Annotated in this window: 51 protein-coding genes, 1 pseudogene, 2 CRISPR repeat arrays and 1 riboswitch (1 of these 55 running past the window's edge); of the genes and pseudogenes, 31 read left to right on the plus strand and 21 right to left on the minus strand. The window is 37.5% G+C overall.

Going from position 1 to position 57,671, the window contains the following annotated elements; translation table 11 throughout:
- Positions 1-332 precede the first annotated feature (332 nt).
- Positions 333-929 (minus strand): imm11 family protein, encoded by a 597-nt coding sequence (locus tag J3U42_RS09070; protein WP_267336263.1) that lies wholly within the window; start codon positions 927-929, stop codon positions 333-335.
- Between the two features lie 534 nt (positions 930-1,463).
- Here J3U42_RS09070 and J3U42_RS09075 point away from each other — a divergent pair.
- The 6 genes from J3U42_RS09075 (at position 1,464) to pmrB (ending at position 6,423) form a co-directional block, all read left to right on the plus strand.
- Positions 1,464-2,291, plus strand: coding sequence for an ABC transporter substrate-binding protein (locus J3U42_RS09075; protein WP_267336264.1), 828 nt, complete (start codon positions 1,464-1,466; stop codon positions 2,289-2,291).
- Positions 2,292-2,293: 2 nt separating this feature from the next.
- Positions 2,294-3,019: an amino acid ABC transporter permease gene (locus tag J3U42_RS09080; RefSeq protein ID WP_267336265.1), complete on the plus strand. Its 726-nt coding sequence runs from the start codon at positions 2,294-2,296 to the stop codon at positions 3,017-3,019.
- Positions 3,020-3,025: 6 nt separating this feature from the next.
- Entirely contained in the window at positions 3,026-3,709 is a 684-nt protein-coding gene (locus J3U42_RS09085; protein ID WP_267336266.1) for an amino acid ABC transporter permease, read from the plus strand.
- Between the two features lie 263 nt (positions 3,710-3,972).
- The gene (locus tag J3U42_RS09090) at positions 3,973-4,509 is read left to right on the plus strand and encodes a phosphatase PAP2 family protein (RefSeq protein WP_267336267.1); all 537 of its coding nucleotides are present in this window, start codon (positions 3,973-3,975) and stop codon (positions 4,507-4,509) included.
- 130 nt (positions 4,510-4,639) lie between these two features.
- Positions 4,640-5,302 (plus strand): two-component system response regulator PmrA, encoded by a 663-nt coding sequence (pmrA, locus tag J3U42_RS09095; RefSeq protein ID WP_267329229.1) that lies wholly within the window; start codon positions 4,640-4,642, stop codon positions 5,300-5,302.
- A 32-nt stretch (positions 5,303-5,334) separates the two neighbouring features.
- On the plus strand, positions 5,335-6,423 hold the full coding sequence (gene pmrB / locus J3U42_RS09100; RefSeq protein ID WP_267336268.1) for a two-component system sensor histidine kinase PmrB: 1,089 nt from the start codon (positions 5,335-5,337) through the stop codon (positions 6,421-6,423).
- Here pmrB and J3U42_RS09105 read toward each other — a convergent pair.
- Entirely contained in the window at positions 6,398-7,024 is a 627-nt protein-coding gene (locus J3U42_RS09105) for a YrbL family protein (protein ID WP_267329231.1), read from the minus strand. The genes pmrB and J3U42_RS09105 overlap by 26 nt on opposite strands.
- Before the next feature lie 277 nt (positions 7,025-7,301).
- On the opposite strand from J3U42_RS09105, the gene rplM reads away from it, so the two are divergent.
- The 9 genes from rplM (at position 7,302) to J3U42_RS09150 (ending at position 20,896) form a co-directional block, all read left to right on the plus strand.
- Entirely contained in the window at positions 7,302-7,730 is a 429-nt protein-coding gene (rplM, locus tag J3U42_RS09110) for a 50S ribosomal protein L13 (protein WP_220217639.1), read from the plus strand.
- Positions 7,731-7,741: 11 nt separating this feature from the next.
- Positions 7,742-8,134, plus strand: a complete 393-nt coding sequence (rpsI, locus tag J3U42_RS09115; protein ID WP_034901366.1) for a 30S ribosomal protein S9 — start codon at positions 7,742-7,744, stop codon at positions 8,132-8,134.
- 322 nt (positions 8,135-8,456) lie between these two features.
- The gene (locus tag J3U42_RS09120) at positions 8,457-9,089 is read left to right on the plus strand and encodes a glutathione S-transferase N-terminal domain-containing protein (protein WP_220217638.1); all 633 of its coding nucleotides are present in this window, start codon (positions 8,457-8,459) and stop codon (positions 9,087-9,089) included.
- Positions 9,090-9,131: 42 nt separating this feature from the next.
- Positions 9,132-9,542, plus strand: coding sequence for a ClpXP protease specificity-enhancing factor (locus J3U42_RS09125; protein ID WP_267336269.1), 411 nt, complete (start codon positions 9,132-9,134; stop codon positions 9,540-9,542).
- Positions 9,543-9,746: 204 nt separating this feature from the next.
- Complete coding sequence (locus J3U42_RS09130; RefSeq protein ID WP_267336270.1) at positions 9,747-10,703, plus strand: inorganic triphosphatase; 957 nt, start codon at positions 9,747-9,749, stop codon at positions 10,701-10,703.
- 422 nt (positions 10,704-11,125) lie between these two features.
- Entirely contained in the window at positions 11,126-13,987 is a 2,862-nt protein-coding gene (locus J3U42_RS09135; RefSeq protein WP_267336271.1) for an autotransporter outer membrane beta-barrel domain-containing protein, read from the plus strand.
- A 160-nt stretch (positions 13,988-14,147) separates the two neighbouring features.
- A complete protein-coding gene (locus J3U42_RS09140; protein ID WP_267336272.1) occupies positions 14,148-15,086 on the plus strand; it encodes a hypothetical protein in 939 nt (312 codons plus the stop codon).
- 19 nt (positions 15,087-15,105) lie between these two features.
- Positions 15,106-17,940 (plus strand): bifunctional [glutamate--ammonia ligase]-adenylyl-L-tyrosine phosphorylase/[glutamate--ammonia-ligase] adenylyltransferase, encoded by a 2,835-nt coding sequence (gene glnE / locus J3U42_RS09145; protein ID WP_267336273.1) that lies wholly within the window; start codon positions 15,106-15,108, stop codon positions 17,938-17,940.
- A gap of 769 nt (positions 17,941-18,709) precedes the next feature.
- A complete protein-coding gene (locus J3U42_RS09150; protein WP_267336274.1) occupies positions 18,710-20,896 on the plus strand; it encodes an extracellular solute-binding protein in 2,187 nt (728 codons plus the stop codon).
- A gap of 49 nt (positions 20,897-20,945) precedes the next feature.
- Here the strand turns inward: J3U42_RS09150 and J3U42_RS09155 are convergent, their stop codons facing one another.
- From J3U42_RS09155 to yeiP, 4 genes are all read right to left on the minus strand, one after another.
- Positions 20,946-22,169 (minus strand): MFS transporter, encoded by a 1,224-nt coding sequence (locus J3U42_RS09155; protein WP_220217631.1) that lies wholly within the window; start codon positions 22,167-22,169, stop codon positions 20,946-20,948.
- A 14-nt stretch (positions 22,170-22,183) separates the two neighbouring features.
- Positions 22,184-23,011, minus strand: coding sequence for an MBL fold metallo-hydrolase (locus J3U42_RS09160; RefSeq protein WP_267329239.1), 828 nt, complete (start codon positions 23,009-23,011; stop codon positions 22,184-22,186).
- A 1,383-nt stretch (positions 23,012-24,394) separates the two neighbouring features.
- Positions 24,395-25,297, minus strand: coding sequence for a tRNA 2-thiocytidine(32) synthetase TtcA (gene ttcA, locus J3U42_RS09165; RefSeq protein ID WP_267329240.1), 903 nt, complete (start codon positions 25,295-25,297; stop codon positions 24,395-24,397).
- A gap of 8 nt (positions 25,298-25,305) precedes the next feature.
- Positions 25,306-25,878 (minus strand): elongation factor P-like protein YeiP, encoded by a 573-nt coding sequence (gene yeiP, locus J3U42_RS09170; RefSeq protein WP_220217628.1) that lies wholly within the window; start codon positions 25,876-25,878, stop codon positions 25,306-25,308.
- 114 nt (positions 25,879-25,992) lie between these two features.
- Between yeiP and J3U42_RS09175 the strand changes: the two genes are divergently transcribed.
- A complete protein-coding gene (locus tag J3U42_RS09175; RefSeq protein WP_267336275.1) occupies positions 25,993-26,259 on the plus strand; it encodes a YkgJ family cysteine cluster protein in 267 nt (88 codons plus the stop codon).
- A gap of 218 nt (positions 26,260-26,477) precedes the next feature.
- Entirely contained in the window at positions 26,478-27,923 is a 1,446-nt protein-coding gene (locus J3U42_RS09180) for an amino acid permease (protein ID WP_220217626.1), read from the plus strand.
- Positions 27,924-28,282: 359 nt separating this feature from the next.
- Here J3U42_RS09180 and infA read toward each other — a convergent pair whose 3' ends face one another.
- From infA to leuS, 5 genes are all read right to left on the minus strand, one after another.
- Complete coding sequence (infA, locus tag J3U42_RS09185; RefSeq protein ID WP_025315083.1) at positions 28,283-28,501, minus strand: translation initiation factor IF-1; 219 nt, start codon at positions 28,499-28,501, stop codon at positions 28,283-28,285.
- A gap of 246 nt (positions 28,502-28,747) precedes the next feature.
- Positions 28,748-29,401 (minus strand): nicotinate-nucleotide adenylyltransferase, encoded by a 654-nt coding sequence (gene nadD, locus J3U42_RS09190; RefSeq protein ID WP_267336276.1) that lies wholly within the window; start codon positions 29,399-29,401, stop codon positions 28,748-28,750.
- Positions 29,395-30,399 (minus strand): DNA polymerase III subunit delta, encoded by a 1,005-nt coding sequence (holA, locus tag J3U42_RS09195; protein ID WP_267336277.1) that lies wholly within the window; start codon positions 30,397-30,399, stop codon positions 29,395-29,397. Before holA ends, nadD begins: the two co-directional genes overlap by 7 nt.
- 9 nt (positions 30,400-30,408) lie before the next feature.
- Positions 30,409-30,903, minus strand: coding sequence for an LPS assembly lipoprotein LptE (gene lptE / locus J3U42_RS09200; protein ID WP_220217623.1), 495 nt, complete (start codon positions 30,901-30,903; stop codon positions 30,409-30,411).
- Between the two features lie 35 nt (positions 30,904-30,938).
- Complete coding sequence (leuS, locus tag J3U42_RS09205; RefSeq protein ID WP_267336278.1) at positions 30,939-33,521, minus strand: leucine--tRNA ligase; 2,583 nt, start codon at positions 33,519-33,521, stop codon at positions 30,939-30,941.
- A 239-nt stretch (positions 33,522-33,760) separates the two neighbouring features.
- Between leuS and J3U42_RS09210 the strand changes: the two genes are divergently transcribed.
- On the plus strand, positions 33,761-34,378 hold the full coding sequence (locus J3U42_RS09210; protein WP_267336279.1) for a hypothetical protein: 618 nt from the start codon (positions 33,761-33,763) through the stop codon (positions 34,376-34,378).
- Positions 34,379-34,561: 183 nt separating this feature from the next.
- On the opposite strand, the pseudogene bamD reads toward J3U42_RS09210, so the two are convergent.
- A pseudogene (gene bamD / locus J3U42_RS09215) lies at positions 34,562-35,284 on the minus strand (outer membrane protein assembly factor BamD); the annotation flags it as partial.
- A 93-nt stretch (positions 35,285-35,377) separates the two neighbouring features.
- Here bamD and rluD point away from each other — a divergent pair.
- Both rluD and pgeF read left to right on the plus strand, forming a co-directional pair.
- Positions 35,378-36,352: a 23S rRNA pseudouridine(1911/1915/1917) synthase RluD gene (rluD, locus tag J3U42_RS09220; RefSeq protein WP_267336280.1), complete on the plus strand. Its 975-nt coding sequence runs from the start codon at positions 35,378-35,380 to the stop codon at positions 36,350-36,352.
- A gap of 8 nt (positions 36,353-36,360) precedes the next feature.
- A complete protein-coding gene (gene pgeF, locus J3U42_RS09225; protein WP_366915693.1) occupies positions 36,361-37,125 on the plus strand; it encodes a peptidoglycan editing factor PgeF in 765 nt (254 codons plus the stop codon).
- Positions 37,126-37,458: 333 nt separating this feature from the next.
- On the opposite strand, the gene J3U42_RS09230 is transcribed toward pgeF, so the two are convergent.
- Together J3U42_RS09230 and queD are read right to left on the minus strand one after the other, a co-directional pair.
- Positions 37,459-38,073: a 7-carboxy-7-deazaguanine synthase QueE gene (locus J3U42_RS09230; protein ID WP_267336281.1), complete on the minus strand. Its 615-nt coding sequence runs from the start codon at positions 38,071-38,073 to the stop codon at positions 37,459-37,461.
- Between the two features lie 2 nt (positions 38,074-38,075).
- Positions 38,076-38,498: a 6-carboxytetrahydropterin synthase QueD gene (queD, locus tag J3U42_RS09235; RefSeq protein WP_220217616.1), complete on the minus strand. Its 423-nt coding sequence runs from the start codon at positions 38,496-38,498 to the stop codon at positions 38,076-38,078.
- A 3-nt stretch (positions 38,499-38,501) separates the two neighbouring features.
- Positions 38,502-38,547: riboswitch (PreQ1 riboswitch) on the minus strand.
- A 285-nt stretch (positions 38,548-38,832) separates the two neighbouring features.
- Here queD and clpB point away from each other — a divergent pair.
- Entirely contained in the window at positions 38,833-41,403 is a 2,571-nt protein-coding gene (clpB, locus tag J3U42_RS09240; RefSeq protein WP_220217615.1) for an ATP-dependent chaperone ClpB, read from the plus strand.
- Between the two features lie 100 nt (positions 41,404-41,503).
- Here the strand turns inward: clpB and J3U42_RS09245 are convergent, their stop codons facing one another.
- Entirely contained in the window at positions 41,504-42,097 is a 594-nt protein-coding gene (locus tag J3U42_RS09245; RefSeq protein ID WP_267329251.1) for a hypothetical protein, read from the minus strand.
- 382 nt (positions 42,098-42,479) lie between these two features.
- Here J3U42_RS09245 and J3U42_RS09250 point away from each other — a divergent pair, with 382 nt between their 5' ends.
- Positions 42,480-43,298: a Cof-type HAD-IIB family hydrolase gene (locus J3U42_RS09250; protein WP_267336282.1), complete on the plus strand. Its 819-nt coding sequence runs from the start codon at positions 42,480-42,482 to the stop codon at positions 43,296-43,298.
- Positions 43,299-43,316: 18 nt separating this feature from the next.
- On the opposite strand, the gene J3U42_RS09255 is transcribed toward J3U42_RS09250, so the two are convergent.
- A complete protein-coding gene (locus J3U42_RS09255; RefSeq protein ID WP_220217612.1) occupies positions 43,317-44,078 on the minus strand; it encodes a DeoR/GlpR family DNA-binding transcription regulator in 762 nt (253 codons plus the stop codon).
- Positions 44,079-44,803: 725 nt separating this feature from the next.
- Positions 44,804-45,312: a CRISPR direct-repeat array (repeat unit 28 nt; unit sequence CTTCACGGCTGCATAAGCTGTTTAGAAA).
- A 739-nt stretch (positions 45,313-46,051) separates the two neighbouring features.
- Positions 46,052-46,498: a CRISPR direct-repeat array (repeat unit 28 nt; unit sequence CTTCACGGCTGCATAAGCTGTTTAGAAA).
- A gap of 271 nt (positions 46,499-46,769) precedes the next feature.
- Between J3U42_RS09255 and J3U42_RS09260 the strand changes: the two genes are divergently transcribed.
- Genes J3U42_RS09260 through hisM form a run of 3 tightly spaced genes read left to right on the plus strand, consistent with a single transcriptional unit; the run spans position 46,770 to position 48,997 of the window.
- A complete protein-coding gene (locus J3U42_RS09260; RefSeq protein WP_267336283.1) occupies positions 46,770-47,558 on the plus strand; it encodes a lysine/arginine/ornithine ABC transporter substrate-binding protein in 789 nt (262 codons plus the stop codon).
- 3 nt (positions 47,559-47,561) lie between these two features.
- Entirely contained in the window at positions 47,562-48,245 is a 684-nt protein-coding gene (locus tag J3U42_RS09265) for an ABC transporter permease (protein ID WP_267336284.1), read from the plus strand.
- A gap of 11 nt (positions 48,246-48,256) precedes the next feature.
- Complete coding sequence (gene hisM / locus J3U42_RS09270) at positions 48,257-48,997, plus strand: histidine ABC transporter permease HisM (RefSeq protein WP_267336285.1); 741 nt, start codon at positions 48,257-48,259, stop codon at positions 48,995-48,997.
- Positions 48,998-49,068: 71 nt separating this feature from the next.
- Here hisM and J3U42_RS09275 read toward each other — a convergent pair whose 3' ends face one another.
- Positions 49,069-49,449: a hypothetical protein gene (locus J3U42_RS09275; protein WP_267329130.1), complete on the minus strand. Its 381-nt coding sequence runs from the start codon at positions 49,447-49,449 to the stop codon at positions 49,069-49,071.
- Between the two features lie 51 nt (positions 49,450-49,500).
- Positions 49,501-50,127: a transcriptional repressor LexA gene (lexA, locus tag J3U42_RS09280; RefSeq protein ID WP_267336286.1), complete on the minus strand. Its 627-nt coding sequence runs from the start codon at positions 50,125-50,127 to the stop codon at positions 49,501-49,503.
- Between the two features lie 360 nt (positions 50,128-50,487).
- Here lexA and coaE point away from each other — a divergent pair, with 360 nt between their 5' ends.
- The 4 genes from coaE to tsaD are packed head-to-tail and all read left to right on the plus strand — an operon-like array spanning position 50,488 to position 53,111.
- The gene (gene coaE / locus J3U42_RS09285; protein WP_267336287.1) at positions 50,488-51,108 is read left to right on the plus strand and encodes a dephospho-CoA kinase; all 621 of its coding nucleotides are present in this window, start codon (positions 50,488-50,490) and stop codon (positions 51,106-51,108) included.
- The gene (gene zapD, locus J3U42_RS09290) at positions 51,101-51,838 is read left to right on the plus strand and encodes a cell division protein ZapD (RefSeq protein ID WP_267336288.1); all 738 of its coding nucleotides are present in this window, start codon (positions 51,101-51,103) and stop codon (positions 51,836-51,838) included. The genes coaE and zapD overlap by 8 nt, the downstream gene beginning before the upstream one ends.
- A 26-nt stretch (positions 51,839-51,864) precedes the next feature.
- Positions 51,865-52,083: a DNA gyrase inhibitor YacG gene (yacG, locus tag J3U42_RS09295; RefSeq protein ID WP_220217604.1), complete on the plus strand. Its 219-nt coding sequence runs from the start codon at positions 51,865-51,867 to the stop codon at positions 52,081-52,083.
- Positions 52,083-53,111, plus strand: coding sequence for a tRNA (adenosine(37)-N6)-threonylcarbamoyltransferase complex transferase subunit TsaD (gene tsaD, locus J3U42_RS09300; RefSeq protein WP_267336289.1), 1,029 nt, complete (start codon positions 52,083-52,085; stop codon positions 53,109-53,111). Before yacG ends, tsaD begins: the two co-directional genes overlap by 1 nt.
- A 91-nt stretch (positions 53,112-53,202) precedes the next feature.
- Here tsaD and J3U42_RS09305 read toward each other — a convergent pair whose 3' ends face one another.
- Entirely contained in the window at positions 53,203-53,547 is a 345-nt protein-coding gene (locus tag J3U42_RS09305) for a DUF4282 domain-containing protein (RefSeq protein ID WP_220217602.1), read from the minus strand.
- Positions 53,548-53,677: 130 nt separating this feature from the next.
- Between J3U42_RS09305 and ycaO the strand changes: the two genes are divergently transcribed.
- Complete coding sequence (gene ycaO, locus J3U42_RS09310) at positions 53,678-55,444, plus strand: 30S ribosomal protein S12 methylthiotransferase accessory factor YcaO (protein WP_267336290.1); 1,767 nt, start codon at positions 53,678-53,680, stop codon at positions 55,442-55,444.
- 51 nt (positions 55,445-55,495) lie between these two features.
- Here the strand turns inward: ycaO and J3U42_RS09315 are convergent, their stop codons facing one another.
- Positions 55,496-56,326, minus strand: coding sequence for a shikimate 5-dehydrogenase (locus J3U42_RS09315; RefSeq protein WP_267336291.1), 831 nt, complete (start codon positions 56,324-56,326; stop codon positions 55,496-55,498).
- Between the two features lie 72 nt (positions 56,327-56,398).
- On the opposite strand from J3U42_RS09315, the gene J3U42_RS09320 reads away from it, so the two are divergent.
- Positions 56,399-56,725 carry a nitrous oxide-stimulated promoter family protein gene (locus tag J3U42_RS09320; RefSeq protein WP_220217599.1) on the plus strand — a complete coding sequence of 109 codons (327 nt, stop codon included), beginning with the start codon at positions 56,399-56,401 and terminating at the stop codon, positions 56,723-56,725.
- Positions 56,726-56,783: 58 nt separating this feature from the next.
- Here the strand turns inward: J3U42_RS09320 and J3U42_RS09325 are convergent, their stop codons facing one another.
- On the minus strand, positions 56,784-57,671 hold the final stretch of the coding sequence (locus J3U42_RS09325; RefSeq protein ID WP_267336292.1) for a TonB-dependent receptor. 1,260 nt of this gene lie beyond the right edge of the window; the window shows 888 of its 2,148 coding nt (coding positions 1,261-2,148); its start codon lies off the right edge, out of view; its stop codon occupies positions 56,784-56,786.

The following is a 57,671-nucleotide window of genomic DNA, read 5'->3' on the forward strand; positions in this document are numbered from 1 at the left end:
TAAAATCAAAATCTAATAAAAATCCTTTTTTGAAATATTAACATATGGCTAATAAATAGTCTATTTAAAAACGATAAGTGTTTTTATATAAAAAAGAAATAGGTAATCTGTTCGGTATAAATGTATTTATAGGGGGCATTATTGGTTGTAAGTTAGGCTTAGGATAATTTGAAGTATTTTCTTGAGCAAAGAGCAAGAATTTATCCTGCTCTTTTTGTAGTGGGAATGAAGTTTATTTTTAACTAAATTTCATCATTCATATAAAATTAACTCTCGGATATTTTTATCCTCGTTGTTTCAGTTGGATTAATATCTTCAAATCTTCTCGAAAATTAGAAAGACCAATCTTCCACTTTTGTAAATGAAACGCCTTGAGGTTTAACTGACATAATGGCATTGACAATTGATTTATGATATAAGTGTATAGTACAGAACTCAAATAATTTAAAAATCAGTCTTTTTTCTAAAGGTATTTTAGCTAAAATTTCTTTGTCTAATTCAAACCGATCGATCCAGCTTAACAAATTAGGATCTGTACGATCTACTTTACATTTAGATTTTTCTCTATCGACAGCTTTTAGATAATTATAGATATGTATATAAAAATAATCTTTTAAAATGTCTCCAGTATTGGTCTCGATTTCGGCTGGTATAAGCTGAATTCCCTCAATATGCATAGCATCTAAGGCATCGGCTATCTTTTTTGAAACAATGCTACTTGGTTCTGCAAAATAATCGCCAATTACCGGTTTTCTAGGAATAGGGGCACAAAATTTAAAATGAGTCAATTCGGGATTTTCAATTCTTTCTCTTGTTCTGGGATACATCATAGTATGCCTGGAATCATCTTGTGGACCGATTAAAGGATAGGCTTTATCACCTGCTCGATCAATAATATAATATTCAAACTCGTCATTTGTGCTATTCATGTTTCTTATTCCTTTTATTTAATTTTATTGGTTTTTCTTCATTATTGTTGAATTCAGTCTAATTTTCAATCAATATCATATTTGTTTATTAATTTAAATTAACTCAATAGTTTCTTTTAAATCTTGTAGTTGGCAAAGAATTTTGATCTCAATAACCATATTTACTTTTTTGAATATCAAATCGGTCAGTGGTGAGTGTACAGAGAGAACTTTTATCAATTCAGATGATTTTTAGCTTACTATCTATTTTACAACGTATTTGCCTTTTATTATTTTTCGATTGGTACCTTTTCACAATCCAGCCGGCACAAAAGTGCAAAGACACTCAGCTTGATACTATGATGTGTACAGGTTTTAAATGCTAAAACCCGAGTTATTTTATTGCTAATAGTACAATCGTGTACTATTTATAAGTTATGGGTCATTTTAAATATAACTTTAAGTTATAAGCACCTAAATAATTGTTATTTATTAACCTGAATACTTTATTGATAGACTGAAACCCTATACAAAGTCCAATGGGGGATAATAACAATGAAATTTTTAACTAAATCACTGACGGCGGTTGCCTTAATCAGCTCATTATTTGTTGCAAGTTCGGCCTATGCCGATCGCTTAGATGATATTGAAAAACGCGGACAGATCAAAATAGCGGTATTTGATAGTAATCCGCCGTTTGGCTATATCGATGAAAAGACTAATCAAATTGTCGGGCTTGATGTTGATTATGCTAATGAAATCGGTAAAGCTTTAAATGTAAAAGTTGAGTTAGTTCCCACTAATCCAGCCAATCGTATACCTTTATTAACTTCACAAAAAGCCGATTTAATTGTGGCTAATTTTACAGTGACTGAGGAGCGTGCCAAAGCGGTCGATTTTAGTGTGCCTTACTTTGCAACCGGACAAAAATTTGTTGCTAAAAAAGGCGTGTTAAAAACGGCAGATGATCTTAACAATCTTCGTATTGGCGCAGATAAAGGGACGGTAATGGAAATTACCCTACGCGAAAAGTATCCTACTGCTAAAGTGATTTCGTATGACGATACGCCTTTTGCCTTTGCTGCCTTACGTAATGGGCTAGTTAACGCTATTACTCAAGATGATGCTAAATTAATTGGTTTATTGGCTAATGTGCCGGAAGATCAACGTGCAGAATTTGAAATTTCACCATTTAGTATCACTCAAGAGTATCAAGCCGTCGGCATTCCAAAAGGTGAAACACGTTTAAAAGATAAAGTGAATCAAATTTTATTAAATCTTGAAAAAGACGGCGAGGCTGTCACTATTTATAATCGTTGGTTTGGACCAGAAACTAAATCGGCCATGCCACGTGGTGATTTTAAAATAGGTAACGGTCAGTAACCATGTTTGAGCAACTACTTGAGCCTCGATATTTATGGTGGTTATGGGATGCTTTTTTAGTCACCTTAGCGATTTCATTTCTCACCATTATTTTATCAACGCTTTTAGGTTTTTTATTAGCTATTGCAGAGCAAAGCCACTTTAAATTGATTAAAGGGGTAATAGGGGGATATAACGCTATTTTTCGTTATTCGCCATTATTGCCTCAACTGTTTTTTTGGTATTTTGGCGTAGGCAACTTGTTGCCGGCTGAATTGAAAATGGCGCTATTAGATGAACCACAAATCTCTTGCTATTTTTTCACGTTAAAAATGCCTTCTTTTGAATTTATCATCGGTTTAATAGCGTTAACTTTTTATTCAAGCGCTTTTATTGCCAAAGAGTTTCAGGCTGGGATTTCAGGCGTGGCAAAGGGTCAACAGCAAGCCTCTTTAGCATTGGGGTTAAGTTGGTGGCAAAGTATGCGATTTATCATATTACCGCAAAGCTTTCGTATCGCCTTTTCGCCCTTAATTGGTCAATATATGAATATCATCAAAAATTCATCATTAACCATGGCTATCGGGGTGCTTGAGCTTTCTTATGTATCACGGCAGATTGAAACAGAATCACTAAAAACATTTCAAGATTTTGCTATAGCAACATTGTTATATATTTTAGCCATTGTGATAGTTGGTACACTTGGCAATATTTATCAAGCAACAAGATTATCAACCAGTAAGGTTTAGAAAATAATGGAACTTAAAGGATTAACGGTTATTTGGGATAATTTACCTTATCTTATGTGGGGTAACTTTCCCGGTGGTATATTTTTAACGCTAGTGATGAGCGTTATTGCGATAATCTTCTCAACGCTATTAGGCATACTCGCCGGTATCGGTCTGACCATTCTTAACGGCATAGCTCGTCAATTACTCATCATTTTACTTGGTTTTTTACGAGCTATTCCGGTCATTATGCTGATTTTTTGGACTTATTTTCTTTTGCCGGTTTTGTTAAATATTGATGTACCGGCAATTGCAACAGTGATCTCGGCCTTAACTTTCATCGGCGCTGCTTATATTGGGCACTCTGTGCATGCTGGCATGGTGGCGATAGCTAACGAGCAGTGGCAAGCAGCTTACTCGCTTGGGCTGACAAAACGACAGGTGATTGGCTATATTATTTTACCTCAAGCGTTGAAAATGATGTTGCCTTCTTTTGTCAATCAATGGGTATCATTAATCAAAGACACCTCGTTAGCTTATATTGTTGGTGTTGCTGAATTTACCTTTATTGCTACGCAGATTAACAACCGCAGTATGGTTTACCCAACCGAAATCTTTTTATTTGTCATTTTGGTCTATTTTGTGATTTGCGCATCACTCGATATTTCTGTTTCACGATTGACGCAAAAACGATTTAATCAGAAAAATTAAAAAATAGGGTGACTAAGCTTAAACTATCTATCAACAACTACGATATTAACAACTACGTTAATAACAAATGCGATATCGACAATTACGCATTGATAACGATACATCGACACTTGCTGTTTGCTCCTTTGCTTAAACGATTTTATCGCATCATTACGCCATACAAATTGCTTAATATGGTTATTGGCTTGATGATTTATTAAGGTTTTTTTAAGATTTAACGATTAAATTATTCAAAAGTAATCAATAATTCAAGTGGATGCGGTATGTGGCGCGATTTAAATACTCAACTTTTTTTGTTAATCAATGCTTCTGATCATGCATCGAAGCTGTTTATCTCTTTTGCTATCTTTTGTGCCAACTATCTGGCCTTTCTACCGATTATTGTGCTCATTATCGGTGGCGCAATTAATAAAAATTATCGCTTGTTGATTATTAAGATTGTTGTCACTTTAATCGTAGCACTTAGCATCACATTTTTAATTCGACATCTGATCTATTCACCCCGCCCGTTTGCACTGGATATTGGTACGAATTATTTATATCATGATAAAACCAGCTCATTTCCTAGTCAGCATGCAGTATTTGTGTGGGGAATTTGTTGCACTATATATTTCAACTATCAATCCCAATTAAAAACCTTGCTTTACTTTTGTACAATCGTTGCCTTGCTGGTTTGTTGGAGCCGTATTTATCTTGGAATTCATTGGCCAATCGATATCGTAACCGGATTTTTATTGAGTTTGATATCGGCATACATCATCAATAAGATTTGGTCGTTGCGTGCGAATAAATCCCGATAGCTGACTCAATAGATAATAATAAAACGTTTATGGCAACTAACAATAATGATTTGGTATATGTGCAGCAAAGCATATAATAAATGTCAAAATATGCTCATGATTCTAATATCGATAACTGGGGTGATTCCTAATGAAAATACTGATTGTAGAAGATGATAGTCTATTACAAAAAGGGCTTTATGACGGTATTACCTCTAATGGTTATGTATGTGAAGTGGCATCAAATGGCAAGCAGGCGGAAGATCTTATCCAATTTTCTCAATTTAGCTTGATCATTTTAGATTTAGGGTTACCCGATTGCGACGGTTTAGAGCTGTTGATGCGCTGGCGTAAAAATCATATTGATATTCCTGTGCTCATATTAACCGCTCGTGATACGATTGAAGATCGCGTCGAAGGTTTAGATCAAGGAGCGGATGATTATTTAATTAAACCCTTTGCATTGACCGAACTCCTTGCCAGAGTGCGTGCATTAATCCGCCGAAATCAAGGAACGGCTGATAATGTAATAACTTATGGTGCAATTACTATTGATATCAAGCAACAAAAAGTGACATTGGATGATAAAGAAGTGACCCTTACGCCCAAAGAGTTTATTGTTTTATCCCGTTTGATGCTTAAAGCGGGCGAAAAGGTTCATCGTGATCTGTTACAAAATGATTTATATGATTGGCAAAGTGACCCTAGCTCCAATGTGCTAGAGGTGTATATTCACGGTTTACGGACTAAACTAGGCCGAAAAACCATTCGGACTGTTCGTGGTTATGGTTATCAACTCGATGATAGTCAATAATCAGTTTTCTCGCTTTATGGATAAAATCAGATATGATTCGTCAATCCCTCAGTAACATTCGCCATAGTATCCGTTGGAATCTCTTTTTCACGCTGGGCGCAATTATGCTGATATGTCAAATTATCACGGTATTATGGTTATGGCATGAAAGTAAAGAGCAAATCGATGTCCTTGTCAATTTAACGTTAAGTCAAAATAAGATTGATGAAGTTGTTGAGCACGAAGAGCTAGAAGCCATTTTTGCCTTATTTTGCTCAGCGTTTTCGATGATGTTAGTCACGTTATTTTTGGCCTATAAAGCAATCAAATGGATCACAAAACCGCTTGAAATACTTGAACAAGATTTAAACCAACGCACAGAAGATAATCTTAAACCCATTAGCCAAATTAGTAACATGCGGGAAATCAAATCAATCACTAATGTGTTAAATAAACTCTTTGTCCGATTAAGTAATACATTGGTACAAGAACGCTTGTTCACAGCGGACGTTGCTCATGAAATGCGCACGCCATTAGCCGGCATTCGCTTGCATTTAGAACTTTTAGAAAACAAAAATAAGATTGATTGCCGTGAATTAATTGAACGGATAGATCGACTGGTCAATACGGTTGAACAATTGTTAATGCTGGCACGGGCAAGTCAAAAATTTACTATTGGGCAATATCAGAAGATAAATTTTTATGACGATATCATCATCCCACTTTCTGATGAACTGACCGAATTGACTGAGCAAAAACAGCAACAGCTAGTGTGGTATTATCAAGATAATCAGCTATTTTTTAATGGTGATGCAACCTTGATTCGATTATTGATTCGCAACTTAGTGGAAAATAGTTATCGTTATAGCCCGGCAAACAGCAAAATAACGGTAAGTTGCTTTAAACAAGCCGATATGATTGTGATAACAGTAGAAGATGAGGGGAGTGGTATTGATGAGTCAAAAACGGAAAAACTGACACAAGCGTTTTTCCGTATGGACAGGAAACATAATGGTATCGGGCTTGGTCTGAGTATTGTCAACCGTATAACCAAATTACATCATGGGCAATTTACGTTAAAAAACAGAGCAAACCAGCAAGGTACCATTGCAGAACTTAAGCTGAGTGATTCACATCATTGACCAGATTTGTGATCAAAGGATTATGGGTATTTTCTCTGATTAGTGATTTTAAAAATCGTTGCCAAGTTCGTTCAATTTTGCTTTTAGCAAAAAAACCGATGTAGTTGGCAATGGGAATAAAGGTTGAATTGCCGATATTATCAATTATGACTAATCGGTTTTGATCGGCAGATTGATGTTGAAACAAAATATTTTTGCTTTTAATGGTCATGGTAATAATGCGATCACGCAATAAATCGGCTTTTAATTTTTTCAAAGCGGTTACCAGCGCTGAATAGTACTGCGAAGTCAGTTGCTCATCAGCAAGATATTTTTCAAGAGTAGTTGATGTGTTACCGTCTTGATCTCGAATCAACTCAAAAACTTGACCTTCGCCAAGATTAGTATTGACCGCACCATAATACTGCGCCAATGCGTCCCACGCGATATGACGTTTGATAAGGTGTTTATAATACGCTATCTCACGGCTGGTTTCTTCTTGCGCACCTTCGTTATAATTGACTTTAATGCATTTATTGGCATCATCAGGATGATGATAACATTTGCGGTGTAAGCCTTTGCTAATATACTCTTTATCGGTAAGTTGGATTAGATTTTTCATAGATATTGATATTGGCTAATTGAGTTTTTTAAAGAGTTTAACAGTAACTGTTTTTTCTCGCTACGATTTTTTATGATAAACGCTAGCGCTTTTTATATATTTCTGTATAATATCGCCACCCACGTTACGACAGCGTTCTTCCCAACGCTGTTTTCGGTTGTCAAAATTAGTATAACAACTCGAAGGGGTTAGTTAATTAATAGCAGCAATCAAAAAAGTGTAAATAAATCATATGATTTATTAACGTGAGATTAATTAAATTATTGGATAATTACGAATGAGTACTTTTTCAGCTAAACCAGAAACAGTTAAACGCGACTGGTATGTTGTGGATGCAGAAGGCAAAACGTTAGGTCGTTTAGCAACTGAAATCGCAAGCCGTTTGCGTGGTAAACACAAAGCAGAATATACACCACATGTTGACACAGGTGATTATATTATCGTTATCAATGCCGAGAAAGTTGCTGTAACAGGCAAAAAACGCACTGATAAGATCTATTATCGTCATACTGGCTACATCGGTGGGCTTAAAGAAGCGACTTTCAAAGAAATGATTGAACGTCATCCTGAACAAGTCATCGAAATCGCTGTAAAAGGCATGTTACCGAAAGGTCCTCTAGGTCGTGCAATGTACCGTAAACTAAAAGTTTATGCTGGTAGTGAGCACAATCATGCGGCACAACAACCGCAAGTATTAGATATTTAAGGGGATAAAAGATGGCTGATAATCAATATTACGGTACAGGTCGCCGCAAAAGTTCTGCTGCTCGTGTGTTTATTAAACCAGGTAGTGGAAATATCGTTATTAACAAACGTTCTTTAGAGCAATACTTTGGTCGTGATACTGCTCGTATGGTTGTGATGCAACCACTTGAGTTAGTTGAAATGACTGACAAACTTGATCTTTACATCACTGTTAAAGGTGGCGGTATTTCAGGTCAAGCTGGTGCGATTCGTCACGGTATTACTCGTGCATTAATGGAATATGATGAAACTTTACGTTCATCATTACGTCAAGCGGGCTTTGTTACTCGTGATGCACGTCAAGTAGAACGTAAAAAAGTGGGTCTACGCAAAGCACGTCGTCGTCCACAATTCAGCAAACGTTAATTGTATTTTACAAAAACGTTATCAAGTTGTACCAAAAACCCGGCATTGGTCGGGTTTTTTTATGTTTAACGTGCTTGCTGAAAAATAGTGAAATAACTTTACTGATATTTTCCCGTCAAAAAATCTTATCACAACGCTAAAATCTTAAATCTTGATCACTTTTTTTGCTTAAACACCTATAAAATCTGAAACTTCTTGTCAAAATCGTCATATTTCGGCGATTCTTAATAAGAAAATTCATTTTTTTTAACAAATTTGTTATCCAATTTGCTAGAATAGAACTTATCTAAACTAAAATTTAATTTTAATATTTGGAGTGAACATGGTTGTTGCTGTTAATAAACGTTCTGTAATGACATTATTTTGTGATACAACTGATATTTACGGCCATCAGATTCGTTTTGTGCTGGCGGAAAAAGGCGTAACTGCGGAGATTGAGTTTGTCAAAGCTGACAACTTACCCCAAGAACTTTTGGATCTTAACCCATATAGCTCTATCCCAACCTTAATCGATCGTGATCTCACGTTGTTTGAGCCTCACATTGCCCTAGAGTATCTTGATGAGCGATTCCCGCATCCACCGTTAATGCCTGTTTACCCAATTGTGCGTGCAAATTCTCGCTTGACAATGTACCGTATCAAACGAGAGTGGTACAGCGCCTATGAAACCATTATTGCTGATCCGGATAGTGATGCAGCAAAAGTCGCTCGCAAAAACTTACTTGATGATCTTGTTTCTATCTCGGTCATGTTTAAAGAAAAAGACTATTTTATGAGTGATGATTTTACCTTATGTGATTGCTATTTTGCACCACTACTATGGCGTTTACCTGTTATGGGCATTGAATTGCCTAAAGTGGCTGAAAAGAATTATTTAAGCTATATGGCACGTATTTTTGAACGTCCTGCGTTTGTCAGTTCGTTAACCGATGACGAAAAGAAAATTAGGGCATAATCAACCCTTTTAATTGCAATTGAAATCAACAAGGTAACCTTTATGGAATATGAACAAATGTTGCCACGTCGCCCGTATCTTTTTCGGGCTATTTATGATTGGATTTTAGATAATCAATTAACCCCGTATATTCTTGTTAACACAACCGTTCCGGGGGTACAGGTGCCACAGCAATTTATTCAAAATAATCAGATCGTGTTGAATATCGCGCCCCATTCAGTTGGGCAATATTTAGCAAACAATGATCAGATTGAATTTAATGCCCGTTTTTCAGGCGTGTCCGAACATATCATTGTTCCAATGGAAGCGTTAGTTAGTATCTATACTCGTGAAAATGGCATGGGTATGGGTTTTCATGATGAACCGCAATATGAAATGCAACGTGAAAAGTCATCTAACCCGGCAACACAAACCGATAAAAAGTCAGCCAACCCGTTTCGTGTGATTAAGTAGTTATTACATAAGCATTAAATAATTGTTATCCATTTGTAAAATAATAGCTTTTTAAAAAAGCTATTATTGCTTATGCTGGCAAAATCATTTGAAACCTTAATCAAGCTGGCAACTTTTAGCAAGTATTGTCATTTGTATTTTCTTGTCTTATCGATATATGATATAGCAAACTAACTAACTAACTAACTAACAAATTAAATCTGTATGAGCCATGAAATTGAATTAAAGTTTCAAATTAATCAAGAAGATATTGCTAATCTTCAAGCCTTTTTAAATCAATGGGCGAGTAGTGATGAGCTTGAGTTTTCGAGCTTATCGAAAAAGCAGCGTACATTTTCAACCTTATCTTTGGCTAATAGCTATTATGATACAGCCGATAACTATTTGCGCAATCATCATTGTGGATTAAGACTAAGATCGACGGAAAACAACCAGACTAAACAGTACGAAATGACGTTAAAGCGTGATAGCCACGCTATCGCCGGTTTACATGAGCGTGCTGAATACAATGTTGATTTAAGTCAACCACAACTCGATTTGTCTCTTTTTCCGGCGCAAGTGTTTCCTAAAGCGTGTGACATTACAACGCTACAACAAAATTTAAAACCACTTTTTACCACCAACTTTACCCGTCAAGTCTGGTTGATCTCGTTTGCCAATAGCGAAATTGAAGTTGCCTTAGATCAAGGTGAAATCACCTCTAATGGTCAAACTATACCAATTCAAGAAGTCGAGTTAGAGATCAAACACGGTAATAAACACGATCTTTTGAACTTTGCCAACGAACTGAGCCGATTCCATTTACACTTATTTTCACAAAGTAAAGCTGCCCGGGGATATCGTTTGTTAAATAATCAAAAACTATTACCTACGGAGTTTGAATTAACGCAACAATCAAGCTTGCTTGATATCATCAAATATTGGCAAAAAAACGAAGAGTATGCGTTATCAATTGATAATCTTGATTTTTATAAGCGGGTACTTGATCAAGTTAATCATCAGTTAATGAATAAAGCAGATAAATTCAATCCCGAACTTACACAGTGGCAAATGGCATTATCGGCGATAAATACGATCAAAACCTTTGCTTTTAGTGAAATTAATACAACACTCAAACTTATGCTGATTGCACAAATCGATAATGAAGTTAAAAATGAGTGATTTAAAACAGATAAGGAATAAGTTTAAACATAACTTTTTTGAAATCACCATTGTGGTTTGTTATCGTTTTTGGGTTGTTAAATAGTATTGCTGTTGTGGTTAATTATTACAGATTGTTCAACGATAATTTTGTTAAACAAGCTTTGAAATTCCAGGCAAATTGATTGTTTAAAAATTTATCATCTTACTCAATTCTCTTTCTCCTCCATTTTTATCAAGCTATGGCCACATTTCCCTGTTTTAAGTAGGGGAAATGGTTGGCAGTTAGGCAAAGCAACTTAATGAAAAATAAAAGCAAGATAAAGTTTGATTATTTGATAGACAGTAAAAATAACATTTGCTATTTTACCATTGATTTGCCATTAAATTACATTTCTTAGTAAATAAATTTAAATAACTCCATGGAATAGTAAGGAAAAAACATGAAGAAATTAAAATTAAATAAAATCACACTACTCGTTAGTGTGTCGTCCACCGCTTTATCGCTATTTCCATTGTCAGCTAACGCACTCTCAATCGACCACACTAATATCACAAATTATCTCAATAGTGGTATTTCAACCGATCGTGAACAAGATTCCATTGATATTGATACTTCTTCAGCAGCAGGGCCCCATATCATTAAAGATAGTGGTAAAGCCTTAGAAGCCAACAACGACCAATCAATTTTTATTTATGGTGATAATTCATTTGATATTCAAAGCCATTCTAATGGCAATTACAACAGCTTTAACGGGGTGAATGTTCGAAACGGTGGAAGATTTTATTTTCATACCGATCTAAATATCGCGCAAGGTGCAGGTACCGGTATTTATATTGCAAGTGAGGGTAGAGTGCTATCCTACAATAAAATTAACATTGATAGTACCAGCTCAAATAGCAACGCTTTTATTGGTATCCGAATGTACAACTCTAGCGATCAATCTCACTCCGAAGGCGATTTTCATAACAAAGTTAACATTAATTCAGCCGGACAAAATAGCTATGCTATTTATTCGCTTAAATCCAATAATCCTAACGCTGTCCGTAGTTATTTAAGGTTTAGAGATCATGTGTCAATCAATATGACTGGTCAACAAAGTCATGGTATAGCGTTTAACCAACAATCAATCAACTCAGTAAATCTTGATCCATTTGAAAATAATGTTATGGAATTTGGCAACGGTGTTGATTTAATGATTGCCAATGGTATCCCTATTGACATGCAACAGCTTAATGGGTCTTTAAAGATTTATACTTCGGATGATGTTAAAAACCGAATTGTGAGTAAATCGAATCAAGAATTTAATGCAATTCAATCGTTAGGGGGCGAAATTGATATCGCTGGTCAAACGCTTATTGAAGGCGATATTTATGCGAAGAAAGATCGCATGGGTGATGCTCTTATAAACTTCGTTCTTTATGATGGATCGTATTTATTAACCTCAATGGATAACAATAATCAATATGCCAATAATAAAGGCGAGATAAATCTTATCCTGAGGGGTAATCAAAGTCAGTGGAAGATGACCAATAATTCGTATCTTGATCATTTAACCTTAGATCAAGGAGCTAAAGTCTCTTTTGGTTATTCTTACACAACCCCGAACATGCCATTAACGCTCGATAGTCACAATAAAATGGAGCTTATCGCTCAATCATTAGATGGTGAAGGTTTGTTTGAAATGCGAACTGGCATAGGTCAAACGCTTGCGGGCGATCTGCTTAAAATTACTGGCGTAAGGCAAGCTTGGGGCGATCATAAAATTGCCCTCATTGACAATAAAACTGGCGCCAACCGGGTAAACGGTACCGAAAAAATAACTTTAGTTGAAACCCAAGGCGGCAATGCCAATTTTGCTATGGCATCTTCTTTTGATATCGGGCCTTATTTATTTAACACCCTAACCAAAGTCAGCGGTGAGCGTGATACAACCTCTGAAGATTGGGTATTGTCGGCAATTAGCAATCCAAATGTTGTAAATGACGATAACAGTGATGACGATGACAACAACAACGGCAACACCGACGACAATAACGGCAACACCGACGACAACAACGGCAACACCGACGGCAACAACGGCAACACCGACGACAATAACGGCAACACCGACGACAATAACGGCAACACCGACGACAACAACGGCAACACCGACGACAGTAACGGCAACACCGACGGCAACAACGGCAACACCGACGGCAACAACGGTAACAACGACAGTAACAACGGTAACACCGACGGCAACAACGGCAACACCGACGGCAACAACGGTAACACTGACGGTAACAACGGCAACACCGACGGTAACAACGGCAACACCGACGGTAATAACGGCAACACCGAGGGTAACAACGGCAATAATAACGATACCGGCAAAGATAAAACAAAACCAACTTTGACTAATACCGCAAAAAATGCCGCCAATATCCTGAATTCAAACTATTTAATGAATTATGTCGAAACGCAAACATTACTACAAAGAATGGGGCAGCTACGTACAAATAATGGTGACGGTGGCGATGTCTGGGGTCGAATTTACACCGGTAAATTAAGCTCATTTAATGATAATCGCTTATCTAATTTTGATATGCGCTATTATGGATTGCAACTCGGCGTCGATCGAAAAGTGGATAATGATAATCTTGATATCTATTACGGTATTATGGGCGGATTTACCCGTGGTAATACTGATAATCATGTCGGAGATGGTCATACCAAAAGCTATTCAGTTGCGTTATATACCTCATTACAAGCACACAATGGTTTATATTTTGATGCATTAGTCAAATATATGCACATGTCACATAAATTTAACACGAAAACAGGTGGTGGTTATGCGGTTAAAGGCGACGGTGATACTAAAGGCTTTTCAATTGGTGCCGAAATCGGTAAACGCTTTTATATAAACCAATGGTATATCGAACCACAAATGCAGCTTACCTATTCACAACAAAATAGCGCAACAATCAAAGCCAGCAACGGCTTAAAGACCAAATTAAGCCGTTATAACTCACTGATCGGTCGAACCAGTGCAATTTTAGGATACTCAACACAGATTGATGACAACCCAATCGATATTTATATCAAAACAGGATTCCTAAAAGAGTTTGACGGCGAAACGGCTTATACCTTTAATCATGTCGCCAAAGAAAAATATGATTTTGGGGGTAACTGGTGGGATAACGGCATCGGTGTAAATATGCAGTTAAATCAAAATCATCATCTTTATGGTGATGCTGTTTACTCAGTGGGTAATAAGTTTGATCAAAAACAGATCAATCTAGGTTATCGATATTCATTTTAATTTAACAACTATTTAAAACAACAAATTATCTCTGGTGGACGAGGTTAATTGGCAAATAATAAAAAATTTGCTAAATAATTTTCGCTCCACCTACTTTTTTAGACTTGAGCGATAACAACATAACTTTAAATAAAAAAATAATTGATAAGGATAGGTAGGAATGAAGGTATCTTATTGTAAATTGCCCTTGATGTATGTGTTATTTTTCTGGCTATTTAGCTTTAGCTTTTGGATTATCGATGCGGTTTTTGTGTCTGAGATACAACGTGGAATCTTTGAAATTTTTTGGTCTCAAGACCTTATCTATAAAGTTAGATTCCTATTATTTATTTTTATAGATTATCTTCCTGCTTCAATAATGATTTTTATTGTCTCGTTGATCTTATTAAATAAATATTCTATCCATCAAATTACCAGAAAAAATAGCTTTCAAGGTGGATTGATTATGTTTATCACCACTGTTTTTATTAAATTAATTTCCTACGTCTATTTTAGCAATTCAATGACACCGCTACCGCTATTACAATCTTTATCACTATTACTATCTAACGCTGTGATTATTTTGGTTTGCATTCCACTGATATTCTATCTTATGGTTAGATTCTTTAACCCCGATATGACACCTATTGACACTGCGATAGCCTGTCAAAACAGCCCAAAGCTGCATTTAGTATTGTTTATCTTATTGTATAATTATTATTTTATAGCATTATGTGTTTATGGGTATTTACATCAATATTCATTACTTCTTTTTTTAGTGATTTTAACGATTTGTAATGTACTGGGCTATCTGTGCTTACGTGGTTTATTTCAAAAAGTAAATGAAAAATTACAGTGGCTAAAAGTCGTTACTAGTTCATTTTTACTATTCGTATTAAACGGTCTGCTCATGTTTGGATTAACTGTTTTAACCGGATTTTTCGTCAGTAAGATCTTTCATCTTCAGCAAGGCTCTTATCAGGAGGTTGAATTTTATGATCATCATCATAACTCCCTGTTTACGGCTAATCTTTTGATATTAATGCTGTTAAGTTGCGTTATGGTAAGAGTTGGCGTAATGTTATTTTTTGGCAGGCAAAAACCTCAAAAACAATCTTAATTCGAATGGAATGACCAGCATGACAGAATTGAAAAAAGTATTTAATCAACAAAAACAGAAAGTCCTGGCAAATTTGTCAAACATTGATCGTGATTGTTTACAAGCAAGCCTTGATATTTTAATTCAGAGTGATTTTCTGATTGATACATTTAATCGATATCCTAGCTGGTTATCGCAATTGATTAGCGCTCCCCCACAAGCTGATGAAAGACGATTTTATCAAACTTGGCTGAATGAACAATTAGCATCGGTCACCAATGAGGAGCAATTGATGAAAACATTAAGATGTTTTCGTCGTTTTATCCTGACTCGTCTTGAATGGTCTCAATTGACTAAGATCAGCACCGATGAACAAATACTATTGCAACTGAGTGAACTTGCTCAAGTGATCATTATCACGGCTCGTAATTGGCTCTACCAGTTAAGCTGTCAGGAATGGGGTACGCCTTGTAATGGGCAGGGAATTGCGCAGCCTTTACTAATTTTAGGTATGGGTAAATTAGGGGGGAGTGAACTGAATTTTTCCTCCGATATTGATCTTATATTTACTTATCCCGAACACGGTCATACTCAAGGTGGACGACGAGAGCTGGATAATGCGGTTTTTTTTACTCGTTTAGGGCAACGCCTAATCAAAGCGCTCGATCACGTCACCGAAGACGGCTTTGTTTATCGGGTTGATATGCGTTTGCGCCCACTTGGTGACGGTGGCCCGTTAGTGCTCAGTTTTTCCGCTATGGAAGATTATTATCAAGAACAAGGGCGAGACTGGGAACGTTACGCCATGGTGAAAGCTAAGGTCTTAGGTGATCAGCAAGATCCTTATACCTTAGAACTCTATCAAATGCTAAAACCTTTTGTTTATCGTCGTTATATTGATTTTAGCGTATTACAATCATTGCGAAATATGAAAAGCATGATTGAACGAGAAGTGCGTCGTCGAGGTTTGAAAAACAATATAAAACTCGGCGCTGGCGGGATTCGAGAAATTGAGTTTATCGTACAAGTGTTTCAACTTATTCGAGGCGGTCGAGTAGTGGGGTTACAGACTCGTTCCTTATTACACGCTTTACAGGTGATAGAACAAGAAGGATTATTGGATGTTGAGGAAGTGATTTTATTGCGGGAAAACTACCTATTTTTACGCCGCTGTGAAAACATTTTGCAAGCCATTAATGATGAACAAACCCAAACCTTGCCTGAAAACGAACTCGATCAATTACGTCTGGCGACCAGCATGGGCTTTGATAACTGGCTAACGTTTAGCGATGATTTATCTAAACGAATGCAACTTAATCGACAAATATTTAATGAATTAATTGGCGAAGATACACCAGAATCGAGCCAATCTAAACAAGATAATGATCCGTTTGATGATCTATGGGTGCCGGACTTACAATTGACTGATGTCAAAGCCGTATTACCCGACTTAAACGAGCAAGATGCTCAGCAGCTATGTCAATTGTTGCTGCAATTTCGAGATGATATCGGCAAACGAACAATCGGCGTGCGAGGGCGTGAGATTTTAGATCAGCTAATGCCACGATTACTCGCTTTGACTTGTCATGAACAACAACCACTTATTTTACTGGCAAGAATTTTTCCATTACTGGTAAACATCGTTAGTCGTACCACCTATCTGGAGCTACTGCTTGAGTATCCAACCGCACTGAAACAATTGATCCGCTTATGTAGCGCATCGCCAATGATCAGCGACCAATTAGCCCATTATCCCATTTTGTTAGATGAACTGATTGATATCAATTCGCTGTATCAAACGGCCGCCCCTGATGCTTATAAAAGTGAACTGTATCAATATTTACTGCGTATTGCGGTTGATGATGAAGAGCAACAACTCGAAGCCTTACGTCAGTTTAAACAGATGCAACTACTGCATATTGCTGCTGCTGATGTGCAGCATGTATTAACCACCATGAAAGTGAGTGATCACCTAACTTATGTGGCAGAAGCGTTACTGGATTTTGTTGTACAAATGGCATGGAATCAAATGGAAAGCCGTTATGGCAAGCCGGATTATCTCACTGACAACCAAAAAGGTTTAGTGGTGATAGCTTACGGTAAATTAGGTGGCTGGGAGCTGGGTTATGGTTCCGATCTGGATTTGGTCTTTTTACATAACTGCCCGGCCAGTAGTGTTACCAATGGTGAAAAACAGATAGATAGTCGGCAATTCTATTTAAGACTGGTACAACGTATTATCCATTTATTTAATGTCCGTACCAGCTTTGGGATTTTATATGAAGTTGATGTACGCTTGCGTCCGCAAGGCGATGCCGGCTTATTATCCTGTAGTTTAACGGCGTTTGAAGATTACCAAATGCATGAAGCATGGACATGGGAACATCAAGCCTTAGTGCGAGCCCGTGCAGTTTATGGTGAGGCTGAGCTAATTGAACAATTTAACCAAATTCGCCGCCGAGTACTTTGCAAAGCACGGGATGAAAGCCAATTAAAAACCGACGTCAGACAGATGCGTGAAAAAATGCGCCTACATTTAGGCACCACCCAAGCGGATCGGTTTAATTTAAAAATTGATGAAGGTGGCATTGGCGATATTGAATTTTTATCACAATATCTTGTGCTAAATTATGCCAATCAATATCCTAAAATAACCCATTGGAGTGATAACGTACGTATTTTAGAATTAGCAGCCAATTATCAAATTATGGATGAAACCGAAGCGCAAGCGCTTACCAACGCTTATATTGATATGCGTAATGAAATACATCAATTAGCATTACAACTTCGCCCAAGTTTGGTTGAAAGCGACAGCTTTAAGCAAGAAAGAGAGATAGTCAAACATAGCTGGGCTAAATGGTTAAGCAACAATTAGCTCTTTTATACTTAAACATAGGTATTTTCTGAAAGTTTTTGACAAGAAATATGCCAGTATAATATCGCTGACGTTAGGCAAGCAAAATGATTGCCTTGCTAAAGCAGGCTAAATGTCAAAGTAAAATAGTTCAGTTTTATACTAAAACATAGGTGTTTTCTGAAAGTTTTTGACAAGAAATCTACCTGTCTAATATCGCTGACGTTAGGCAAGCAAATTTGATTGCCTTGCTAAAGCAGGCTAAATGGCAAAGTAAAATAATTCAGTTTTATACTGAAACATAGGTATTTTCTGAAAGTTTTTGACAAGAAATCTACCTGTATAATATTGCTGGCGTTAGGCAAGCAAAAGGATTGCCAAACTAAGCCGGGCTGAATGACAAAGTAAAATAGTTCAGTTTTATACTGAAACGTAGGTGTTTTCTGAAAGTTTTTGACAAGAAATCTACCTGTATAATATCGCTGACGTTAGGAAGCAAAATGACTGCCTTGCTAAAGCAGGCTAAATGACAAAGTAAAATAGCTCAGTTTTATACTGAAACATAGGTGTTTTCTGAAAGTTTTTGACAAGAAATCTACCTGTATAATATCACTGACGTTAGGAACCAAAATGATTGCCTGGCTAAATGACAAAGTAAAATAGCTCAGTTTTATACTGAAACGTAGGTCTTTTCTGAAAGTTCTTGACAGGATAACGGCGTTAGCGAAGATATAACATCGGCTTAAAAGCTTTTTATACCGATTTAGATTTTATTGGAGTTTTAAATTTAATGGCAACGATCAAAGATATTGCGAAATTGGCGGGAGTATCGCACGGCACTGTATCAAATGTGCTTAATGGTCGGGGTAATGTCAGTGTCAAAAAAATCAAATTAGTTGAACAAGCCGTACAACAGTTAGGCTATCAACTTAACTTACAAGCCAAAATCTTAAAAGAGGGCAGTGCTAAAACCATATCGGTAATTTTGCCCAATATCACCAAAGAGCAGTACGCTTACCTTTATGAAGGTCTGTTTAATTATGCCAACGATCAAGGTTACGAACTAGCACTCTATTTGACCTATGACTCAAAAGAGCTTGAATTACAACATATCTCAAAAGTGGCCGTCAAACGTGATCACGCTGTTATCACCATTAGCGCTTTAGCCGATGCGCAACCTTATTATCAATCGATTAAAATAGCCGATGAAAAAATCATTTTTGTCTATCGCAAACCGGCTCAAGCAAAGCAATTTATCACTTTAGATTTTGAACAGGCAGGCGAAGATATCGCCGCACAAATGATAAAGCATCACTATCGGCATATCGGCTTATTTTGCTGTAGCTATCAACATCATCATGCGAATTTGTTCAAGCAAGGGCTGGAAAATGCTTTTGCCCAGCAAAATTATTCAGTGCGATTAGATTCCATTGCTTCAGCGCCGTCAGAAAGCAGTTATAATTTATCTTTTCAATTTTTTACTGAGCAACACCCTCAATATCATGCCATTATCACCATGGATATGGAGCAGGCGCATTTTATCAGAAACGCTAACTTTTTTGGCAGTTTAGATAAGTGCCCACCCATTTACACATTAGCCAATAACCGTTTTTATTATGAAAGTGACTTTTACCAATACCATATGAATTATGGGATGTTGAGCGAGCAGATCATTAAATTAATTGAAGATAAACCAATCACGCCGTTAGCTAATAAAGGCTTTTCATTATTACCCGCTATATTACCGGCTAAATTACCAGATAGCGCAGTAAGGGGCTTATCGCAAACGGCGCAAGTGATTAATTTTCTGATTTTACCCAGCCCGTCGACTGAAGCCGTTAAAAAATTGCTACCCCACTTTAAAAAAGTCAGCGGTATTGATGTCAACTTAATTGTAAAACCCTTTGATGAGATTTACGACATTGTTGAGAATTTTGACCAGCACCCACAAATCGATATTGTTCGACTCGATATGGCAGGTTTACCTTGGTTTGCGCCTTCCATATTTAAGCCGTTAATCGAGCTTGATCTCAATGTGGCATCGCTGTTTGAACGCTATCAACCGGAGATCGTTGAGCGATTTAGTTATGTGGATAATAAAGCCTATGCCATTCCGTTTGATCCGAGTGTGCAGATGCTGTTTTATCGTAAAGATTTATTTGACGATCCGTTGATCAAACGCGCTTACTTTGAAAAGTATCGACAGCACTTGCAGATCCCGACAAATTTTAAAGATTTCAATCAGATCGCCACATTTTTTAATCAACAGTATAATAGTGAATCCCCAATCGAGTATGGTAGTTGCATTACGCTGGGTAATGACGAGATTATCGCATCAGAGTTTTTACTTCGTTACTATGCGCAAGGTGGAAAATTATTTAATGAAGATAAACTGTGTTTAAATCACTCGATTGCGCTAAGCACCTTAACCCAATTACAGACCTTTATTCAGTCAGCAAACAACATCGATGCCAGTTGGTGGCAACAGTCGGTTAATTTATTCGAACAGGGTAAACTGGCAATGCTAATTGTCTATACTAATTTGTTTAGCTATATCAATCATCGGGATATTTTACCATTGATTGGCTATAGCAATGTGCCGGGTAATCGTGCATTATTTGGTGGTGGATCGCTGGGTATGTCTAAATATAGTCAAAAAGACAAAGCGGTAAAAACCTTTTTTGATTGGCTCTATTCGGCTGAAATCAATGAACAAATTGCTTTACTGGGCGGTGCGACGGCGCAAAAAAATATTATGCAAAATCAGCCGATTGTCAATCAATCACCCTGGCTACCGGTTGCCCAATTGCAATATGCTAATGGTATACGGGAAAACAGTATCAATGGCAAAGCGATTAATCTGCACTTAGTTGAACATATTATCGGTCAATATTTATCGGGTTGGATAAGCGGGCAATTTAGTGCTAAGCAAGTGATTGCGCTTATTAATGAGTCAATCAGCGAGCAATATTGCTAATAAACGCATTATTAGCAATATTGCAATTGATAGGTTAAAAGCTACTTGCTTAGGATTTTGCTTTAGATGTCATAATCACATCTTTATCGTTAAAGAAGAACCAGAATCCGACCGCCACAATGGCCGCAACCACAGCCGGATAGATCCAAAACTGCTGCCATTGAGGTCCGGCTTGCTCTAAAGACTTTTCAGTTACAACCCGATTATTGATAAATCCACAGACTGACGCTGCCATAAACAGACCAAAACCATTGGAAACAATAAAACGTAATCCTTGCGCTTGAGCTTTAATTTCAGTTCCGGCTTTTTTATCTACATAAATATCCCCGGCTGTAAAGAAGAAGTCCCAACAGATACCTTGTAACAGAAGTGTACCAATAATATAGAAATACATCTCAACACCTCCTGCCGTGGCGGCTAAGGACAGCATTAAAGAGCGAATTACCCAACAAATGGCACCAAATAAGATGATCTTTTTAAATCCATAACGACTTAATAAGAAAGATAACATAAACATAAATATGACTTCGGTAGCAATGGCGATTTGCATCATGGACGCCGGCTCAATACCTAATACCGGTAAATAGACAGGTAGATAAGCACTATAAGCTGTTTTGGTTATCATCAGAATAAAGGTTGATAGCATAAAGATAGTAAAGTATTTATCTTTAAACAGCGATAACGCATCTAAACACAAAACATCACGTAGCGAGAATTTTTTGTTTTTGCCACTTGGCGGTGTATTAGGTAGCATAAAGCAATATAAGCCATATACCACAGAGGCACCAGCGGCAAGTAAAAACGAATTAATCGAAGTTGAAAAACCGGTAAACCCGAGAATTAATCCGGCTACCATAAAACCAATGGTACCAAAGACCCGAATAATTGGGAACCAACGAACACCGTCAATATGTCTGAAGCTTACGCTATTGGCTAAGGCAGTAGTTGGGTAAAACAGCAAGCCAACAATAAAGATCATAATTAAAAAGCCGGTCACATTACCGCTTAGAATAAAATTGGGAATAGTAAATAAAACACAAGCATTAATAATGTGTAACACGCCCATGACTTTTTGCGAGGCGATAAATCTATCGGCAACCATACCCACAAACAGTGGCGAAATAATGGTAGCAATGCCCAAAACCGAATAAGTTGAACCGACAATCTCTTTTAAATCATGAGCAGCAAGTACTGCGCCGATAACCATATTCCATGCACCTTGCACAAAATATTGTAAAAACATCATAAGTAGCAAACTGGGTATTTTTGACATATAAAACTCCAATATTAAATTGTCTTAATTAAGCCGTCGTAAGCGACTTGAATATGATAAGGTTCAAATATTTCAACTAATTGGTCGTGCATAAATCCACTACTATGTGAGTGATGCGAGGTGATAAGTTGGGTTGAAGAGTCGAAGATCGCATCATCTAACATACGTTTTTGCGCAGCAATGACCGTTTCAATACTCATATGATTATTAGTGCGATCATTTTGCTTATAGCCATAAGTACATTCAAAAACCGCTAAATCGATTTTTTTACCGCTTGCTTTTAACCATTGCCAGGTGAGCTCCGGAAAATAGCCGGAATCGTGTCCGTGCAGTACCGTTTTGCCGTCTTTTTCGATCAGGTAAATATAACAAAATTCCCATTTGGCATGATTCGCCAGCAATGGGGTAATACGATAGCCGGCCGAACTGGTTACCGTTTGATATGGCACCAGCAAATTAAACACAAACCGCTCCGGGCTATAACCGGGTAGAACGTTTAAACAGCCATTTATCGCAATATCATTGCCATAAACAGACAGCGGATGATCGATATTAAAACCATAATCGACCATACGACTAAATAGATCACCGACATTAAAATGGTCGGGGTGGGTATGGGTAAAAAGAAGATCTTTGATTTTGGTCACATCAATATTATCACGCATAACTTGATAACTAAACTCTGGGGCAAAATCGATTTGCAAGATATCATCGATAATCACTGAACTTCGGGTGCGGATATTTTTACCTTTTTGTATTCGTGCTTTTTGACAAATATCGCATTTACAAAAAGGATTGGGAATACCTTCAGAAGCAGCGGTACCCAAAAACTGTAGTTTCACATTGTTCTCCTATTATTTAGGTTGTTTAAACGGATCAAATTACAAGTTGTGTTGTAAAATTGGAACGTTTCAATTTTATGTGAAGGTAGGTTATTCCACAATAAAATTAGCTTACTTTATTGTTAATTCGTGAGCAGGATCAAAGTTTTAAATTAACGTTAAATGATCGGATCAAATAAATTGATTAAGAAACAGGTTTTCTTTAATTGATGTGTTAATAAGTTAATTTAGATACTAATTAATCGATCAGTGATCATTGCGCATGCCACCGCTGATCTAACACTGACAAATCAATAATAAATCAATATTTTTCAACGATAGAATAGGGCGATCTTTTGATAAACTTATCATTACAAATAGTATCTTAGATAAACTTTAAATCAATAATTAATTAGATAGAATCTGTCATATGGAAACTAAAAACACTTAATAGACGCTTTAGGAAATAAATTTAAACGCCAATTTTAAACCTGTTAAAAAATTGCTGGCGATAGTACCAGCTTGTATCAAGGCAAGTTGTAATTTGGCTAACCAATAGATTATATTATGCAATCAAGCGTGATGATATTTGTTATTTATCTGTTACACATCAACCTTTTATTAATTATTTAACAGTACGATTAAACAAGTTAATTTAGGGGTATAAGAAATTTAAGAAATGTATTAAGAAACAATAGCTGTCGACTGATCGATACAAAGATAAGTTTTGAATTGGGCACTAACGGTTTATATATCATAATGGATTGCTTTAATAGCTATCTACATTAATCAGCCGGAATAATAGTTTAGATAAACTTTGAATATTATGATCACAAAGTCTAATTTAGCAATATAGGAAATCAAATAAACGATTTAAGAAACAATCTGTCGAGTTAGTTATTGATAGCGATACACGGGATTAACTTAAGTTGCTAGCGGGTTATAATCGATAATGAAATTTGATGATGTGAGTATTAATTAATTGGCAGGGTAATCATATCAATGAGATTAATAATTAAGTATTTTGGCGATATTGGAAATTAAAGAAATGCTATAGTAAATCATCTATCATAATAATTATTGATAGCGGTAAACGGTGTTAACTTCAGTAATTATCAGGCTATATCTTATAATAAATGACAATATATGTTTATACATTGATTAGCAAAGTACACCTTTTAGATAAGTGTAAAATGATAGTGAAAAATAAGTTGATTTAGAAATATTGAAAATAAAAGAAACCATTTTGGAAATCATCGGTAAGAACAGTTTTTGGTTGCGATAAATGATATTAACAATTAAGTTAATTTGAAAATATAAGAAATAAAAGAAAGCATTTAAGAAACTATCGGCGTTAGTAATAACTAGCGCCGATATAGCGTAATAGCGTTGATCAGTTTAAGCTTAATTTGCCTCTTTCCAAAGGATCATCTCTTGATCATCAAGCTCAGCAGCATTAAAACCAACTATTGGTGGTAACTCTTCCCGATCAAAAGCTAAATCGCCACCATTTTCATCGATATCACCTTTTTTAATTCCTTTAAAATCGAAAAGGTGAGTATCACAAAGATGTGATAGGGTGATGTTTTGTGTTGCTCGGAACATGGTTTCAATCCGTCCGGGGAATTTCTTATCCCACTCGTTAAGCATCTCTTTAATCACTTGTCGTTGTAAATTAGGCTGAGAGCCACATAAATTACAAGGAATAATTGGAAACTGCTTAATGTCGGCATATTTGGCGATATCTTTTTCTTTGCAATATGCCAGCGGACGAATAATAATATGTTCGCCCGTGTCGTTAACCAACTTCGGTGGCATCGCTTTAAGCTTTCCGCCATAAAACATATTAAGAAACAGTGTTTCTAATATATCATCACGATGATGACCGAGTGCAATTTTGGTCGCCCCCAGTTCGGTTGCGGTGCGATATAAAATCCCTCGACGCAAACGAGAACAGAGCGAGCAGGTCGTTTTGCCTTCCGGAATTTTTTCTTTAACGATGCCGTAGGTGTTTTCCTGCACAATTTTGTACTCGATACCTAACGATTGCAGATATTCCGGCAAAACATGCTCAGGAAAGCCGGGCTGTTTTTGATCTAAATTGACGGCAATCAATTCAAAATTGACCGGTGCGCTTATTTTTAAATTAATCAGAATATCTAGCAAAGTATAACTATCTTTACCGCCGGATAAACAGACCATAATACGATCACCCTCTTCAATCATATTAAAGTCGGCAATCGCTTCGCCTGTTAGACGACGCAATCGTTTATGCAATTTATTTTGATTATATGTACTTGTCACCATACTATTAATTATTCCGCTCGTCCCATATAACGACGTTCAGCGATATGAATTTTCACTTTTTCGTTGTTATCGATATATTCAGGCACTTGAATAACTAAACCTGTTGATAAGGTCGCCGGTTTGGTGCGCGCACTGGCCGAAGCGCCTTTGATACTCGGTGAAGTTTCGATAATTTCTAAATCTACCGTTTGCGGCAACTCTAATGCGACAACTTCACCGTCTGCCATTAAAACTTGGATGCCATTCATGCCACCTTCAGGAATAAACAGTAATTCTTCTTCAATTTGTTCTTTTTTGAAAATAAAAGGAGTGTAATCTTCATTATCCATAAACACGTATTCATCACCGTCAATATAAGAAAAGCTGACCGGACGGCGAAATAGTTCGATAGTGTCGATAATATCATCACCTTTAAAGCGTTCTTCAACTTTACCGCCATTTCTGACATCGGTAAAACGCATTTTATAAAGGGTGCTTGCTCCACGAGCGCTTGGGCTTTGAACGTCAATTTCTTTGACCAGTAATAATTTACCGTTATAAGTGACCGCATCGCCTCGTTTTATCTCATTTGCTTTTGCCATAATATTTTCTTCGCAATTAATAAGGGGGTTAAAAAATTAGCTCGCTATTTTACCGCTATCTTGCTATTGTCTCCAACAAAATTTATCGATGATTGTTAAATAAAAGGTAATGCGATGACTGATTTATTTAAATGCCGTGAAAATTGTGGCGCTTGTTGTATTGCGCCGTCGATCTCATCGGCTATTCCTGGCATGCCTAACGGCAAACCGGCTGGCGTTGCCTGTATTCATTTGGATGAAGATTTTCACTGTCGCTTATTTGGGCAATCATCCCGACCTCCTGTCTGTGGCCGTTTAAAGCCTTGCTTTGAGATGTGCGGTAACTGTCGCCAGCAGGCACTCGATTATTTATCTCAATTAGAACAGCTAACTAGGGTATAAGTATTGCTTATATTTAATAAACTGGTCTTATTATTAGAATTATTTATCTCGCACTGCTGTTTTTTTGCTACACTTCACCGCACTTTATTTGTTATAGATAAATAAACACAAACTGTTAAGTTAGATTTTCTCAGTTATTGGTTGATATTCAAAAGCAAAGCCGACTATGACTGAATTTTTTTATGTAATTTAATCTCTTTAAAAAGAAGAATATTGTTATGAATTATAAATTAAAACGGGATTTAAAAGCTCGTCATTTAACCATGATAGCAATCGGTGGCTCAATTGGTACCGGATTGTTTGTTGCTTCGGGTGCGACCGTTGCAACTGCTGGGCCCGGAGGCGCACTGCTCTCCTATGCGATTATTGGCATTATGGTCTACTTTTTAATGACCAGCCTTGGCGAGTTAGCCGCTTACCTTCCGGTTTCCGGCACTTTTGCCACTTATGGCGCACGTTATGTCGATGAAGCGTTTGGTTTTGCTATCGGCTGGAACTATTGGTATAACTGGGCGATCACCGTTGCGGTTGATTTAGTGGCAGCGCAACTGGTTATCTCGTACTGGTTTGATGTCGGTGAATATAGTTGGCTGTGGAGCTTGTTATTTTTAAGCATTATTTTTTGTTTAAACTATATATCGGTAAAAGGTTTTGGTGAAGCTGAATTTTGGTTCTCATTAATCAAAGTAGTCACTGTAATTATCTTTATTATTATTGGGATTGCGATGTTTTATAGTATCTTACATCATGATGGAGTTAAAAGCGCCTTTGGCAATTGGCGGTATGGTGATGCGCCTTTTGTCGGTGGTTTTTCATCCATGATTGGTGTGGCTATGGTCGTTGGGTTTTCTTTTCAGGGAACTGAACTTATCGGCATTGCCGCTGGTGAGTCAGAAGATCCGAAAAGAAATATTCCTAAAGCAATGAGACAAGTGTTTTGGCGTATTTTACTGTTCTATATTTTCGCAATTTTTATCATCAGCGTATTGATACCTTATGACGATCCTAATTTATTGCGCAATGATGAAACCGACATCAGCGTCAGCCCGTTTACCTTAGTGTTCCAGCATGCTGGTTTATTATCGGCAGCGGCGGTGATGAATGCGGTGATTTTGACCTCGGTATTATCCGCCGGTAACTCAGGTTTATACGCCTCTACTCGTATGCTGTACGCCTTAGCTAAAGAGGGTAAAGCGCCAAAAATGTTCTCTCGATTATCTTCATCGGGCGTACCACGCTTTGCTTTAATAGCAACAACCATTATCGCTATGTTATGTTTCTTAACTTCGATGTTTAAAGACCAACAAGTTTACTTATGGTTACTCAATATGTCAGGTATGACCGGCTTTATTGCTTGGTTAGGTATTGCCATTAGCCATTACCGTTTTAGAAAAGGCTACATGGCGCAACGATTAGACTTAAACAAATTGCCTTACTTTTCGAATTTCTTCCCATTCGGACCGATTTTTGCCTTTGTACTTTGTTTAATCATTACTTTAGGTCAAAACTACGAAGCATTCTTGCAAGATACCATTGACTGGAATGGGGTGATAGCAACTTATATCGGTATTCCACTGTTTTTTGTGATCTACTTCGGTTATAAAATCGTCAAAAAAACCAAATGGATTAAATACGAAGATATGGACTTTTCACAAGTCGATTAACTCAATTATCGGATGTCGCAATTTGAATTGTTGATAATCCGATAGATCGGCTTAATGAGAATAAAATATAATGGCGCCGCTTACTATCGGTGCCATTTTTTTTAGTATAAAGCGCTAAGCAAAGTAGCCGTTAGTCAATTAAATATCAATTAAGCCACGATGATAAAATCGATTTTGCATAAGTTAATATACTTAATTACTACCGATTGCGGTTTGAATGATCAAGAATCAAATAGACAGGCTAATTTTAGATAATAGAAAAGCGCTTGCGTCGACTTCAGTCGACGCAATTGTATTAAAAAAAGAGAAATAACCGATTAGGTGGTTAATTATTTAAAAAACAATAAGTCTGATAACGATTAGCGACTACGGAAGATGATACGAGCTTTTGAAAGATCATAAGGCGTCATTTCAACCGTAACTTTGTCGCCAGTTAGAATACGAATATAGTTTTTTCTCATCTTACCGGATATATGTGCAGTAACGACATGACCATTTTCAAGTTCAACACGAAACATCGTGTTTGGAAGAGTATCAAGTATAGTACCTTGCATTTCAATGTTATCTTCTTTTGCCATTGGGGCCTCTTATTAATAAATACAACAAATTAATTATACTCATTGCACTCACGACAATACACATGTTAATCAATGTGAGTACGAAAAGCGGTAAAATTAGACATTGCAAGTAAAGCCTATTGGATTTTTGCTAATGCCAATTTAGTGATTTTGAGTATAAACACAGAAAACTGAATTTAGAATATATAAATATATAAATGCAGCGGCAAAATAATGCCGAAAAAAGTGCCAGATGTAAAGTCCTTTCTAAATTTTCTTTGCATTATAAAGCCCATGCTGATGAATATAGCGCCAAACTGGTGGTGGTAGCAAGTTTTCAACGTTTTTAGGGGCGTTAATATTTTGTCTGATTTGGGTTGCTGATATATCCTCAAGTGGCGTATGGGCAAAATAGATATAGCCCGCCGGCGAAGCATGCAGATCAGCCACATTTGTGGTTTGGTGCTTGGCAATCCATTTGGCCAAAGTCGGATCGGTAATTTTTTCACTATAATGCGGGCGTTGGCAGATAAGTAGGTGGCAATAATCAAGTAAGTTTTGCCACTGTTTCCAGCTTGGTAAACTAAGCAAGGAATCTTGACCCATAATAAAGGCAAGCCCTTTTTGGCTGCCGTTTTGTTTACGCCACTGTGCCAGCGTATCGATAGTATAAGACGGGCGAGCCGCCTCGACATTTAATTCCCTTGTATCGATTGAAAACAGCGGTAAATCAACGATCGCAAGCTCTAACATTGCCAATCGCTCCGCCGTTGTGGCATCGGGCTGGGGTTTATGTGGTGGAATATGATTCGGGAGCAGGCAAATTTGTGTTAAACCGACCTCTTTTGCCAATGCTTTTGCCGGCCGGATATGTCCATAGTGAATCGGATCGAAGGTGCCGCCCAGTAGTGCTGTTAACATTGCTTAAAACCCATAAACTGCATCGATAAACTCGACAGCGCATCCCAAATTGCTAACTGATTATCATGCTTTAAACTGATTTCAATTTCAGTCAGTTTGGCCAATACTGCATAGAGATCGTTAACCGTAAAACGATTTAAAAAAGCGGTATAGATTGTTCTTTTGTTTTGCCAGACTTTATATTCATCAAATATCTGCTTGAAGTTTTTGTGCTGTAAGCCTTTTTTTAAATTGATGACTAAAATAAGCTCTCGTTGAATAGTGCGTAACAATATCAACGGCTCAACATCGTTAACTTTAAGTTGTTGTAATATATGAATCGCTCGTTTAGTTTTTTGAGCAAGCATGGCATCAATCCAATGATAGGGGGTAAAAATAGCCGAATCATTGATATTGTTTTCTATCTGTTCATAACTGATAGTTTGGTTGGGGAACAATAACTTAAGCTGCTCAATAATTTGAGTTAAGGCTAATAAATTGCCTTCGTAATAGTAACACAAAAGTTCAATGGCTGATTTTTCAATTGTTACCTCATTTTGTTGTAAATGGTTATTTAGCCACTGTGGTAATTGAGAAAAATCAGGCGTTGAGCAGTTGACCACCACAAGTTTATCGGATAGTGCTTTATACCATGGTGCGTTTTCTTGCGCTTTGGTGATCTTACTCAAACTGATGATAAGCGCGACATCAGCGGTTAGCTCTTGGCTAAGTGTGTTAAGTTTGCTTGCAATGGCAGCATTTAAGCCACTTTCGCCAAAATCTAATAAGATCAGGGTTTTGCTGGAAAACAGATTTAATGACTGACAGCAGTCATAAATTTTGTTCCAATCGGTTTGGTTATCGATCGTAAAGAGGTTTTGCTCTTCATAGCCCGCTTGTTGCATCGCTTTGCGAAGCGTGGTTTGAGCGTAGTGTTGTAAGTAAGGATCGCTACCTAATAACAGATAGTAGGGCGATCCTAATTGGTGGCTGATTTGATCTGCATTGATTCTTATCATAACAATATTTTAATTTACAGCATCAACCGATTTTAATTTACGGATAATTTGTTTAGCTGCTTGTCGATACATCTCATCTTCAATTAAATTTTGTTCTGCTGTTTTTGCCAATGCTGCAGCAGGATTATCAAAAAATGTTCTAAAAACTCGTACATTAATCGGGTAGATATCTTGTCCGGCAATAATCACTTGTGCTTGAATGGTCAGCACAAGTTGATATTCAGCCGCTTTACCGTCTTGATAAATCGAGATAGTGCTACGATTAAGCGAGTCACTGATAATTTTTAATGAAGGTATCTGCCCGCCGTTATCTTGATTGACTAACGTGACGTTATTGTCTTTCAATAGCTCTTTAATATCTCGTGACAGTCGACCATAAGGGTCGTAACTGACATAAGTTAAAGTTTTAAAACGCTCGGGCACTTCTGTATCATATTGCAAATGAAATCCACAGCCAGTAAGTGATACTGCCAATAACATGAGTAATGCAAAATATTTTTTCATCGTATTACCACCTGTAGTTTAGTTATCTAACAATATCAACCCACCACCAAATTCAATAATTTACCCGGTACATAAATGACTTTACGAATTGTCACATCAGCTAAATATTTTTGAATATTGGCTTCTTGTTTGGCTTGTTCAAGCACAAAGTCTTGATCGGCATCTGCCGGAACAGTGAATTTACCACGTACTTTACCGTTAATTTGCACAACAATCAGTTTTTCATCTTCAACCATTGCAGATTCATCAGCTACCGGCCAAGTGGTGTCGTCGATTGATTCACTGTGTCCTAACGCTTGCCACATGATAAAACACACATGCGGAATCATTGGGTAGAGTAATCGTACAATCGCATTTAATGCTTCGTTCATTAACGCACGATCTTGTTCGGTTGCTTGTGGTGCTTTTTGCAGCCGATTCATAAATTCCATTACAGCAGCAATGGCGGTATTGAATGTTTGGCGACGCCCGATATCATCACTCACTTTAGCAATTGTTTTATGCAATTCACGGCGTAGTGTTTTTTGCTCTGCATTTAATTGCGCAACGTCAAGTTTGGCACAGTCACCTTGTTGGGCATGTTCATAAACTAAACGCCATACACGTTTAATAAAGCGGTTTGCACCTTCAACACCAGATTCTTGCCATTCAAGGGTCATATCTGCTGGCGAGGCAAACATCATAAATAGTCGAACAGTATCTGCGCCATATTTTTCAACCATTTCTTGTGGGTCGATACCGTTATTTTTTGATTTCGACATTTTGGTCATACCCGCATGCACCAGCTCATTACCTTTGCTGTCGGTTGCTTTGCAAATGCGGCCTTTTTCATCACGTTCAATGGTCACTTCGGTCGGTGATACCCAAATACGTTCGTTAGTTGGGCTGGTGTAGTAAAATGCATCAGCAAGCACCATACCTTGACAAAGTAAACGTTTAGCCGGTTCATCGGAATTGACTAAGCCAAAATCACGCATCAATTTATGGAAGAATCTGAAATAGAGTAAATGCATAATAGCATGTTCGATACCGCCAACATATTGATCGACTGGCAACCAGTAGTTTGCCGCTTTTTCATCTAACATTCCTTTATCGTAATGCGGACAAGTATATCGTGCATAATACCAACTTGATTCCATAAATGTATCAAAAGTATCGGTTTCACGCAGCGCCGGTTGCCCGTTAACGGTTGTTTTTGCCCAGTTTGGATCGGCTTTAATTGGGCTGGTGATGCCATTCATTTCGACATTTTCCGGTAAAATAACCGGTAGTTGATCTTCCGGCGTTGGAATGGTGGTGCCGTCTTCTAGTGTCACCATTGGAATTGGTGCCCCCCAATAACGTTGACGGGAAACCCCCCAATCACGCAAGCGATAATTGACTTTACGTTCACCAATACCTAATGCCGTAAGTTTGTCGGCGATAGCATTGAATGCTTGATCAAAATTAAGCCCGTCAAATTCACCCGAATTAAATAATATACCGTGCTCGGTGTAAGCTGTTTGAGAAAGATCCGGCGCGTTGCCTTGCTCATCTAAAATCACTGGTTTTATTGGTAAGTCATATTTTGACGCAAATTCATAGTCCCGCTCGTCATGACCCGGTACAGCCATAACCGCACCTGTGCCATATTCAATCAAGACAAAGTTGGCAATCCATACCGGTACTTTATTACCCGTTAATGGATGAATAGCATAAAATCCGGTGGCAATGCCTTTTTTCTCCATGGTTGCCATATCAGCTTCTGCCGTTTTGGTATTTTTGCATTCTGCAATAAATTCCGCAATTTTCGGATTATCTTTCGCTGCTAATTGTGCCAGTGGATGCTCAGCAGCAACTGATACAAAACTCACGCCCATTAACGTATCAGGACGAGTTGTGTAAACACGCAATTTATCATTGTAGTTTTCAACTGCAAAATCAAACTCGACACCTTCAGAACGGCCAATCCAGTTACGTTGCATGGTTTTTACTTGTTCTGGCCAGCTTTCAAGGGTATCTAAATCATTAAGAAGCTCTTCGGCATAGTCAGTGATTTTAATAAACCATTGTGGGATCTCTTTACGCTCAACCGGCGTATTACAGCGCCAACAACAGCCCTCAACAACCTGTTCATTAGCCAATACAGTTTGATCGTTAGGGCACCAGTTAACAGCTGAGGTTTTCTTGTAAACTAAGCCTTTTTCATACAGTTTAGTAAAGAACCACTGTTCCCATTTGTAGTATTCCGGTCGGCAAGTGGTGACTTCACGATCCCAATCGTAACCAAAACCTAATAATTGTAATTGCTTTTTCATATAAGCAATATTTTCATACGTCCATTTGGCTGGTGCGGTATTATTTTTGACTGCCGCACCTTCCGCCGGTAAACCGAAAGCGTCCCAACCAATAGGTTGTAATACATTTTTGCCATTTAGACGTTGGTAACGTGAAATAGTATCGCCAATGGTGTAATTTCGGACATGACCAAGATGCAAACGTCCCGAAGGGTAAGGTAACATTGATAAACAGTAGTATTTTTCTTTTGAAGGATCTTCAGTAACATGAAATGTTTTGTTTTCTAGCCAATGCTGTTGCACTTTGGCTTCAATCTCGTCGGGGCGATATTGTTCTTGCATGATGAATATATGTCCTATCTATTATTGCTAATAAAAAATAATTTGCTAATTGTATTGGTTATTGGCACGTTTTACAAACGATATGTGAATCAAGCACAATGATTTGAGCATCCATATTTATTATGAGTTAAGATAGATAAAGTGAATAATATACATAAAAAAGAGATAAATTATTCAATATCGATATAATTAAAAAAGTCTTTAGACTATATTTCTAAAACAAAAATAAGGAATAGTTAATGGAAAATCGTACATTTGAATTTCGTTGTTTCACTCGGCGCTCATTTATTTTTTTCACAATATCAATAGTTAGTTTTACTCTGTTAGTCACATGTTGTCTCATTTTTTTATTTATCTCTGATGCTGTCATGCCTTTGATCCCCAAACAATATTTTAAGGTGATTTTTTTTGGTGGAATCATTGTGTTGAGCTTACTTTCTGGCGTTTTGTTTGCTATAGGTATTGTGAGTTTCTTCCGTAAAAAAATGACGATTAATGCCAATTCATATTCGATTAATATTGATGACCATAAAAAATTGAATCAAATGTTTCAATGGTCAGCATTACAAAAAGTAATAAGATTGAAAGTCGAAAACACTGTTTGGGTTAATCAAACACTTATCCTTGAGTTTGACAATAAGCGTATTAAGATGCTGACAGTAAAGGGGAAAATTCCTCTATTATCCAAAAAAGATATCGATCAGTTTTTTGAATTCACACAATATCTTCATGAACAAGTTCTCAAACCAGATTTTACATTAATCTCGGTGGATCAAACTTTATCTTCTAAAACAGCTGAATTTCTAGTGAATGCTTCACATGATTTAGAAAATCGTTACCTTTATGTCAGAAAGTAGGTCATGCGCATTTATTTTTTATACATTGTGATAAAACAATGGCTATTTAAATGTTTAAATAGCCATCAACTGTTTTGATAAACTTTAATTGTCTCTTAACTGGTGAATATATTAGCCACCATTAAACACACTTAAGAAACGTGAGAAGAAAGATTTTTTCTCTTCAGCTGGTATATTTTCGATATTGGCTTGAATAAGTTGATCGACTTTTTTGGCTTCATCAACTAAACCCAGTTCGTTATAAGCATTACGCATTAATAATAATGCTGATTTAGTTGAGTCTGTATCAGGGAACATTGCCAGCATTTGGGTGACACGATTGATAACTGCAACATAAGCGCCACGTTTAGTATAAAATTGCGCTACTTTTAATTCATATCGAGCCATGCGATTTTTCAAAAAGACTAATCGTTTTTTGGCATCTGCTGCATATTGGCTAGTTGGAAAACTGGAAACTAAATAAGTAAAATCTTTAAATGCGGCGGCAGCGAATTCTGGATCACGATCTGAACGGTCAACGTTAAACCATCCCTGAATCATATTATCGTCTTGAGCCATATTGGTAATACCACGCATATAAATAACCCAATCGATGTTTGGATGCGTTGGATTCAATTTTAAAAAGCGGTCGATCGAGGCTATAGCAAGGGGTAAGTCAGCAGATTTGTAATAGGCATAAATTAAATCGAGTTGCACTTGCTGGGAGTACGGACCGAATGGATAGCTTTTATCCATTGCCTCTAAAATCGTGATACTGGATTTGATATTGCCATTTTCAAGCTCTGATTTAGCTTTACTGTGCAGTTCAATCTCTGGTACATATTCAACTTCGGGTTTGGTTGAGGTACAGCCTATTAGCGCACCACATAGAGCGATAGCTAACAAAGAGTGTAAATGTAATTTCATTCAGTTTTCAATCCAAAATATAATTAAACATTAAAGGCTAGGATTAGTATATAATACTCTAAAACAGATGAGCTTAAAATAGATAAATTACACATGCAAGAGTTAAAATTATCAACTGAAATTGAAGCAAGCCAACTGGGAATGCGTTTAGATCAAGCATTATCAGAGCTTTTTCCCGATTATTCACGCTCAAGAATTAAAGATTGGATCGTTAACAATAAAGTGATGGTTAATAACGATATTGTTAACAAACCTAAAGAAAAGGTACTGGGCGGTGAAAAAATAACGATCAATGCTGAAATTGAAGAAGAGACCTATCATCAACCGGAAAATATTCCACTTGATATCGTTTATGAAGATGATGATATTTTAGTTATCAATAAACCTCGTGACCTTGTTGTGCACCCCGGTGCCGGCAATCCAAATGGTACGGTTTTAAATGCGTTGCTTTATCACTATCCGGAGATAGCACGGGTACCACGAGCGGGTATAGTGCATCGGCTTGATAAAGATACCACCGGACTTATGGTTGTGGCTAAAACCATTGTTGCTCAAACGCATCTGGTTGAATCACTCCAATTACGGGAAATTACACGTGAGTATGAAGCGGTTGCTATGGGGATTATTACAGCCGGTGGGACAATCGAGCAGCCGATTACTCGTCATCCGACTAAACGCACTCATATGGCTGTTTTTCCAACCGGCAAGCCTGCGACTACCCATTATCGTGTTATGGAAAAGTACCGCTTACATACTCGTTTAAGACTGCGGTTAGAGACCGGTCGAACTCACCAAATCCGTGTCCATATGGCGCATATAGCGCATCCTTTAGTGGGCGATCCTCTCTATGGCGGTCGTCCAAGACCGCCAAAAGGAGCGAGTGAATCGTTTATTCAAACTTTACGTAATTTTGACAGACAAGCTTTACATGCTACTATGTTAAAACTGTTTCATCCGGTCACTGGTGAACAAATGCAATGGCATGCACCTATTCCGGATGATATGCAAAAATTAATACAAGCATTACAAGAAGATACAGAACTTCATAAAGATGAAATAGATTGGTAACAAATATGATTAAATCGATTTACCCCTACTGGTCAGCGCCAAAAAATATTCGGGCATTTACTTCAACACGAATCGGAGGCGTCAGTAAGGCGCCTTATGATAGCTTAAATTTAGGTAGTCGAACGGCTGATAATTTAACCGATGTTTGTCAAAATCGTCAGCGTATAATTGAAGCCGAGCATATCCCCAGCGAGCCATATTGGTTAAATCAAACGCATAGTAATAAAGTCCTTGATATCTCATCGATTCCCCTTCAAGCCCCGAGCGGCATGATAAATCAAAACGAAGCTCAAGCAGATGCTTCTTATACCAGTCAAGCTAAACAAGTAAGTGTTGTGTTAACCGCTGACTGTATGCCGGTACTCTTTTGTTCAATCAAAGGCGATGAGGTTGCCGCTGCTCACGCCGGTTGGCGAGGGCTTTGTAATGGTATTTTAGAAGAAACCGTGAAAAAGTTTTCTTGTCCGGTCAATGAAATCTTAGCGTGGCTTGGGCCGGCTATTAGTCAACAAAAGTTTGAAGTCGGCGAAGAAGTCAAGCAAGCCTTTGAACAAGTTGACGCTAAAGCCAGTGCGGCTTTTAAATTAATTAATGCAAATCAGCAAAAATATTTGGCCAACCTTTATTTAATTGCCAAACAACGTTTGCAAGCAATGGGCATTTTAAAAATTTTTGGTGGTGATTATTGTACCTATATCGAGCAAGACAAATTCTTTTCGTATCGTCGTGATCAGACCACCGGCCGAATGGCAACGATGATTTGGTTTGAATAACATTACGATTGGATTCAACTTCATTATTTTTTACATCGAAAGCCTAATTATGCTCTTGCATAGAGTCTTCCGATTATTGCGTTTTTATCGCTGATAAAAGCGGCAGTAGCTCATTTTCCTATCGTTTATACTTCATCTTGATAAACGGTATTTTTTGATTCAATCTATAAGGCTAAAATAACAAATCCAATTCGCCTTCTTGTTCCACTTTGGCGCTTGAAAGATTGATTTAAATCCGCTTCAAATAATAGAAAAAAACATGCCTCTTAGTCATTGTCGAACATAATTTTTAGTTGTCAGATAAAGCGTGCGACTGAATCAGCTTTAATGCAATTATTCGATGCCAGCAAATTTATGAGTCTGCAAACTTAACAGCCATTTATTATTTTCGCGACCCTCATTAATTTTGCCTAACAAAGTAATAGTGTCATGCATATTCATCACGCCATTATTTTCACAAGGGGAAAGATAATAGCGTTTTGCATCAATTTGCTTTTCAATATATTGGCAAAATGGTAGAAAATCGGGGTGATTTTCGACAACAATTCGCACTTCATCGGCGGTCGGTTGGGCGATTTTTTGATAGCGAGATTGATAGCAAAATTTAGGGCTTAGTGCGATATAGTCAATCAGCAGATCGACTTTGCCAAGACCATTACTCTCAATGGCAATAAAATAACCGGCTTGTTTGAGTGATAAGAGCAGCTCCGGCAACGCTTTAACCATAGTCGGCTCACCGCCGGTGATAATAATATTTTTGCTTTGATACTGCTTAAGCGTTGCTAATAGTTGCGTTAAGGTAAATCGGCTAAATCGGCGAAAATCGGTATCACACCATGCACAATTCAAATTACAACCGGCAAAGCGAATAAAAATTGCCGGCATACCAGTATTGTAACCTTCGCCCTGTAAAGATTCGAAGATTTCAACAATGCGAAATTCAGTCATTTTTAGCTCCGGCGGTACTCGCAGTAAGATGTCGGGGTTTCCCAAAGTTTGATCATCGAAACGGGTAGATATTGCGCTAAGCAATCGAAGATGTATTGACACATTCCTTCAGCAGTTGTACGGCAAGGAAAGGCAAAAATTTTACGATCCATCTGCTTTAATAAATCGGCAATCCGGCACTCGTTAGCGTTATTTTGGTTGTATAAATAAGCATGATCGAGCGGATCAACAATATGTTGTTTAACAATTGCTTTTAAATCAGCGTAATCCATGACCATATCAGCACTTGAGCCGCTGGTAATAAGTTCACCACTGATCTCCACTAATAAGCGATAGGTATGACCGTGCAGGTTATGACATTTTTTATTATGCCCGTCTAACATATGACAAGCATCAAATTGAAACTCTTTAGCTATTTTGAACATGATATTATCCTAGTTTTTTTACGTGGGATGGGTTACGAACCACGGTTAGATGACCTAACAAAACGAGCGGCTAATATAATAGATAAACGTTGATTTGTCATCTTTCAATTGTCATTTAATGATAGTTTAAGTAAACTGATGCGGTGATTTTCATCACGTTTTCTAATACAAGGTTAACTGTGTCTTATTTGCGTTGTTTTGTTGTATAAATTCTGTAAAAAAATATTCTCAATCAGCTCTTGAAATTTCATCTTCCACACTCATTTAGTGATCATGCAAATGGATTGAATGCTTCGCCATTTGATCCAAATCTATTGCACAGGAGATAAATAATATGAGGTTAGACAAACTCACAAATAAATTTCAACAAGCTTTAGCTGATGCGCAGTCTTTAGCATTAGGTAAAGATAATCAATATATCGAGCCTGTTCATGTACTTTCCGCCATGCTCAATCAAGAAGGCAGTAGTGTTAAACCATTATTAGCTTCGGCTGGCGCTAATATCGCTCTATTACAACAAGAATTAACTCAAGCGATTGATCGTTTGCCGCAAGTACAAGGTGCCGGCGGTGATGTGATACCTTCACAAGATTTTATTCGAGTACTAAATCTTTGTGACAAATTATCGCAAAAAAATGGCGATAGTTATATCTCATCTGAACTATTTATATTAGCCGCTTTAGAAGATAAAGGCAGTTTAAGTGACATACTTAAACGTAGTGGCGTGACGAAAGATAAATTTAATCAGGCGGTAAATCAAGTAAGAGGTAATGATAACGTGAACGATCCTAATGCAGAAGATCAACGTGGTGCGTTGAAAAAATACACTATCGATTTAACCGAACGTGCTGAACAAGGCAAACTCGATCCGGTTATTGGTCGTGATGAAGAGATTCGCCGTACTATACAAGTATTGCAACGTCGTACCAAAAATAACCCGGTACTTATTGGTGAGCCGGGGGTCGGTAAAACCGCTATCGTTGAAGGTTTAGCACAGCGTATTGTTAATCGTGAAGTACCGGAAGGGTTACGTAACAAACGTGTTTTATCATTAGATATGGGGGCTTTGATTGCCGGTGCTAAATATCGTGGTGAATTTGAAGAGCGTCTTAAAGCAGTACTTAAAGATATCGCCAAAGAAGAAGGCCGTATCATTCTATTTATTGATGAGATTCATACCATGGTTGGGGCAGGGAAAAGTGATGGTGCGATGGATGCCGGTAATATGTTAAAACCCGCATTGGCTCGGGGTGAATTGCACTGCGTGGGCGCAACCACTCTTGATGAATATCGTCAATATATTGAGAAAGATCCTGCGTTAGAACGCCGTTTCCAAAAAGTCTATGTGGCTGAACCAAGTGTTGAAGATACGATTGCCATTTTACGTGGTTTGAAAGAGCGTTATGAAATTCACCACCACGTACAAATTACCGATCCGGCTATTGTGGCGGCGGCAACGTTATCGCATCGTTATATTTCAGACCGTATGTTACCGGATAAAGCAATCGATTTAATCGATGAAGCGGCTTCGAGCATTCGTATGCAAATGGATTCTAAACCGGAATCATTAGATCGCCTTGAAAGACGCATTATTCAGCTAAAACTTGAGCAACAAGCACTTAAGAAAGAGTCTGATGATGCAAGTAAAAAACGACTTGAGATGCTAAATGATGAACTCGCTGAGAAAGAAAAACAATATGCGTCACTTGAAGAAGAATGGAAGTCAGAGAAGGCAGCAGTTTCGGGCACTCAAACTATCAAAACAGAGTTGGAGAAAGCTCGCACTGAAATAGAGCAAGCACGCCGTGCCGGTGATTTAAACAAAATGTCAGAATTACAATATGGCAAAATCCCGGAATTGGAAAAGAAACTTGCCTCAGCAACACAGTTAGAAGGCAAAACCATGAAGTTATTGCGTAACAAAGTGACCGATAACGAAATTGCCGAAGTATTATCGAAAGCAACCGGTATTCCTGTTTCCAGAATGCTCGAAAGCGAAAAAGATAAATTACTACACATGGAAGATGCGTTACATAAACGTGTTATTGGTCAAGATGAAGCGGTGGTTGCGGTGGCTAATGCGATTCGTCGTAGTCGTGCCGGGCTTTCTGATCCAAATAAACCGATCGGATCGTTCTTATTCTTAGGTCCAACTGGTGTAGGTAAAACTGAGCTTTGTAAAGCACTGGCAAACTTTATGTTTGATAGTGAAGATGCCATGGTGCGGATTGATATGTCAGAATTTATGGAAAAACACTCAGTCGCTCGATTAATTGGTGCGCCTCCGGGATACGTTGGTTACGAAGAAGGCGGCTATTTAACCGAAGCGGTAAGACGTCGACCATATTCAGTCATTTTACTTGATGAGGTTGAAAAAGCGCATCCGGATGTCTTTAATATTTTATTACAAGTATTAGATGACGGTCGCTTAACCGACGGGCAAGGTCGTACGGTTGATTTCCGCAATACGGTAATTATTATGACCTCTAATTTAGGCTCAGATCTTATTCAAGGTCAAGTCGAGTTAAGTTACGACGAAATGAAAGCGTTAGTGATGACTGTTGTCACTAAACACTTTAGACCGGAATTTATCAATCGTATTGACGAAACAGTGGTCTTCCACCCACTAGGTCAAGAAAACATTAAAGCGATTGCTAAAATTCAATTGGCACATGTTGAAAAACGCTTAGAAGAACGTGGCTATGAATTAGAAATCTCAGATGCCGCATTAGAACAGCTTGCGAAAGTTGGCTTCGATCCAATTTATGGTGCAAGACCGTTAAAACGTGCAATTCAACAAGAGATTGAAAATCCGTTAGCTCAACAAATTTTAGCAGGGAAATTAGTACCGGGTAAAACCATTCATTTGGACTTAGTCGGTGATAATATTGAAGCTAAACAGTAATTTGTGTGGTTGAATAATGAAAATAAAAACCGGAAAACATGATGTTTTCCGGTTTTTTTATTGGTAATGATTACTGAACAAATAATCTTAAGTAGCCTAATTATAAAGGACTGACTTTAGAGAATTTAAAGATAAATTCAGGCTCTTTGACTTTTCCGTCTAAAGTCAAACTTGATTCATAAATACAAGTATCGCTATCATCAAAGAATTGACCGGAAAATTTCACTTTTTGACCTTTTTTTAGGTTAGCAACAGCATCAAACAGTGGTGTAGAAGGTTGAATTAATGTGTTATGGAAACTATCCGAAATTGCGTTATTCCAAGTTTCGACATAAACATTTTTAGCTATCTCAATCTTTAAAATGCCCAGACCGTCTGAATTGGAATCAATTTTGCTTACCGTTCCAATCCAATCTTCGACCGTTAATGGTCCCATATTGGCACAAATCGTTTTGTTTCTTTCTCTTAGCGCATTACCTTTTTGCATATCATTATCAGCTTTTTTGGCTTTATCAATAGCGAGTAATGATGCATCGATTAAAACAGTTTGATTAGCGGGATACTGAATTTCCGGCTCAGACTCCTTTTTGCTCTCACTGCTATTACCGGCAAAAATGGCTAAGACTAAGAAGCCTACGCCGGCAATAATAATTTTTTTGCTTAAAGACATCTTCTTTTTGGTTGCGTCAGTCATAAAACATTCCTTTTTATTTCCATTGACTATAAAAAAAGCGATCACAGTTTAGATGAATCTCATTTTTTCTACAACACTGTTTTATTAATCGTGGCTAAGCATTTTGTTCGTTTTACCATGCTCGATGTTGATATATTGTTGATATTAGCAGTTAAACTTAGCTGTTTTATTGACTTGTCATCTGACCGAAATGTGATATCAATGCTTAAGATATCATCAGTATCAACACCATTAAAAAATAGCGTTGAGATTGCTCTATTAATAAGGATTACAATAATTCATCAAAAATAGAACAAGCATTAATCTTGCTAAATATTGCATAAAGTTGCATAATCAATCACGGTAATGATCTATCTCGTAAAATAAGTGAAAGGAAAAATGTATGATTAAGTTAATTATCAGTGATTTAGATGGTACTTTTTTAAACGACAGGGGCGATTATGATCGCCAGTTATTTGCTAAAGTGTATGAGCAAATGGCAAAACAGGGTGTCCATTTTGTCGCTTGTACCGGTAAGCAGTGTGAACGGGTAGAAGAGCTGTTTGGTGATTATCGTGATAAAATTTGGATTGTTGGTGATAGTGCGACGGCAATTAAATTTAATGGTGAGTTTATCTACCGCTCATTTTTAGCCAATCAGTTAGGTCAACAAATTATTGCCACTCTCGAACAAGTTAATAAAAATCATGTTATTATTGCCTGTACTGCAAATGGTGCGGCCATTAAAGCCAATTTGCCGGATCGGTTAAAACAAAAAGTACGACAATCTTATGCGGCAATGATTGAAGTTGATGATTTTAAAACTATTACTGATGATTTTATTAAAATTACCGTTTACGATGAAAACCAACAATGCCCGCAAACTCGCACCCATTTAACCCCTTATGAAAACCAAGCCTATATTGTGGTATCTGAAGCCGCATGGATAGATATTACAGAACATAACGTGCATAAAGGTAATACTATTAAAAAATTACAACAACTATTAAATGTTGATTATGGACAAACCATGGCATTTGGTGACGGTTATAACGACATTGAATTGCTCCAGCAGGCTCAATATAGTTTTGCTATGCGTAATGCTTTTGATGAAACCAAAGCGGTTGCTAGATTTATTACCGGTTATAATGATGAAAGTGCAGTATTAAAAACCATTCAACTTATGTTGGATTTGCAGGCTCAGCCAAAAGCCGAATCTTAGGTTAAAAAGCGCATGAACTTAAACCAGCTCAATTTGTAAATTGACTTGTTCAAAGCCTTCAATTTTTGATTCACGACTGGCAATAACAATATCAATATCTTCACAAGTTGCCACTTTATAGCGTGCAACTTGCAACATTTTATCGGCAATTACCGCAGCGATTACCTCGTTACTTTGCGCAATCAGCTCTTTTTTAAAGCAAGCATCTTCATAATAAACCGCACTTAACCCGGCTTGCGGATCGAGTCCGCAAACGCCAATAAAAGTTTGATCAAAAATCATATTACGAATTTGATTGACGGTATCGGCGCCCATGGTGCTGCCGGTTTGTGGATTGACTTTGCCACCAACTAAAATCAGTTCACCTTTGTTACGGCTACTTAAGACGGTGGCGATTTGCGGGGAATTGGTGATAATGGTTAAATCCATATCTTGAGGGATATAACTTGCCATAGCAAGATAAGTCGAGCCGGCATCGATAAAAATACAGGAATGATTTTTAATCAACATAGCGCATCGCTTAGCGACTTTGGATTTTTCATCGACACTTTGCGTCATTCTAGTTTCGAAGCTTGCTGACTGTTTTAACTGACTGACCGCACCACCATACACACGCTTACAGATTCCGTTGCGAGCAAGTTTTTGCAAATCTCGACGGATAGTGTGCTCTGACACGCCAAGTTGCGAGATTAAATCAGCACTCACCACCCGGCCTTTTTCAGCTAAGAGCTGCTGAATGTAAGCTTGTCGTTGTTCCGGAAAGGCATTAAAGTCAATCATTTAAAGTCCTTTTGTGAATATTTGTATCGGTGAAAGATTATGATTGATAATCATACCGATATCGTAGGGAAATATCAAAGGTGATTAAGGGAAGGGGGGAGGTGTTTTTTTTAATAGGTTAAAAGTGTGTTTTTATACTGAAACGTAGGTGTTTTCTGAAAGTTTTTGACAATGGTTTGTGTTTTTACTTAAACATCTATATTTTCTGAAAGTTCTTGACAAGGTTTATATTTTAATTGAAAGTTGCGGGTTTTTGGTTTGTAGGTTTCGGACGCTGTTAATTGGTTGATATTTTCATTACGGTGTCAGCGTCCGAATTAGGGGGATTTTGTGCGAAATCCCCCTAATAACCCCCTCGCAGCACCACCCAAAGCGGTCTTCGACTACCCTCCGCCTTCGTTCGGTCTTAACGCACCGGCGCTGATTTGTTCCCGACAAAGCAGCGCCTCGCCAAACATCCCTGTTTGGCGTGCTAACCTCTCTCAGTTGTCGGCGCTTTGTGAAGGTGCGGTCTGGTGCACTTGTTTGCTTTTGTGAAAGGTAATAGTAAGCCGTTTAAAAATAGTAGTGGAGTTTAAAATACAAACTTTATAAACCCTTTTTTTTAGTTAAAAATAAAACCATTAAAAATCAATAAATTGCAGAAGCGTTAGAAAAAAGGGTTTTAAAACCTAAAATTGCCCTTTATGTTTTTATAAACGATGTTTATAGTATGTGGGATTCTACTTCACGGCTGCATAAGCTGTTTAGAAAACAGCGCGATCAGCGCCGCGCCGGTGTGATATCTTCACGGCTGCATAAGCTGTTTAGAAAACCTACATTAAGGCAACATCATGGCAAATAAACTTCACGGCTGCATAAGCTGTTTAGAAATCGGCTTGCAAATTTTTGCAAGTTAGATATTTCTTCACGGCTGCATAAGCTGTTTAGAAATACTTCGTCAATTTGGTGTGGTAGTGAAACAGCTTCACGGCTGCATAAGCTGTTTAGAAAAGTTCCCAAATCGGGTACATATATCCGTGATACTTCACGGCTGCATAAGCTGTTTAGAAAATCACCAACTTTCAGTTTTTTCCATTCTTCAGCTTCACGGCTGCATAAGCTGTTTAGAAAAATTGACTCTTTAATGTTCATGAATTGCGCATCTTCACGGCTGCATAAGCTGTTTAGAAATTAACGATTCGTTCGGGTTATTAATGAAATCTCTTCACGGCTGCATAAGCTGTTTAGAAAATCAGGACAACAACACTGGTATAATAACCAGCGTTTACAGCTGCATAAGCCGTTAATAAATCAGAACCCTTACCAAAAGCTTTGTCTAGCATATTTACGGCTGCATAAGGAGTTTATGATATTTTTGAAATATCTAAAACTTTTGTTTTTATACTGAAACGTGGGTGTTTTCTGAAAGTTCTTGTCAACGCTTTGTGTTTTTGCTTAAACACCTATATTTTCTGAAAGTTTTCTACAAGGTTTTTATTTTTCTAAAAGTTGCGAGTTTTTAGTCCGTAGGTTTCGGACGCTGTTAATTGGTTGATATTTTCATTTTGCTGTCAGCGTCCGAATTAGGGGGATTTTGTGCGAAATCCCCCTAATAACTCCCTCGCAGCACCACCCAAAGCGGTCTTCGACTGCCCTCCGCCTTCGTTCGGTCTTAACGCACCGACGCTGATTTGTTCCGGACAAAGCAGCGCCTCGCCAAACATCCTTGTTTGGCGTGCTAACCTCTCTCAGTTGTCGGCGCTTTGTGAAGGTGCGGTCTGGTGCACTTGTTTGCTTTTGTGAAAGCTAATAGTAAGCCGTTTAAAAATAGTAGTGGAGTTTAAAATACAAACTTTTTAAACCCTTTTTTTTAGCTAAAAATAAAAATATTAAAAATCAATATATTGCAAAAGTGTTAGAAAAAAGGGTTTTTAAACCTAAAATTGCCCTTTATGTTTTTATAAACGATGTTTATAGTATGTGAGATTCTAGTTTACAGCTGCATAAGCTGTTTAGAAAAAAAACCGCCATTGCTAAATCTGATTTGTAAAGTTTACAGCTGCATAAGCTGTTTAGAAATTTATTCTGCTTTAACTATATATAAAAACGCTGTTTACAGCTGCATAAGCTGTTTAGAAAAACCGCCAGTATCGAATGCGATAGCTGTAATTGTTTACAGCTGCATAAGCTGTTTAGAAATTCAGCTTTAACAACAGTCTTTTTATAACCCAGTTTACAGCTGCATAAGCTGTTTAGAAAGTAGGATGAAAGGGGGCGTTTTTAAAAATGGCTTTGCAGCTGCATAAGCTGTTTAGAAAAGCATAGTTTTTACACCAACTTTGCTGTAAATCTTCACGGCTGCATAAGCTGTTTAGAAACAAACACAAAAAAACAGCATCGCGACTTTGTCCTTCACGGCTGCATAAGCCGTTTAGAAACAACAATTTCCTGTTTTTTTACCAGACAAAAACTTTACAACTGCATAAGGATTATGGATATTTTTGTAATATCTAAAACTTTTGTTTTTATACTAAAACATAAGTATTTTCTGAAACTTCTTGTCAATGTTTTTTAGGCTTTGCTTTTATATCACATTGCTTTGTATTAGTAATTTTCGTTGCTAGGTAGGGTTGATAATTTTTTTTTATTATTAAATTGTTAAATATCACGTTATATTATTTAGCCAAAATTTAGTCACGAGAATTTATTATGAAAACATTAGTAAAAGCATTGTTTATAATGGGTGGTTTTATTTTTCCTTTGGTTAGTCATGCGGCTTTGCCTGAGACGATTAAAATTGGGGCTGATACGTCTTATGCGCCTTTTGATTTTATCAATGCCGAGGGGGAGATCACCGGTTTTAATATTGAGATTACGCAAGCTTTATGTGAGAAGGCTCAAGTTAAGTGTATTTTTCAGTCGACTGATTTTGATGCGTTGATTCCGTCTCTTTTAGCCAGGAAGATTGATATGATTTCTTCTTCATTAATGATGACAGAGAAGCGCAAAAAGCAGATTGCTTTTTCTGATGAAATTTTTCGCACTCAATCACGTTTAATTACGAAGGAAGGATCGGATTTATTGCCGACGGTTGAATCTTTAGCCGGTAAACGTGTCGGGGTTGAGCAAGGTACTGCGCAGGAGCATTTTGCCAATGATAAATGGCGATCGCATGGTGTGACTATTGTGCCATATCAAAATCAATTACAAGTATTTTCTGATCTGGCAGCAGGGCGGTTGGATGCAGCTTTGCAAGATGAAGTGACCGGTAGTTATGCATTTTTAAAACAGCCGCAAGGTAAGGGTTTTGCCTTTGCTGGCGAGGTTTTAAGTGATAAGGACTATTTTGATGTGGGTGTTGGTTTAGGTTTTCGTAAGAATGATGACCAATTGCGTGAAGCATTTAATCAAGCTTTAAAGGCGATTATTGCTGATGGCACCTATAAAAAAATTAACGATAAATATTTTGATTTTAACGTCAATAGCCAACTTAAATAGTCGATGCAAGGTTATAGTTCATTAATTTTTCATGGGGCTTGGTTGACCATTAGTTTAGCTTTAGCCTCATTAGTTTTGGCAATGATGATAGGGATTATCTGTGCGCTGGGTAAGTTATCAAAACGCAGAGTGATTAGGTTAATTTGTCAGGCTTATACGTCGTTAATTCGTGGCGTGCCGGATCTAGTGTTAATGATGCTGATCTTTTTTAGCTTGCAGTTTGCGTTAAATAATCTGACCGATTTTTTACAGATCGATATCATTGAAATCGATCCCTTTATTGCCGGCATCATCACTTTAGGTTTTATTTACGGGGCTTATTTTACTGAAACATTTCGTGGCGCTTATCTGTCGGTTTCAAAAAATACCTTAGATGCCGCAACGGCGTTGGGATTAACTCAAAGACAAGTGTTTGTTAATGTCATGTTTCCATTGATGATGCGCTTTGCCTTGCCGGGGATAGCTAATAATTGGTTAGTGGTATTAAAAGCGACTGCTTTAGTTTCGTTACTCGGGCTATTTGATTTAGTTAAAGCAACCAAAACTGCTGGTGAAGCCACCTATCAACCTCTCTATTTTGCCCTCATTGCTGGCGGCTTCTATCTGTTTTTTACCTCAATCTCAAATATCGTATTATGGTGGCTGGAAAAGCACTATTCTATCGGTATGAATAAAGCTAAATTATAAAGAGTTTTATTATGATAGATATTTTGCAAGACTATTGGAAAGCCTTATTATGGACTGACGGTTATCATATTACCGGGCTTGCGATGACACTTTGGATCTTGATTGTATCAGTAAGCTTAGGTGGCATGTTAGCGCTAATTTTAGCGGTCGGGCGTAATTCGCAATATCGTGTGATTAAGTTGCCAATTTGGTTATTTACCTATATTTTTCGGGGAACGCCACTGTATGTGCAACTGTTGATTATCTATACCGGTCTTTATACCCTAAGTATCGTTAAGGATAATGCTTGGCTGGGTGATTTTTTTCAAAGTGGTTTAAATTGTACTATTTTAGCTTTTACCCTTAATACCTGCGCTTATACGACAGAAGTTTTTGCAGGTGCTATCCGAAATGTGCCACAAGGTGAAATTCAAGCTGCTATTGCACTGGGCTTTAATCGGTTTGATCTTTACCGTTATATTATTTTGCCTAGAGCATTTGGCATTGCGTTGCCGGCTTACAGTAATGAAGTGATCTTTATGTTACATTCTACTGCACTTGCTTTTACGGTAACCGTGCAGGATGTGATGAAGATAGCAAGGGATATTTATGCCGAAACTTATCAACCTTTCCATGCTTTTTCCATTGCTGCGGTCGTCTATTTAAGTGTCAGCTTTACACTAATTTTTGCTTTCAAAAAGTTAGAGCGGCATTGTTTAGCTTATATGCGCAAAGATGAAACTGAATATAAGGAAAAATCTACATCTAAATAATAATAAACAATCAGACAGCGTATAAATCATTGCCTGATTGTTATAACGAGTGGGTGGGACAAGTCACTTAATTATTCAGCTAAACCGTCATCATGATCAAAATCAGTTCCGCCGTCGACACCATGCTCGTGGGCTCCCGGTAAAGCACGGGTACGATCGATTGGAACATAGCTACCACTCGGCGTTTCGACTTGACACTCACCTAAATAGATCGAATATTTTGTATTGGTGTGCATACTTATACCACGAAAATAGCAGTGTGTTGCATTATATAAGTCATGTCGACAAAGTACGATTATAACCAGCCAAACGATACCAATTGATAGTGCGACCCACTTTAGATTATGCCAAATAAAAGACCAAAACCCTCGACCACGAAAACGACAAAATCCAAAAATTGCCAGCAAAACTGCTACAAATCCTAGAAATTCATATAACCAAAATATCCACATATTGTTATCTCCAAAGCAATAGTTAGTTGGTATTTTATCCTAACTTTGCCTTTACATCCATGTACCGTTGCGAATAATCCCAACTGCTAAGCCTTCAATGGCAAAATTTTGTTGTTCAAGATCGACTTCAATTGGAGCAAACTCTTCGTTTTCAGCTAATAACTGAACATGCTTGCCTTTTCGTGATAGTCGTTTAACGGTAACTTCATCATCAATACGTGCCACAACGACTTGACCATTTTTAACCTCTTGAGTTTTGTGCACTGCAAGTAAATCACCGTCTAATATACCAATGTCTTTCATCGACATGCCTTGAACACGTAATAAAAAGTCGGCGTTAGGTTTGAAAAGTGAAGGGTCAACTTGATAATGGCTTTCGATATGTTCTTGAGCAAGAATAGGGGAACCGGCAGCGACTCTACCAATTAACGGTAAGCCTTCAAACTCATTTTGCTCGGCAGCATTTTCCAGCAATAGGCGAATGCCACGTGACGATCCGGCAATCATCTCAATCGCGCCTTTTTTGGCTAAAGCTTTAAGGTGTTCTTCTGCTGCATTGGCTGAGCGGAAACCCAGCATTTGGGCGATTTCGGCACGTGTAGGTGGCATACCGGTTGTTTGGATGTTTTCTTTGATCAAGTCGTAAATCTGTTGTTGGCGTGCGGTTAATGGTCTCATTATCATTTCCTGTGTTTATATACAGATATATGTGATTATATACAGCTAGGAATATAAAACCAACTGTTTTATCTGATTTTTTTACAAAAAGGCCATAAAATTTATCCGATAGTTTGAGCGATAACCGCATCATCGTTAATGTTTTTGTAAAAATAGACACAAGATTAAAGCGATAGCGGCTGCGTTTTTGGGTCTCAATAGGTTTTATTTATTTAATTGATTTATCATAACTTTCATTAACTATTGCACATCTTTTTAAAATTTAAATATTTCTTAATTTAAAGGTTATTTGCTATGTATTATGAAAGAAACTTGTATGATATACTAAAGCCAAAATAGTTATTAATTGGAATGTGTTTTATGCCTTATGTTGTTGCACTTAGTGGTGGTGTTGCTAGTGGTAAAAGTACCATTGCTAACTTATTTGCTCAATTAGGCGTACCAATTATTGATGCTGATATCATTGCGCGTCAAGTGGTCGAGGTTGGAACAGATGCTTTGGCTCAAATCGTAAAACATTTTAGCACTGAAATTTTGTTACCAAATGGCGAACTTGATCGCAGTCAGTTAAGGGAAATTATTTTTAATAATGATCATGAAAGGCTTTGGCTCAACAATTTGTTACATCCAATAATTCATCAAATAACTCAAAAGCAAATTGCAAAGCAGACCGCCCCTTATGTTATTTGGGTTGTGCCATTATTAATTGAAAATAATTTACATCAATTAGCTGATAGGGTACTAATGGTTGATGTACCTGAAACGTTACAAATGGAACGTTTAATTTATCGAGATAAAATAAGCGAGTCATTAGCAAAACGAATGATACGTACGCAAGTACCTTTAGCCGAGCGCTTATCGTATGCTGATGATATTATTGTCAATAATGGTAACTTAGCCTCGTTAAGTGAGCAAGTTAATAAGTTGCATCAACAATATTTGAACAACTTTTTTAAAATAAAGAATAACAAGTATGAATAGTATCATTTTTGAACATCCATTAAATGAAAAAATGCGCACGTGGCTTCGTGTCGAATTTCTATTGAATCAATTAAAGACGCATAGCCAATTAGATGAAACAAATGCGTTAATGTTTTTCCATGCATTATCCGAACTGTTAGAAATTATTGAACGTAATGATGTGAAAGGCGATTTAATTAAAGAGATTGAAGCGCAAAAGCAAAAGCTTTCGTCATGGCTGGATATTGAGGGTGTCGATCAAGAATTATTAAATCATCTGATCAGTAAATTTCATGATTACCTCACTCAATTTAATGCGATTATGCGTTTAGGACAACCGTTAAAAGATGATCGTTTTCTTACCGCCCTTCGTCAACGGTTAACCATACCGGGCGGCTGTTGTAGTTTTGATCTTCCTTCTTTCCATTTATGGCTTAAACAGCCACAACAAAAACGCGATGAACAAGTTCAAAATTGGTTACAACATTTAATCCTACTTGATCAAGCCCTGGCTTCTTGTATGCAATTGATTCGGCAGTTGGGCGAATTTCAATTTTTTACCTGCACCAATAACTTCTTTCAAGAAACTAACGGCGAAGTTAATTTGATTCGGATTCGGGTTGATTTAGATAAAAATGTCTTCCCGCAAGTATCCGGGCATATGTCACGTTATAGCATCCGTTTTTTACCTCTTGACGCATATGATAATATGAACACTGATAGTATTGAATTTGAATTAGCTTGTTGCTAATACCGTTTAATTAAAAAAGAGTTTAAATGAATAAAAATCCTGTCACATTTGTTAAATGCCCAACTTGCCAAATACAAGTTGAATGGTCAACACAAAGTCCGTTTCGTCCATTTTGTAGCAAGCGATGTCAGCTTATCGATCTTGGTGATTGGGCAAGCGAAGAGCATCGTATTGCCGATAAAGCACAAATTGAAGAAGATCTTTGGAGTGAAGACAATATTGATGATTTGAGGGATAAGTATTAATGAAAGTACTGGGTATTGAAACCTCGTGTGATGAAACTGGCGTGGCGATTTATGATGATAAACATGGATTAATCGCCAATCAACTTTATTCGCAAATTGAGTTACATGCTGATTATGGCGGCGTGGTGCCTGAACTCGCGTCACGTGATCATATCCGTAAAACGGTACCTTTAATTCAAGCTGCACTTAACGAGGCGAATTTGTTAGCCAGCGATATTGATGCTGTGGCTTATACTGCCGGACCGGGGCTAATTGGTGCATTAATGGTCGGTGCATCAATTGGGCGTTCGTTAGCTTATGCATGGAATGTGCCGGCTATTGCTGTGCATCATATGGAAGGGCACTTGCTTGCTCCTATGTTGGAAGATAATCCCCCACAATTTCCTTTTGTCGCTTTGCTGGTTTCAGGCGGACATACTCAGTTAATTAAAGTAACTGGCATTGGGCAGTATGAATTAATGGGTGAATCGATCGATGATGCCGCAGGTGAAGCGTTTGATAAAACGGCAAAACTCCTTGGACTTGATTACCCCGGTGGGGCTAAACTATCGGAATTGGCTAAGCAAGGCGATCGGTTACGATTCCAATTTCCAAGACCGATGACTGATCGCCCAGGGCTTGATTTTAGTTTTTCAGGTTTAAAAACAGCCGCAGCCAATACAATCAATCAATATCGTGATGAAAGTGGTGAGATTGATAATCAGACTAAAGCTGACATTGCCAGCGCTTTTGAAGATGCATTAGTCGATACTTTAGTGATTAAATCTCGTCGTGCTCTTGAACAGACTAATTTCAAAAGATTGGTTGTTGCCGGTGGCGTAAGTGCTAATAAAACATTAAGGGATAAACTAGCAAAGCTTATGCAACAACGTAAAGGCGAAGTTTTTTATCCTCGCATCGCATTTTGTACGGATAATGGTGCGATGATTGCCTATGCTGGCATGATTCATTTGGCTCATTCACAACGCGATGATTTAGCGATAAATGTTAAACCCAGATGGCCTTTAAATGAGCTTAATGGTGGCTAAATAAGAGAATTATTTGTTATATTATTTGTCAGCAAAGTGAGGATAAACCTCACTTGCTTATACAATTAAGCATTAAAATAGTGCTAGTAGCTTATTGATTGTTAGATTCGGATTTCTCTGTATCTTGAACTTTGTCAGCAATGATATCAATATCTTTAGGGTCAATCTTGAACAAAATAATAATTGTTTCGCAGATAACTCGTGAAGACATAATTCCTACAACTATAATGAATAACCCCATTATAATGTCATATAAAGCACCAGAAAAATTATAAGAAAAAGATTTAAATCCTCCCAGAATTGTCGCTATTCCCATAAATGCAAAGAAGATTAATAAAATCCAATAATAAAGTGTTAAGAACATGGGTGTGAGAGGTTTTTTTAGCTTTAGAAGATCGGTGACTTTAACATTATTCAAGTTTGCTATGTTTTTCATTGTGTTTCCTTTTATTTCCTCAGTTATGTTTCGGTTTTTTACTACATTGACTATAATACAACTAAAACGATTTAAAAAAACAATCGGTACAACGGTTACAATTTTAACATAAAATTTCTTGAGATTAAATATGAAAACTTTTATCCCTGGCAAAGATGCCGCGCTTGAAGATTCAATTAGTTACTTTCATCAACAATTGGCTAAATATGGTTTAGATGTTAAAGAAGCATCTTGGCTTAATCCGGTTCCTAATGTTTGGTCAGTACATATTCAAAACATCAACTGCCCACTCTGCTTTGCAAATGGTAAAGGAGCAAGTAAAAAAGCGGCACTAGCTTCAGCGTTAGGGGAATATTTTGAGCGTTTATCGACCAATTATTTCTTTTCGGATTTTTATTTAGGTAAACAGGCTGCCAATGCTGAATTTGTTCATTACCCGTCAGAAAAATGGTTTTCAATTCCTCAAGATAATCGTTTACCAAAAGGCTTACTTTCTGAAAAACTGCTGAAATTTTATGATCCGGATAACGAATTGACCGCCAGCGATTTAATTGATTTGCAATCAAGTAACCACGCTCGTGGGATTTGTGCGTTACCTTTTGTGCAACAATCGGATCAACAAATTATTTATGTTCCGGTTAATTTAATTGCTAATTTATACGCTTCTAATGGCATGTCGGCCGGTAATACACGTAATGAAGCTCGGGTGCAAGCGTTGTCGGAAATTTTTGAACGTTACGTAAAAAATAAGATTATTGCCCAGGCAATAAGTTTACCGACGATTCCTGCTGATGTGATTAATCGATATCCTTCAGTCTTATCCGCCATTCAAGCGCTGGAAAGTGAAGGCTTTCCTATTTATTGTTTTGATGCATCGTTAGGCGGACAATTTCCGGTTATTTGTGTGGTGTTGTTTAATCCGCAAAACGGCACTTGTTATGCCTCTTTTGGTGCGCATCCTAACTTTGGCGTAGCATTAGAAAGAACAGTGACTGAATTATTACAAGGGCGTAGTTTAAAAGATCTCGATGTGTTTTCGCCGCCAAGTTTTGATAATGATGAAATAGCTGATTTAAGCAATTTAGAAACGCATTTTATTGATTCAAGTGGTTTGATCTCGTGGGATCTTTTCAATGAGCAAGCCGATTTTGACTTTGTCGATTGGGATTTTTCCGGAACAACCGAACAAGAGTTTGAAAATTTAATGGCGATTTTCACCGCTCATCATGTCGAAGTTTTGATTATGGACTATGAGCATTTAGGTGTATATGCTTGCCGAATATTGGCGGTAGGTATGTCAGAGATCTACCCACCAGAAGATCTGCTGATTGCCAATAATAATATGGCCATTGAACTTCGTAAGTTAATTTTATCTTTACCAAATGGCAAACACACCAGCAAACACTACCTTTCCCTTATTGAGCAGCTAGATGATGCCGGTTTGGATGATTTTGCCCGTATAAGAGAATTATTAGGTATAGCAACAGGTAAAGATAATGCATGGTTAACCTTAAGAGTAGGTGAGTTAAAAGCCATGCTCGCCTTAGCCGCTCAAGACCTTGAGCAAGCCAAATTGTGGATCGATTGGACGGTTGAAATGAATGAGTCAATCTTTACCGCTCAGCGTAACCATGCTTATCGCTGTTTGCAAACGTTAGTAAACTTTATACTTGAACGAGATATCGAGCAGTTTAATCAATATCAAAATGCCTTTAATAAGATGTATGGCAAAGCTTGTGTTGATGAAATGTGGCAATATGCAACCGGTAAAAAACGATTCTTCGGTTTAGCGGATTTAACAACCAATAATCCGGTCGAAAATGACAATCTTGAACAGTTCGCTATGCATCAATCCTTGCTGGCGGTTTATCATAAATTACATCAAACCATGTTATAATCCCGCTTTATTGCGGCGTCAGCCACCGTTTTTTATGACGCCGCAATAAGTTTAACCTTGTCGGGCAAATTCAGCGGCTTGCAAGACTAACTGTTCGTTAGGCGTGATGTCGGTATATAAGATAAATTGCTCAAGCGCTTGCAACACCGCAACATCGGCGCCGGATATAATCTTTTTATTGACACGTTTGGCATATTTTATCAACGGTGTTTCAACCGGTAATGCAACGACATCAAACACAATATCAGATTGTTCAATCAGGGTTTCACTAAACGCCAATTGATCTGCTTCAATGCCACCTTGCATACCGATAGGGGTAACATTAATGATTAATTTTGCTTGCTCGGGTGAAATACTCGCTTCATCTGCAACCCACTGATAACCATAACGGTTTGCCAGCGCTTGCCCTTTTGACTCATTACGAGCTGCAATTATGCCATGTTTAAACCCTTTGTCGTAAAAAGCGCCAATGACCGCATTAGCCATTCCGCCACTGCCTTTTAATACAAATGGCGTGGTTTTAGCAATTTGATTGCTTTCGATGAGTTTTGCAACAGCAATATAATCAGTATTGTAGGCTTTTAAATAGTGATTGGTATTTACTATGGTATTAACCGATTCAATGGATTTAGCAGAATTATCCAATTCATCAATAAACTCAATACAAGCTTGTTTATAAGGCATTGATATGGCACATCCTCGGATTGCCAGCGCTTTAATGCCATATATTGCATCTTTCAAATTATTGGTGGTAAAGGCTTTATAAAGATAGTTAAGATCGAGCTTTTCATATAAGTAATTATGAAAACGGGTACCGAAATTGCCCGGGCGAGCTGAAAGAGACATGCATACTGTTGTATCTTTGTTAATCATTCTTACCATGATGACTAATCCTTGTGTTCAAAGTGATATTACTTTAGTATTTTAGCATTTTTTTTATGTATGTATTGAAATATGGTTGCAAATAATACTGGTCCTAAAATAGAACAAGAAAAATCGACAGTGAGCGTGATGATCCATTTATATTGCCAGAAAAAACATCACTCAAAAGCCAATCAATTGTGCGATGAGTGTCAAGATTTACGGCAATATGCGATGCAACGTTTAACCATGTGTCGTTTTGGTGAAGCGAAAACCACCTGTGAAAAATGTCCTCGCCACTGCTATCGTAAAGATTATAAAGAAAGAATAAAACAGGTTATGCGTTTTGCCGGCCCCAGAATGATGATCTATCATCCGGTTAAGGCGCTAAAGCATCTGTATAAAAATCTTATTAGTTAGATTTTATTATGACTATGTGATTCATCACATAGTCATTTTGCTTAATTTAGACTACTGATTAAAACTTCATACTTGCACTGATAACCGCATTAAATTTTGCTGCCGGAATACTTTCATAAGCAGTGGTATAGTTTTTGTTTAAAATATTATTCAGATCAACGCCTATTTTATATTGCCTGTTGGCACCAAATGAGGTGGTCGTTGATAAGTTTACTGTTGACCAACCGCTATAGCGATAAACCGATGACTCACTGCGTTTAGTTGCATTTGTTGCCATGCGCATAAACAGATCGGCATCGATATCAACGTGATCAAAATAGGCAGTGTGTTTTAATCCAATATTGCCAGCAAAGCGTGGATTGCCGGTATCATAAGTGGTGTATTTATCGGTTTTTATTTGCCGACGTAAATAGTTACCTTTTATATAAGGGGTAACAGGTAAATCAACATATTCAACCATAAATTCTAAACCATAAGTTTTGGCTTTATTGGCATTATCATAATAGCTAAAATTGCTACCAATAGCGCCATCACAAATCGCTGAACCATCACAGCTCATCTCGGTGATATAGTTTTTCGCTGCAGAATAGTAGATAGCCGCATCGGCTAAAATTTTGTTATTGTTATAACGCAAGCCAATTTCGTAATTATTCGATTTTTCCGCTTTTAATTTGGAATTGCCATAAAGCGTTTGGTCAGATGCCGTGGTGACTGCATACAGGTGCGAAAGGGTTGGATAGACATATCCTTGGGCAAACGATGCTCTTAACTGAGTATCACGGATACCGGAATAAGTCAGCCCGGTTGATACGACAAAATTGTTATCATGATCGCTTTTTTTGCCGTCGGTTTTAACTGTTGACGTTGCCGATCCAACTACTGGCGTTTTATCAATAATTGACGATCCTTTTTTTAGTTTCGAAGTCACCCAATATTGGCGCACACC

This window comes from Gilliamella sp. B2923, from assembly GCF_026536565.1.
Classification (GTDB): domain Bacteria; phylum Pseudomonadota; class Gammaproteobacteria; order Enterobacterales; family Orbaceae; genus Gilliamella.

Bases quoted from the DNA above. Each gene is read 5' to 3' on its own strand.
- J3U42_RS09090 (WP_267336267.1), top strand. From the start codon at position 3,973: ATGTGGCGCGATTTAAATACTCAACTTTTTTTGTTAATCAATGCTTCT.
- coaE (WP_267336287.1), top strand. From the start codon at position 50,488: ATGCCTTATGTTGTTGCACTTAGTGGTGGTGTTGCTAGTGGTAAAAGT.
- J3U42_RS09125 (WP_267336269.1), top strand. From the start codon at position 9,132: ATGGAATATGAACAAATGTTGCCACGTCGCCCGTATCTTTTTCGGGCT.
- J3U42_RS09150 (WP_267336274.1), top strand. From the start codon at position 18,710: ATGGCAACGATCAAAGATATTGCGAAATTGGCGGGAGTATCGCACGGC.
- lptE (WP_220217623.1), bottom strand. From the start codon at position 30,903: ATGAAAAAATATTTTGCATTACTCATGTTATTGGCAGTATCACTTACT.
- queD (WP_220217616.1), bottom strand. From the start codon at position 38,498: ATGTTCAAAATAGCTAAAGAGTTTCAATTTGATGCTTGTCATATGTTA.
- clpB (WP_220217615.1), top strand. From the start codon at position 38,833: ATGAGGTTAGACAAACTCACAAATAAATTTCAACAAGCTTTAGCTGAT.
- J3U42_RS09265 (WP_267336284.1), top strand. From the start codon at position 47,562: ATGCAAGGTTATAGTTCATTAATTTTTCATGGGGCTTGGTTGACCATT.
- J3U42_RS09255 (WP_220217612.1), bottom strand. From the start codon at position 44,078: ATGATTGACTTTAATGCCTTTCCGGAACAACGACAAGCTTACATTCAG.
- J3U42_RS09140 (WP_267336272.1), top strand. From the start codon at position 14,148: ATGAAGGTATCTTATTGTAAATTGCCCTTGATGTATGTGTTATTTTTC.
- J3U42_RS09320 (WP_220217599.1), top strand. From the start codon at position 56,399: ATGGTTGCAAATAATACTGGTCCTAAAATAGAACAAGAAAAATCGACA.
- J3U42_RS09175 (WP_267336275.1), top strand. From the start codon at position 25,993: ATGACTGATTTATTTAAATGCCGTGAAAATTGTGGCGCTTGTTGTATT.
- J3U42_RS09260 (WP_267336283.1), top strand. From the start codon at position 46,770: ATGAAAACATTAGTAAAAGCATTGTTTATAATGGGTGGTTTTATTTTT.
- J3U42_RS09180 (WP_220217626.1), top strand. From the start codon at position 26,478: ATGAATTATAAATTAAAACGGGATTTAAAAGCTCGTCATTTAACCATG.
- hisM (WP_267336285.1), top strand. From the start codon at position 48,257: ATGATAGATATTTTGCAAGACTATTGGAAAGCCTTATTATGGACTGAC.
- nadD (WP_267336276.1), bottom strand. From the start codon at position 29,401: ATGTTAACAGCACTACTGGGCGGCACCTTCGATCCGATTCACTATGGA.
- pmrB (WP_267336268.1), top strand. From the start codon at position 5,335: ATGATTCGTCAATCCCTCAGTAACATTCGCCATAGTATCCGTTGGAAT.
- J3U42_RS09250 (WP_267336282.1), top strand. From the start codon at position 42,480: ATGATTAAGTTAATTATCAGTGATTTAGATGGTACTTTTTTAAACGAC.
- J3U42_RS09105 (WP_267329231.1), bottom strand. From the start codon at position 7,024: ATGAAAAATCTAATCCAACTTACCGATAAAGAGTATATTAGCAAAGGC.
- yacG (WP_220217604.1), top strand. From the start codon at position 51,865: ATGAATAAAAATCCTGTCACATTTGTTAAATGCCCAACTTGCCAAATA.
- J3U42_RS09245 (WP_267329251.1), bottom strand. From the start codon at position 42,097: ATGACTGACGCAACCAAAAAGAAGATGTCTTTAAGCAAAAAAATTATT.
- infA (WP_025315083.1), bottom strand. From the start codon at position 28,501: ATGGCAAAAGAAGATAACATTGAAATGCAAGGTACTATACTTGATACT.
- holA (WP_267336277.1), bottom strand. From the start codon at position 30,399: ATGATAAGAATCAATGCAGATCAAATCAGCCACCAATTAGGATCGCCC.
- lexA (WP_267336286.1), bottom strand. From the start codon at position 50,127: ATGAGACCATTAACCGCACGCCAACAACAGATTTACGACTTGATCAAA.
- ttcA (WP_267329240.1), bottom strand. From the start codon at position 25,297: ATGGTGACAAGTACATATAATCAAAATAAATTGCATAAACGATTGCGT.
- tsaD (WP_267336289.1), top strand. From the start codon at position 52,083: ATGAAAGTACTGGGTATTGAAACCTCGTGTGATGAAACTGGCGTGGCG.
- glnE (WP_267336273.1), top strand. From the start codon at position 15,106: ATGACAGAATTGAAAAAAGTATTTAATCAACAAAAACAGAAAGTCCTG.
- rluD (WP_267336280.1), top strand. From the start codon at position 35,378: ATGCAAGAGTTAAAATTATCAACTGAAATTGAAGCAAGCCAACTGGGA.
- J3U42_RS09080 (WP_267336265.1), top strand. From the start codon at position 2,294: ATGTTTGAGCAACTACTTGAGCCTCGATATTTATGGTGGTTATGGGAT.
- J3U42_RS09275 (WP_267329130.1), bottom strand. From the start codon at position 49,449: ATGTGGATATTTTGGTTATATGAATTTCTAGGATTTGTAGCAGTTTTG.
- pmrA (WP_267329229.1), top strand. From the start codon at position 4,640: ATGAAAATACTGATTGTAGAAGATGATAGTCTATTACAAAAAGGGCTT.
- J3U42_RS09315 (WP_267336291.1), bottom strand. From the start codon at position 56,326: ATGGTAAGAATGATTAACAAAGATACAACAGTATGCATGTCTCTTTCA.
- J3U42_RS09070 (WP_267336263.1), bottom strand. From the start codon at position 929: ATGAATAGCACAAATGACGAGTTTGAATATTATATTATTGATCGAGCA.
- leuS (WP_267336278.1), bottom strand. From the start codon at position 33,521: ATGCAAGAACAATATCGCCCCGACGAGATTGAAGCCAAAGTGCAACAG.
- J3U42_RS09230 (WP_267336281.1), bottom strand. From the start codon at position 38,073: ATGACTGAATTTCGCATTGTTGAAATCTTCGAATCTTTACAGGGCGAA.
- J3U42_RS09120 (WP_220217638.1), top strand. From the start codon at position 8,457: ATGGTTGTTGCTGTTAATAAACGTTCTGTAATGACATTATTTTGTGAT.
- J3U42_RS09210 (WP_267336279.1), top strand. From the start codon at position 33,761: ATGGAAAATCGTACATTTGAATTTCGTTGTTTCACTCGGCGCTCATTT.
- rpsI (WP_034901366.1), top strand. From the start codon at position 7,742: ATGGCTGATAATCAATATTACGGTACAGGTCGCCGCAAAAGTTCTGCT.
- J3U42_RS09075 (WP_267336264.1), top strand. From the start codon at position 1,464: ATGAAATTTTTAACTAAATCACTGACGGCGGTTGCCTTAATCAGCTCA.
- ycaO (WP_267336290.1), top strand. From the start codon at position 53,678: ATGAAAACTTTTATCCCTGGCAAAGATGCCGCGCTTGAAGATTCAATT.
- J3U42_RS09305 (WP_220217602.1), bottom strand. From the start codon at position 53,547: ATGAAAAACATAGCAAACTTGAATAATGTTAAAGTCACCGATCTTCTA.
- zapD (WP_267336288.1), top strand. From the start codon at position 51,101: ATGAATAGTATCATTTTTGAACATCCATTAAATGAAAAAATGCGCACG.
- J3U42_RS09135 (WP_267336271.1), top strand. From the start codon at position 11,126: ATGAAGAAATTAAAATTAAATAAAATCACACTACTCGTTAGTGTGTCG.
- rplM (WP_220217639.1), top strand. From the start codon at position 7,302: ATGAGTACTTTTTCAGCTAAACCAGAAACAGTTAAACGCGACTGGTAT.
- J3U42_RS09130 (WP_267336270.1), top strand. From the start codon at position 9,747: ATGAGCCATGAAATTGAATTAAAGTTTCAAATTAATCAAGAAGATATT.
- J3U42_RS09155 (WP_220217631.1), bottom strand. From the start codon at position 22,169: ATGTCAAAAATACCCAGTTTGCTACTTATGATGTTTTTACAATATTTT.
- J3U42_RS09085 (WP_267336266.1), top strand. From the start codon at position 3,026: ATGGAACTTAAAGGATTAACGGTTATTTGGGATAATTTACCTTATCTT.
- yeiP (WP_220217628.1), bottom strand. From the start codon at position 25,878: ATGGCAAAAGCAAATGAGATAAAACGAGGCGATGCGGTCACTTATAAC.